The following is a 50,925-nucleotide window of genomic DNA, read 5'->3' on the forward strand; positions in this document are numbered from 1 at the left end:
AGCGGTGAAACGGGGAAGAAGACTGTGCAGCGGGTAATTAGTTTGATTTTTGTTTTGGTTGTATGTTTTACTGGTGTAATTCTTGGGAATGAAAGAAGCAGAGCTCAATTACCAACCGAAATCAGTACTGAGATACTTGAAATTGCTCAGGTTTTTCAAGAGAAAAAAATTAATATTAAAGAGTGGAAACTTTATGGCAGAAACAACGTCTATAAAATTAGGGATTTAGTAGGTTTTCAAAAAGAGGTAAATGGTTTAAAAAAGAAGATGGGCCATTTAAACTGGACTGTGGAAGTGGAAGATGATCAGTGGAAAGCGATTGGAACTCATTATAATGATTCATTAAAGCAGGAAGAATCCCTTCAGCTCATCACAACCCACACAAACTCAAGCAAGACATCGTACTTATTATATGAGGTCACTGGATATGGTTGGGAAAAAACCTCGGCTAGGGAGATACTAAAGGACTTCCATTCTAATCTTACCAAAATTTCTCAAGAGAACATTGAAATATTTAGTTGTATGACAGGCGATTTCAGTGATAAAATTGAAGGTGGTTTGCAAAATACGACAAATATTTTGTTGGACGCATTTTCAGCAAGAGTAATCGAAGAGTTGAATGAAGATACCTTTGTTTCAGTTTCAGCATACACTGAATTATGGAATAATGTTCTTCCGACACAACATGGAAAGATGAACTTACAAATTGGGTTACGAAAACAAGGATTGGGCGATAAGACTACCGTGATTGTAGGCACGCCAATTATTACTGTTGAATATTAATATATAGAACATATGACGCGGAGGGGAAAATTTTGGAAAAAATTATTGTCCGCGGTGGACAAAGGTTGAAAGGTACTGTAAAAGTAGAAGGAGCAAAAAATGCAGTACTACCTGTTATCGCCGCAACACTATTAGCTAGCAAAGGCAAATGCGAAATCTTAAATGTACCAGAGCTCTCCGACGTTTATACGATTAACGAGGTTTTGCGTTTTCTTAATGCCGATGTTGATTTTGAAAATAATCGTATAACTGTCGATGCAACGAGAGAGTTGAATATCGAAGCACCATTTGAATATGTAAGAAAGATGCGTGCATCCGTACTTGTAATGGGATCATTGCTTGCTCGAAACGGAAAAGCGAAAATTGCTTTACCTGGTGGATGTGCAATCGGTTCTAGACCGGTTGATCAGCATTTAAAAGGATTCGAAGCGATGGGTGCGAAAGTGAAAGTAGGAAATGGTTATATCGACGCTGAAGTAGACGGAAGACTAAAAGGCGCGAAAATATATTTGGACTTCCCAAGTGTAGGGGCTACGGAAAACATCATGATGGCGGCGACGCTTGCTGAAGGTACGACAATCATGGAAAACGTAGCAAAAGAGCCGGAAATCGTGGACTTGGCGAACTTCTTGAACTCTATGGGAGCGAAGGTTCGCGGCGCGGGTACTGGAACATTAAGAATCGAAGGTGTGTCTGAGCTTCACGGCTGTAAACACGACATCATCCCTGACCGTATTGAAGCGGGTACTTTCATGGTAGCAGCTGCAATCACAGGCGGAGACGTAATCGTTGAAGGCGCAGTGCCGGAACACTCCAGCTCACTTATTGCCAAAATGGAAGAAATGGGCGTTAAATTCGAAGAAGTCGAAAACGGATTACGTGTTATCGGACCAGAAAAGCTGAAGGCAATTGACATTAAAACAATGCCTCACCCTGGATTCCCGACTGATATGCAGTCTCAAATGATGTCTCTGCTACTAGCGGCTGAAGGCACAAGTATGATCACGGAAACTGTATTCGAAAATCGCTTCATGCACGTGGAAGAATTCCGTCGCATGAACGGTGACATCAAGATTGAAGGTCGTTCTGTTGTAATAAACGGACCAGCAAGCTTACAGGGTGCAGAAGTAGCGGCGACAGACTTGCGTGCAGCAGCAGCATTAACCTTGGCGGGATTAATTGCAGATGGATATACACGCGTTACAGAACTGAAACACCTAGATCGTGGCTATGTGAACTTCCACAACAAGCTGGCAGCTCTTGGTGCAGACATCGAACGTGTAAGCTCAATGGAACAAGAACAAACAGTCATCCTTGAGCAAATTAAAGAAGCATAAACCTTCCTAATAACATATATTCTACGAAGAGGGTCAAACTCCTGCTGGGGTCTGGCCCTCTTTTTAATTTTTTTCACCTCATTTATTATGGATTGTTCTATTATTTTTATTCCACTTTTTTTAAAAAAATGCATTTTCACAGGAATGTAACATTTTCCAGTTATGCGTAATGTGTTGGAGATATTTTTTCTCCCGCTTTCTTTCTATAGAAACGCCTGACAAAACTTGCCCAGTTTTTAGTCATAATTGCTTGTCCGTCCCCATAAGAATGAAAGAGTAAAGGTGCTTACAACTACTCAAAATTTTTAACGGAGGCTCGACGCTATGAGAAACTTAAAACCATTCATCGTACTCACATCCATCCTTTTCGTCATGGTATTAATGATACCAACATTGCTAGTCATGCCGTTCACCGACAAAGTGAGTGGAAAACTCGCCGAAGAACTCCAGAACAAGCAGCAGGCCCAGTCATCAGTAGCGGAATCACCCATCGATGTAGCGGTGTACCGTGCGAATAAAGATGTAATAGAAAACATTCCATTGGAAGAGTACGTGGTGGGGGTGGTGGCCTCTGAAATGCCTGCAGATTTTGAAGAAGAGGCATTAAAGGCACAGGCGCTCGCTGCTCGAACGTTTATTTTAAGGCATCTGTTGGCGGGGGAGAAGATTGGGACGCCTGAGGGTGCTGATGTGACGGATACGGTGGCACATCAAGTGTATAAAGGGCAAGAAGAACTTAAAGCGATCTGGAAAGGCGATTATGATTGGAAGCTTGCAAAAGTGACAGGAGCCGTAAAAGCAACAGCCGGCCAGATTCTTACCTATAACAATGAACCGATCACCGCAAGCTTCTTCTCCACAAGCAACGGGAAAACGGAAAACTCAGAAGAATACTGGCAAAATGAATATCCATATTTACGTAGTGTCGATAGCCCATGGGACATTGATACGCCTAAATTCCTGAAGCAGGTAAGCCTATCTGTTGCCGATTTCCAAAACAAACTCGGCGTACAGCTTGGTTCAGATGGCACGGTAGGAAAGATCACCGCCCGCACCACCGGAAACCGTGTCGATACGGTCGAAATCAACGGCAAGCAGCTGACAGGAAGGGAAGTCCGCGAAAAGCTGAAACTGCAATCAAGCGACTTCAGTTGGGAGTGGAAGGGTGACAACATCGTCATCACCACAAAAGGCTACGGGCACGGCGTCGGGATGAGCCAATACGGAGCGAATGGCATGGCGCTTGAGGGGAAAAAGCATTCGGATATTGTGGCGCACTATTATAAAGGTGTCGAGATCGGGAGTGCGGAGCAGTATTTGACGAAGCTGACGGCGAAGCAATAACAATAGAAAGAAACCCGTATCGCTTATTTGAGTGATACGGGCTTTTTGAATTTGGCTTCGATTTTTTGTAAAAGGTAACCGAGTTTTTTGAACCGGGTGCCGAAGTATGCCTGATGAATAAAGAAAAATGCTATCAGCACGCCGATTGTGTCCTTCACAAAGTCAATCACGGTTGCCGACCTGGCAGGGACGAAGGATTGGTGGATTTCGTCTGTGAGGCCGTAGGCGATGGCGATGGCTGCGCAGAGGATGTTTGTTTTTGTTGTGAGTTTACCGTCTATTAGGAAGAATAGCGCGAGCATAACGTACAGAATCCCGAATTCAATGAGATGGAGTGATTCTTTAAAAGCGTTGTCCCAGGACATTCCGGTGTCCACGAATGCATCTGCTGGGTTGCTGGATAGAAACCAGATGAATGCCATATAGGCGAATGGTGCGAGTTTTAAATAAAATCTGACAGTGGTGCGAAACATATGGGGTGCTCCTTTATCATGTATATTGTTGTGGTTATGGACAATTTGAGCTTTGCAGTTATAAAAGCGGTTGAAGAGTTTAGTTATAAGACCACCAAACCGTGCGGCTGGCAAAATGGCGGCACCAAAAGTGGTTTATGAGACCACCAAACCATGCGGCTGGCAAAATGCCGGTCCCAAAAGTGGTTTATGAGACCACCAAACCGTGCGGCTGGCAAAATGGCGGCACCAAAAGTGGTTTATGAGACCACCAAACCAGGCAACCGCCAAAATGCCGGTCCCAAAAGTGGTTTATGAGACCACCAAACCGTACGGCTGCCAAAATGACGGTCCCAAAAGTGGTTTATGAGACCACCAAACCGTGCAACCGCCAAAATGACGGCACCAAAAGTGGTTTATGAGACCATCAAACAAGGCAACCGCCAAAATGACGGCACCAAAAGTTTTTATGAGACCACCAAACAAGGCAACCGCCAAAATGACGGCACCAAAGTCGACACTCAACCACCTAATCATACCAAAACTATAAACTATTCGACACCTATCCCACATCTCCTGCCGGGGTCTGGCCCCCTTCAATACAAAAGCTGCAAAAAAAACTTCCCCCCTCATGCATAATTCCACCAACTTTGAAGAAAAATAAGTTTTTTAAAATTTTTTTCGTCTCTGTGTATATTATTCTCTGATTCTGTTCAGAATGATTGCTGAGGTGATGATACAATGAGAGAGGAAGAAAAGAAACGGACTTCTCAACAATCAAATTGGCAGCGTTTAATGAAAAAGCGTTGGGTATTCCCGGCAATCTACCTAGCAAGCGCAGCAATCATTTTGACAGCGGTTTTAATGTTCCAAGCAGGTAACACGGAAACAAATCCAGAGGATGAAAGCAACAACGGACAAGGACCAACTACTTCATACAATGAAGACGATGCAGTAGAGGTTAACCGTCCAGTCGAGAACTTCGTGATGCCGGTGACGGACAAGAATTCCGCAGTGATCGAAAAGCAATTCTGGGATGCGGATGCATCCGAGGAAGAGCAAGAGGCATCTTTCGTATACTACAATGGTATGTACCATCCAAACACTGGGGTAGATATCAAAATGAAAGATGGCGAAACGTTTGACGTCGTAGCATCTTTAAGTGGAACTGTAACTCGTGCAGAAGAAGACAGACTTTTAGGTAATGTTGTAGAAATCGAGCATTTGAATGGTGTTAAAACTTACTACCAGGCACTTTCCAATGTAACAGTTAAAGCTGGTGATTTCGTAGACCAAGGCCAAAAGATCGCAGAAGCAGGTACAAGCCTGATGAACAAGGATTCCGTCCACGTTCACTTTGAAATTCGCAAAGATTCTGTAGCAGTAAATCCTACTGAGTACTTTGACAGACCGGTAACAGCGCTTCTTGACGAAGAGGGACAAGCTTCCGAAGAGAGCAGCGAGCCGGCTGACGAGCAGGAAAAAAAGCCAGCTGAAGGCGAAGACAAGCCTGAAGATGGAGAAGAAAAAGAAGGCGACGAAGGAACTGACTCCGAAGAGGAAGAAGAAAACGTCAGCTATCTAACTTAATACGAAGTCTTGTAAGATAAATGATTGCGAGAGCACCCCTCCTTAAGAGTGGGTGCTTTTTTTCTTGTCACTTTTCCCTTTCTTTAAAAATGTCAACAACCACATTGCCAAATAGGACTTTACTATCAGTGGATTATCCTATGAAACCGCTTTAATATAAAGATAAGAAATGACAAGGGGGGCAAAAAAATGAGCTCTAATAATTCAAATTCTAATTATAAAGTGAAAATACAGCGTTTTGGGAGTCATCTTAGTGGAATGATCATGCCCAATATCGGAGCATTTATTGCTTGGGGGTTGATTACGGCATTATTTATACCAACTGGTTGGTGGCCAAATGAAGAATTGGCAACATTAGTTGGACCGATGATCAATTACCTGCTGCCGATCTTGATTGGTTTTACAGGTGGACGCATGGTCTATGACTTGCGTGGTGGGGTAGTTGGTGCCACTGCGACGATGGGTGTCATCGTTGGGGCGGACATCCCGATGTTCCTTGGGGCTATGGTAATGGGACCTCTTGGTGGTTATGCAATCAAGAAGTTCGACAAAGCCATTGATGGAAAAGTGAAGCAAGGGTTCGAAATGCTGATCAACAACTTCTCGGCTGGGATTATCGCAGGGATCCTTACGATTATCGGATTCAAGGCAATCGGACCAATCGTATTGACTCTGAACAAGACATTGGCAGCCGGAGTAGAAACACTGGTAGATGCAAACCTGTTGCCACTAGCGAGCATTCTGATTGAGCCGGCAAAAGTGCTTTTCTTGAACAACGCCATCAATCATGGAATCCTCGGTCCAATCGGAATTGAACAGGCTGCCCGAGAAGGAATGTCCATACTGTTCCTGCTTGAAGCGAACCCTGGACCAGGTCTTGGTATCCTCTTGGCATTCATGGTTTTCGGAAAAGGAATGGCAAAACAGTCCGCTTCCGGTGCGACCATTATCCATTTCTTCGGAGGGATTCATGAAATCTACTTCCCGTATATCCTGATGAAGCCGGCTCTTATTTTAGCGGCAATCGGAGGGGGAGCATCTGGCGTATTCACCTTACTATTGTTCAATGGTGGATTGGTCGCAGCGCCGTCACCAGGAAGTATTTTTGCAGTCATGGCCTTGACGCCTAGAGGTGGATTCCTGCCGGTTATTGCAGGTGTGCTAGTTGCTTCTGTTGTATCGTTCCTGATTGCATCTGTTATTTTAAAAGGATCAAAGGAAATCGACGAAACAGAACTTGCAAAAGCGACAGAAAAAACTTCCGAATTAAAAGGAAAAGAAAGCAGAGCTTCTGTACTGGTTAAAAAAGAAGAAACACCTGTCGAAGAGAAAGAAGTAAACAAAATCATTTTTGCATGTGATGCGGGAATGGGCTCGAGCGCAATGGGAGCCTCCATCATGAAGAACAAAATGAAAAAGGCAGGACTTTCCATTGATGTCGCAAACTCGTCCATCAATAATATCCCGATGGATGCTGACATTGTCATCACGCATAAAGATCTAACCGATCGTGCAAAAGCAAAACATCCAGAAGCAAAGCATATTTCTGTTGAGAACTTCTTGAACAGCCCTAAATATGATGAGCTTATCGAAAAATTGAAATAACCACAAAAGAGGGACGGAGCTCATAAGCTCTGTCCTTTCTCTTTGCTCCAGGCACGAAATTCTTTTTAAAAAATGTCAACAACTATTCCGCCGAATCTGCATTTTCCTTCTGTTGAACCTATAAGAATGCTGGCGTATGATTAAACTATCAACATAGTAATTAAATTTTGTCATCATCCAAGTGTATTGGAGTGAGCGCTATGTACGTTACTGCCAGAGAACGGCAGATACTCGAGAGACTGCTATCGTCGGAGGAAGAAATGACGGTGAGGGACCTCGCAAATGAAATCGATGTCAGTACCCGCACCATCCATCGTGACCTGAAGGATGTTGAGGATATTTTAAAGAATTACGACCTGTCCCTGGTTAAAAAATCAGGTGTGGGCGTACAAATCATAGGGGATAAAAAGAATATAGAAGATTTAAGGCTGTTCCTGTTCAAGGTAGACCACAATCAATATACCGCCGAGGAGCGGCATGTCATCATTTTATGCACGCTTCTTGAGTCCGTGGAGCCGGTCAAGCTCATTGCCCTGGCCAACGACCTGAATGTCACCATCGCGACCATCAGCAATGATCTGAACAAGGTCGAGGAGCGGCTGCACAGGATGGGCAATTTATCGCTCATCCGTAAAAGAGGGTATGGAGTCGAGATAACCGGCGATGAATCTGCGAAAAGAAAAGCGATGAGCAAGGTCATCACAGAAAATGTGGATGAATATGAACTTCTTTCCCTGATACGGGAGAATATCCAGAAGAAATCCACGCCGAATGACTCCATTTCGGAGCGGCTGCTCGGCCTGGTGGATAAAAAAAATCTGCTTATCGTGGAACGTGCCGTGGATGATATCAATAGGGAGCTTCCTTATTCGATAGCAGACAGTGCCTATATGGGTCTGGTCGTCCACCTTGCCCTGGCAATGGAACGAATCCTGCGCGGAGAGAATATCTCCATGGATCAGCACTATTTGGCGACACTTCAGGAAACACCCGAATTCAAGGTCGCGGAGAAAATTCTCGACAAGCTGGAAAGGGTGTACCAAAAGGTGATTCCGACAGCTGAGACAGGGTATATCACTATGCATCTGCTCGGTGCCAAGCTCCGGCAGGACAAAGAATATTTTATAGAAGATACCGGCCTGCAGGATGCGATACGGGCAAAGAACCTGATCCTCTTTGTGGAAAAGAAAGTGCACCAGGAGCTGTCGGATAACCAGTCCCTCCTGCAGGGATTGATGGCGCATTTAGGGCCGGCGCTTTTCCGGATCAAACAGAATATGGGGATCAGCAATCCTTTATTGACGAGAATCAAAATGGAATACACCGAGTTGTTTTCCATCGTCAATGAGGGCGTGAAGGTTGTGTTTGCGGACCTTGAGGTGCCAGAAGAGGAAATTGGCTATCTGGTGATGCATTTCGGTTCCGCGCTTTTGAACATTCATCAGCGGAAGCCAATGCGTGCGCTCGTGGTGTGCTCTACAGGAATCGGAACGTCCAAGATGCTTGCTACGAGGCTGCAAAAGGAAATTCCAGATATCAAAATCTGTAAAAATGTTTCCCTGTTTGAAATGCAACAGACCGATTACGAAAATTATGACCTTATCATTTCCACGATTCGGCTTCCAGAGATCGAAAAAGAATACCTGATCGTCAATCCGATGCTTACAGAAAAAGAAGTCGAGAAGATCAAACAGTTTATCCATCAGCAGACGAAAAAGAAGCTGCTGGAAATAGGGGACTATCAGAAAATCGCACAAGAGCTGCAGGAGCTGCCAATTGGGCTCGTGGCGGAAAACATGAACAAACTATCTCACTACGCAGAAACGATTGCAACGGTTCTCGCAGGCTTTACTGTCTTAAAGAATGATCAAGAACTTACTATACATGAGGCGTTAAGCGAGACCTGCCATCACCTGGAGAAAAAAGGGGCGCTCTTGTCGGCTGATGAAGTTCTAAGTGATCTGCTGGATCGGGAAAAGCTTGGCGGACTGGGGATACCGGATACGAAGCTGGCGCTATTCCATGCAAAAAGTGGTGCGGTCAAAGAGCCGGCATTTTCGGTATATGCCCTCCACCAGCCACTTGCAACAAGAGGAATGGATCAATCCGAAATGGAAGTGGAGTCCCTTTTGGTACTGCTGTCTCCGGAAAGCATCCAGCACGAGTCATTGGAGGTGCTAAGTCAGATAAGCGCCATCATCATCGAAAACGAAAAGAGCATATCCCGGTTCGAATCACAGGATGAACAACAAATGGGAAAATTTCTGGCTGCAAAGCTTAATCAATTTTTTCAAGAAAAACTAACAGAACTAAGGAGTGTTTAACTATGGCATTACCAATCTTGGCAAAAGAAAACATCGTATTGAACGCATCAGCAGGAACAAAAGAAGAAGCAATTGAAATGACAGGCAGATTGCTTGTTCAACGAGGATATGTAGAGCCTTCCTATATCGGAAAAATGCTCGAGCGCGAGGAACTGACTTCCACCTATATGGGCAACTTTGTTGCGATTCCGCATGGCACGGAAGATGCGAAAAAAGCGGTAAAAGAATCCGGAATTGCCATCCTGCAAGTTCCAAGCGGCGTGGAGTTCGGGGCAGGAAATGAAGTGAAGCTCCTGATCGGCATAGCTGGAAAAGACAATGAGCACCTGGACATCCTTTCCCAGATTGCCATTGTTTGTTCCGAAGAGGAAAATGTACAAAAAATAGTGGAGGCAACCTCCGCAGAAGAAATCCTGGAACTATTCGAAGGAGTCAACTAACATGCAGGCACTTCATTTTGGAGCAGGTAATATCGGGAGAGGCTTTATCGGAGCCCTTTTATATCAAGCGGGCTACCATACCACCTTTGTCGATGTGAACAGCGAAATCGTCGATCTCATCAATGATAGACAAGCGTATCGCGTCGTGTTGGCGGACCAGACACAAGAGGAATTGCTGGTGAAAAATGTTTCTGCCATCAACAGTATGTCCCAGCCTGAAGAGCTGGAAGAGGCCATTGTAAAAGCGGATATCATTACGACCGCAGTGGGCCCGTCGATTTTGCCTATCATTGCAAAAGCCTTGGTAAAAGGACTTCGCAAAAGGATTGAAAGCAACCGGTCCCCCCTTAACATCATCGCATGTGAAAATCTGATAGGGGGAAGCTCCTTGTTGAAAATGCATGTGTATGAGCAGCTGGCACCGGATGAGAAGGAGGAGTTCGACCAATCCTTTGCATTCCCGGACGCTGCAGTCGACCGCATCGTGCCGAACCAGACGAACGAAGACAAGCTTCTGGTAACAGTAGAGCCCTACTACGAGTGGGTGGTGGACCGCTCCGCAATCATTGGCGAAACGCCGGACATCAAGGGCATCACCTATGTGGACGACCTGACCCCCTATATAGAACGAAAGCTGTTTACCGTTAACACCGGGCATGCCGTAGCGGCATATATCGGCTACCAGAAAGGGTTCCCTACGATCGATGAAGCCCTGCAGGATGAAACGGTGAAGAGATTAGTGGAGTCGGCACTGAATGAAACAGGAATGGTACTGATCGGCAAGTATAGATTCGATAAAGCCGAGCACCAGGCATACATTCATAAAATCCTGGCACGCTTTGAGAATCCCTACATTACCGACGAAGTAACCCGTGTCGGTAGAGCCCCGATGCGAAAGCTGAGCGAAAATGACCGACTTATAGCACCAGCCAAGCAATACCAGGAGCTATACGGCAACTCGCCTGCAAGTCTTGCAAAAGCCATCGCTGCCGCACTCACCTACGATGTAAAAGAAGATGAAGAAGCAATGGCCATCCAGCAGCTCATCCAACAAAAAGGCCTCGACCAAGCCATAGAAGAGATTACAGGGCTTAACAGAAGTTCAGAGCTGGCCAAGAGGATATTGGCGGAAGTGGAAAAGCTAGTTTAATAGGTCACAAAAAAGACAAAATAAATCCCTACTTACAGGCATAAATCAACACACAACTGGGTATAATAAAACTACCGATACAAAGCAACACAACAGCGCAACAAATAGAGAATGTCTCGACCGTTGAACGAGGGTACCGTTCAGCGGTTTTTTTGTTTTTTGTGGGGGGAGGACGAGGGGTTTTTATAAAAATATCAAATCGGGGCCAGACCCCAGCAGGATTTTCCTCTCCCATGTAGAACCTATAACAGTTCAACACCTAAATACCCAAAAAAAGAAAGGAAGATGTCACAAAGATGCCTAGAAAACAAAGATTGTGGTTCAAGGGAGCGAAGTACCACGTCACCACACGGGGGAACCGCCAGAGCAATATTTTCATGGAAGCCGACGATTACATCATGTACCTCTACACCATCAAGCAAGCAAAAAAGAAATTTCACTTCTACCTTCACGCCTACTGCCTCATGTCCAACCACACCCATCTCCAAATCGAAACCACCGATACCGACATCAGCAAAATCATGCACTATATCAACACAAAATATGCCGTGTACATCAACCGCAAATACAAATGGAACGGCCATCTTTTCCAAGGTCGATTCGGCGAGAAGCTGATCATGGACCCTGTCTATGAAATCGAGGTCAGCAAATACATCCATCTTAACCCTGTCCGCGCCAAACTCGTCACCAAGCCGGAAGAATACCCCTGGAGCAGCTACCGCACCTACTTTTATAACCGCAAGGACGACCCCATCATCACTACCGGTCACATCCTGAAATACTTCACAGACCACCCAACAGGATCCTATGCCAACTACATCCAAACCCCCAATACCAGAATCCATTTCACACCCAACCGAAAAGTAAAATTTTCTATTTTGAAAAAATAAAGAAAATTAAGTATAATAGACATTAATTCGCAATACGAAATAATAGGGGGAACTTACATAATGCACAACATCGACTACTTGAACAATCCATATCCATCCCAGCGCAACACCGTATTCGCCAAAAACGGGATGGTCGCTACCTCGCAGCCGCTTGCAGCACAAGCAGGTCTCGATATTCTGAAAAAAGGCGGAAATGCCATTGATGCAGCAATCGCCACAGCGGCCTGCCTGACTGTCGTGGAGCCGACTTCCAATGGAATCGGCGGTGACGCCTTTGCACTCGTCTGGACAAAGGGTGAGCTTCACGGCCTGAATGCAAGCGGTCCGGCACCACAATCCATTTCCATCGAAGCTGTAAAAGAACTCGGACACGAAACGATGCCGAAAATGGGTCTGATCCCCGTGACCGTTCCTGGTGCACCGTCCGCATGGGCAGAGCTTTCGAAAAAGTTTGGTAGATTACCATTATCCGAAGTTCTTCAACCTGCAATCGACTATGCGGAGAATGGCTATCCTGTGTCGCCAACCCTCGGCAAGTACTGGAAAGGCGCTTACAATGCCTACAAAAAAGCCTGCACCACAGAAGAATTCGCCCACTGGTTCGAAACTTTCGCGCCGGACGGCCGCGCACCTGAAATCGGAGAAATGTGGTCATCTAAAGGCCATGCAGAAACTCTCAGACAAATCGGGGAAACAAACGGGGAATCCTTCTACAGAGGGAAGCTCGCTCATAAAATCGCCGACTTCAGCAAGCAGCATAACGGCTTCCTGACCTATGAGGATCTTGCAGCCTACCAACCGGAGTGGGTGCAGCCGATCAAGGTCAATTACCGCGGCTACGATGTATGGGAGATTCCGCCGAACGGTCAGGGAATCGTGGCGTTGATGGCACTGAACATGCTGAAAGAAGACACGTTCACAGAAAGAGACTCTCTCGAAACCTACCATAAACAGATCGAAGCAATGAAACTGGCATTCGCTGACGCAAAAAAATACGTGTCTGATCCGACAACTATGACACATACGTCCGAAGATCTGCTCTCCGCCTCTTTCGCAAAAGCGCGCCGTGAGCTAATCGGAGACACAGCCCTAGCGCCGGAACCAGGCACACCACCAAAAGGCGGAACCGTCTACCTGGCGACAGCTGATGGGGAAGGGAATATGGTATCCTTTATCCAGAGCAACTACATGGGCTTCGGCTCAGGTATAGTGGTACCTGGGACAGGAATCGGCCTACAAAACCGTGGACATGATTTCTCCCTCGACCCGGAGCACGAAAACGCACTGGCGCCAGGCAAGAAAACGTACCACACCATCATCCCGGGCTTCCTGACAAAGGACAATGAAGCAGTCGGACCATTCGGCGTCATGGGCGGCTACATGCAGCCACAGGGCCACATGCAAGTCGTCATGAACACCGTCGACTTCCACCTCAACCCGCAAGCGGCACTCGATGCCCCAAGATGGCAGTGGATGGAGGACAAAAAGGTTGTCGTCGAACACCACTTCCCGCAGCACCTTGCCCAAGCCCTGGCACGCAAAGGCCACCAGATCCAAGTCACCCTGGACGGAGGCAGCTTCGGCCGCGGCCAAATCATCTGGCGCGACCCGAAAACAGGCGTACTGAGCGGGGGAACAGAATCACGTACCGATGGGGCGATATTTGCTTATTGATTAATAAATTCATAGGGGCCTGACCCGCACCACGCTAAAGTGATAAAGAAAGTAGCCTTGAACCCGCATTCTAACAACACCTGCTTTATCGCTTTACTACACTGAGGGTCAGGCCCCATCACATAGTTTCAATTTTAGGAGGCAGCACACCATGCATCAAACACAACTCTTCCTTTCCTTCTTCCGCATCGGCATGCTTGGTTATGGCGGCGGCCCGGCGAGCATTCCGCTTGTACATAAAGAGGTTGTAGAGAAAAATAAGTGGCTCACGGACGATGATTTCTCGGATATCCTCGCCATGGCTAATACGTTACCCGGTCCCATCAATACGAAAATGGCGGGCTATATTGGCTATCGCGTGGCCGGCTTTACAGGAATGATGAATGCCTTATTGGCATCAACGATCCCGACCATTATTCTGATGATCGTCCTGCTTACCACACTTGCGAGCTTCAAAGATCAGCCATGGGTACAGGGGATGACCAAGGCAGTTGTGCCGGTAGTCGGCGTGATGCTTGCGGTCCTTACATGGGATTTCTTCAACAACGCAAAAAAAGGTCTAGGATGGATCGCAGCTGCAATCTTGGTCATAGTCAGTTTCCTGACCATCGAACTGCTTGGGATCCACCCAGGCATGGTCATCGCAGTCCTATTGGCTGCAGCCATTTTCAAAAAAGATAAACCGAAGCCGACGCAGGAAAAAGGAGGGGACGCATCATGATCTACTGGGAGATATTCCTCGCCTTTTTCATACCGGGCATCCTGGGGTACGGTGGAGGCCCCGCTTCAATACCCCTTGTAGAAAACGAAGTCGTCCATCACTACGGCTGGCTAACGGTAAGTGAATTCAGTGAGGTTCTCGCACTGGGGAACGCGTTGCCAGGACCGATCGCAACCAAGATGGCCGGCTACATCGGCTATGAACAAGCCGGAATTCTCGGAGCGGCAGTAGGAGTCTTTGCCACCGTGGCCCCATCATTAATCCTGATGATCGGACTCATGAGCATCCTCTACAAATTCCGAGAATCGCCAAAAGTAAAAAGAATGTCCAACTACGTCCGCCCGACCATCGCCCTGCTACTTGGAGGCATGGCGTACCGCTTCTTCTTCGAATCCTACGAAGGATCAGGCGCACTCCAAACACTCTTCCTAATAGTAGCAAGCTACCTGCTGCTTGAAAGGTGGAAGGTGCACCCTGCCTATGTAATAAGTGGAGCGCTGGTTTATGGAGCGGTTGTACTTAGTTGACATAATGACCGGGGTCTGGCCCCGCATTGAGTAAAGTTGACATAACAACAGGGGTCTGGCCCCACCATCAGTAAGTTGACATAACAACAGGGGTCTGGCCTCACCATCAGTAAAGTAGACATAACAACAGGGGTCTGGCCCCCGCCATCAGTAAAGTTAACATAACAACAAGTGCCAGACCCCCCACACCACACAAGGAGGCCACAAACTATGAAAAAACTACTCTTAACAGGCTTCGTCCCGTTCCTAAACTTCCCTGTGAATCCCACAGAGGAAATCGTGAAGTCGTTGGACGGCACTACAATAGGAGACTACCAGATTATCAGCAAGGTACTACCGGTAGACTTTCAGCAATCAGAACTGGAAATCCTGCAGCATTATACGGAAATCCAGCCGGATGCAGTCGTCTCACTTGGTCTTGCTGCCGGCCGCGCGCACATCACACCGGAGCGGATCGCCATCAACTGCAAGGACGGCGCCCCTGACAACAAAGGCGTCACGTGCCAGGACGAGCCGATCAACCCCGACGGTCCAGACGGCTACTTTTCGACCCTGCCGATTCGCGCCATGGTGAACCACCTCACAGAAAACGGCTTCCCAGCAAAAATCTCGAACACCGCCGGTACCTATCTTTGCAACAACGTCATGTACGCCGTCCTGCACAGAATCGCAAAAGAACACAAGCAAGACCAGATCAAAGCCGGCTTCATCCATATCCCGGCGTCCCATGATCTAGCCATCCAGCTGAAGAACAGTCCAAGCTGGTCGCAGCGTGATCTGACCGAAGCAATTCGCTTAGCATTACAAACACTATAATAAAGGGGCAACCAAAATGACCTATTCCATCATTGGTTTTGATCCGAAAGAAAAAGAGTGGGGGATAGCTGTGCAATCGAAGTTTCTCGGTGTCGGGGCAGTGGTTCCTTTTGCTGAGGCCAACGCAGGAGCCATCGCAACCCAGTCCTACGCGAACACCAGATATGGTCCCGAAGGCCTCAAGCTTCTAAAAGAAGGCAAAACCGCGCAGGAAGTGGTCGATCTTCTGACAGAAGCGGATGAGGACCGGGCTTTCCGGCAGCTTGGCGTAATCGATGCACATGGCAACGCGGCTACCTACACCGGCGATAAATGCTACAACTGGGCTGGTGGGCAGACGGGTGCTTTTTATGCTGCACAAGGCAATATCCTCGTAAGTGAAGAAACTGTCCATGCAATGGGAGAAACGTTCACCAAAACGGAAGGCACCTTGGCCGAGCGGCTTCTAAAAGCACTGGAGGCTGGACAGAATGCAGGTGGCGACAGCAGAGGGCAGCAGTCCGCCGCGCTATTGGTGGTAAAAGAAAAAGGGGGATACGCGGGATTTAACGACCGCTATATCGACCTGCGAGTGGATGATCACCAACAGCCGATCCAGGAGCTGATCCGAATCTATCAGTTGCAGCAATTGTATTTTGCTCCGACAAAAAAGGAGAACATTCTCGAAATGTCAGGGGACTTGGAAAAGACCCTCAAAACAAAGCTCAGAAAGCTTGGCTACAAAACTGACAATCTGCAAGAGGCGCTCACCACCTACATCCATACAGAGAACTTTGAGGGACGCGAGCAAGCGAAGGGGTACATCGATAAGGAAGTCCTTGACTATATTCTGGCACAAAAATGAGCGTCCCTTAAGCGGACGCTCTTTCTTTATAATAGAACAAACTGAAAAACTAGCTTAACCCATCCAATTATAGACATCCATAAAGGAATGCAAAAGATAGTACCCCACACAAGTCCTTTAAAAAACCGGTCCTCCTCCATTAACCATCCTCCATCGCAACGAATTACTATAGTTATTGACTGATAGAGATACACGTATACTCCAAAAACAAAAGAAAGACGCTCTTGTTGTTCTAATACACCTCTCCATATTTCTGAAAACTTTGTTCAATTTGGTAGTTGACTAAAGTGATAGCATGTTTCATAATCTAATTATTAGAATTATTATAAAATTCTGTTTTATAACAAGACAGAATTTTACCGAGAAAAGGGGTGGCCTGCAACCAAAAAATAAAAGCGCTTACAACAAGAAAGAGGTGGAAGCACAATGTTTTTCTTCTATGCATTCCTGGTCGTCATCGTTCTTTGCATATTCTTCGCCATCAAAAAACAGCGGCCAATCCTGCTGTCCGTACCGGTATTCGCACTCGCATTCTACGTTCTCGTCGAAATCGCGCTTGTACCCGGATCCTTTATAGACACAGTGAAATTCATCTTTACCCTGCAATAAAAATTGCTTTTGCAATACAATTTTTTATTTTTTTTATTTATTTTAGGTGCCTGACCCCGGCAGGGATTTTTCCATCCGTGTCGAAACCCCAAAATTTCATTAAGGAGGTTTTCTCTTGAAGAAGATTGATAAGTCTGTTGCTGATGCGTATTTTCGCGAGAAGACGAGGTATATTTTCATTTATCTAGCCATTTGGTTTGTTGTTTCTTTTGGAGTGGTGATGTTCGCGGAGTCTCTTGATTTCACTTTTATCGGCGGCTTTCCTTTCCACTATTATATGGGTGCCCAAGGATCGATCCTGGTCTTCGTCATTCTGCTATTCGTAAATGCGAAGGTGAGCGACAAGATCGACCAGAAGTATGGCATCGACGAAAAGGCCAACGAGCAGATGAGCTACGGAAAAACGCTTGACCACTAAATCCTGCAAGCATCACACATCACCATGCATCAACCAGATCGTAACTCTTGCCACTGGATCTATTCTACCCAAGACCCTCACAATGAAGAATCTCGGTTTCAAACAATCGACAATCCGTCTTCACGGCATTGTTTGAAAAAGAAACCTCTACTCAAATAACTCAGCACAAAAAACACGGAACCATCACATACAAAGGGGGATGTACAGTTGGATAATCAGTTTATTGTATCGCTATCATTGATATTGGTTACCTTTGCACTTTATATTGGAATCGCCATTTTCAACAAAGCACGCCAGACCTCGGACTTTTACGTAGCCGGTCGCGGGGTGCCACCGGTATTTAACGGGATGGCAATCGGAGCGGACTGGATGAGTGCGGCTTCATTCATTGGGATGGCCGGAACCATCATGCTACTCGGTTATGACGGACTTGCTTACATAATGGGTTGGACCGGGGGTTACCTGCTCCTCACCTTCCTGCTTGCACCGCAGCTCCGCAAATCTGGACGCTACACAGTGCCGGAGTTTATCGGGGACCGTTTTGATTCCCACACCGCACGCGTCATCGCGGCAATCTGTACAATCATCATCAGTTTCACCTACTCCATCGGGCAGCTTTCCGGCTCAGGAGTGGTAATCGGACGCCTTCTTGAAGTGGACGCAAAAGTTGGAACGATGATCGGGGTTGTCCTGATCGCCTTCTACGCAGCCTTCGGAGGAATGAAAGGTATCACATGGACACAGGTGGCCCAGTACATTGTCCTGATCATTGCCTACTTGATTCCTGTAATCTTCATGAGTCTGCAGCTTACCAATAACCCGCTGCCGTGGCTGACATATGGAAACATCGTCAATGAACTCGGGGCGCTCGATCGGGAGCTCGGTGTATCCGAATATTTTGCACCATTCACCAACGGCACCAAATGGCAGTTCCTTGCGCTTATGTTCACGCTGATGGCCGGTACTGCGGGGCTTCCGCACGTTATCGTCCGCTTCTACACCGTTTCCACGATGAAAGCGGCACGTTGGTCAGGAGCTTGGGCACTTCTTTTCATCGGACTTTTATATCTTTCCGCGCCAGCATATGCGGCATTCTCCCGTTTCATTTTGATGAAAAATGTAGCAGGACAGCCGATTGACCAGCTGCCAGCCTGGACGGAATCCTGGGTCAACACAGGAAAACTGCAGGTAGCCGACACGAACGGAGACGGTATCCTTCAATGGGCAGAGCTGATCATTGCCAACGATATCGTCGTAATGGCAACACCGGAAATCGCCAACCTTGGCGTGTTCATCATCGGACTAGTGGCAGCGGGAGCCATGGCGGCAGCCCTTTCCACAGCAGGCGGACTGATGATCGCTATTTCATCTTCTTTTGCACATGACATCTATTACCGAGTGTTGAGACCAAATTCCACTGATGCAAATCGTTTGAAGGTCGGTCGTATCACGATTGTTGCAGCAACCGTACTAGCGGGACTTGTGGCGCTTAACCCACCAGGCGCGATCACGCAGATTGTCGCATGGGCCTTCGCGCTGGCATCCGGAACATTCTTCCCTGCACTAATTCTGGGAGTATGGTGGAAGCGTGCCAACGCACCGGGCGTCATCGCTGGAATGCTCGTCGGTCTAGCCGTCACGCTTTCCTATATCTTCGCGGCAAAATATGGCGGCTTCACGATTCTCGGCATCATCGACACTGGAGCAGGAGTCTTCGGCGCAGCATCCGCCATCCTGACCATCATCATCGTATCGCTGAGAACAAAAGCACCATCCCAAAAAATCCAGGACGAAGTAGCCGACCTTCGTTACCCGGAACAAATGACATACAAAGATGGGGAAGTTTGGTTGAACAAATAGGGGACAGGTCCCATGTCCCACCACCAATGCTTGCAAGTATGCCGTGGCAACTGCCACGGCATACGCTATTTACGAAGCAGCTACATCTCAACGGCAGACAAAAATATTACCCGTAAAAACAAACTCACTCTAACAAACCGCACATTGCCAATCCATTAATCTAAAATAAGTGGGACAAGGAACCAGTCCCCGAAAGGAGCTCAACCATGCACCATCCCTTATTCCACAACCTCACCATCGATGAGAGAACAAATCTGCTCACCCGCTGCCAAACCCACACCTTCACCCACCACCAGCCTATCCTGAAAGCGAATGAAACGCGGGAGGGGCTCTTTCTCATTCAGTCTGGAACAGTGGAAATCTATTTACCTGCGAACAATCACGATGAAGTCTTGGAAATCATCAAAAAGGACCAACTGATTGGCCTCTCTCACTTTATTCATTTTCTCTCAGCTTCAGATTCTGATTCACTCACCACCAACGAGCCGTCCCTACTCCAGGTTCGAGCCATCGATGATGTGACCGCCCTCTACATTCCTTTCTCCGTACTAAAAGAAAGATGGAGCGACCCCACCGTCCGGGAATACCTGCTCACCCAGGTCAGCGCACGCCTTCATGACGTCTATCAATCTCTCGCAGAACAGGTCCAGCTCGGTAGAAGGCTCACAGATTCCGACACGACGACGCTCAGAGTGCAGGATGTCATGAAAGAAACCTTCATACAAGCGGCATCCACCGACACCATCCAATCCGTTGCGAAAAAGCTTTCAAAAACAAACGATACAGCCGCCGTCATCACAGAAGACAACCATCTACAAGGCATCATCACCATGCACGATTTCGTGAACCGGGTCGTAACAAAGGGGCAAAGCCTTACCCAGCCCGTCCACACCTTTATGACGCCAAACCCGATCACCATCGAGCGGACCGCCTATTTCTATGAAGCTATCACGACCATGCTGCTCCATGGCATCAAACACCTGCCTGTTACAGACGGAAAAAAAACAGTCGGACTCGTCACCCTGACCGAGCTCCTCCAGATTAAAAGCGCCAATTTCCTAAAGGGAACAACACAAATAACAACAGCAAACCATGAAACCCTGCCAACCATCAAGACGGCACTATACTCTACACTCGGCACCATGCTGCAACAACAAGTCCCGACCCTGCACGCATTGGACGTCATGAACACCCTGTACGACCAGCTCATCCAGCGCTGTGTCGAGCTAGCAATCGAGGAAATGCCTGCAAGCCCGTCATCCAGATTCTGCTTTTACCTCATGGGCAGCGCCGGCAGAAGGGAGCAGTTCCTCCTCACCGACCAGGACCACTTCCTCGTATATGAGGACGACAGCAACAGAGAGTACTTCCAAAAGCTCTCGGAAAAAATCGTCGCAAACCTCGAACTGGCAGGCTACAAAAGATGTCCGGGAGACATGATGGCCTCCAACCCGCAGTGGAGCGGCACCTCGGAGCAATGGTACAACCGCATCAGAGAGTGGGTACTCCACGCCACCAACGACAGGCTGCTGCTCGCGCAAAACTTCTTTTCCTACCGGCTCGTCTACGGGGACAACAAACTCCACGAGCAATTCAAAACCAACATAGAACAGTCCCTGGACCGAGCGAAAATCTTTCTGTATCGCCTGTCCCAGCTCGAGCGTGAAAACCCGATCTCTGCCTTGGAGCAGCCGATCCGTTCCATCTTTCGGATGCAAAAGAAAACCATCGACCTGAAAAAGCATATACTTTTTCCGTATCACCACAGTCTGCAGATCCTCGCGCTGATGAACGGGATCACCTATGGCACACCGATTGAGAAAATCGACCAGCTCTACGAGAAGAATATCCTTTCCAACAGCTTTCAAAAGGATCTCAAGGCATCGATCGAATCGATCCTGGACTATTACGTGAAAAATCGCTGGAACCAGCATCAAAAAGGGGAGAAGCTGACCTCGACCCTTGACCTGACCCAGCTGACAACCCGCGAAAAAGAGGAGCTCATGCTCAGCATCCGGCTCATCAAGGAGCTGCAAAGTCACATGCTATCGTACTATTAGGAGAGGAGGTAAACACCGATGTTTCCATTCGCCCGAAAGAATTATTTCCCGAGCAATTTAGCAGAAAACCTACCACTTTCTACACCAATCGACACACTCCAATTCACCGTCTTCGATACAGAGACGACAGGCTTCAACCTGGCAAAAGAGGACCGGATCATTGAGCTTGGTGCAGTAACGATAAAAGGCATGGAAGTGATCGAACAAAGCGCCTTTCAAACCTACGTCAACCCGAATCGACAAATCCCTCGGGAAATTACCGAGCTGACCGGAATCGCCAATGAAAAAGTGGAAAAAGCACCTGACGCTATGCAAGCGATACAAAAACTAACTAGTCTGGCAAACCAGACGTCCGCCTGCTACGTCGGGCACTACGTCACATTTGACATGCACGCCGTCAAGTACGAGCTCAAGCGCCACAACCTGCATTGGAAATCGCCAAAATCAATCGAAACCCTCAACCTGATCGGCTATATCGCGCCTAGCTATGACATGCGAGATCTCGAAAAATACGCACGGGACTTCGGGACACGTATCTACAAGCGCCACTCGGCAATCGGGGATGCTATGACCACGGCATATCTGTTCGTCGAGCTCCTGCAAATCTGCCGTGACAGAGGGATCAACACCTGGGGGGACCTGCTGCGGATAGGGGAAGGAGCTTGAAATATTTTCGGGCTTTATAACCAATCAATAAAAAAAGAAGCTTACGAAATCGTAAACTCCAGAATCGCCCGGGCACTAGTCCAATTTTTATCTGCAAGCCAGACATTTATTTTATAGTTTCCCGGACTCAGGTTCGTGAGAGGGATGTCAAAGCTCATTTCATCCCCCGCTGGCACCATGATTTCCTGATAGATCATGGTGAAAAACTTGCCTTGTGAAAAATGCTCGACCCGCTTGCCATCCCGGTACAAAATGTAGTCATAGCGCTGACCGGTTGTGAAAGTCACCTTCTCAGGCTGTGAGCCAGTGTTTTCAACAATAAAATGCAGCATCACCGAATCCGGCCCCGATGGTGAATAGGTAAGAGTGGCTTCCATTGCCATAATCTTCACGTCCTTCGTATAAACTGAGTATCCCTTTCTATATATATTCCACACTTCGAACCTTAACCCTGCCATTTTTTCACCCTGATTAGTTCCTCAAAACGAAAGAATTCAAAAAAATCGAACAAATCCCTTGTCCCACTTGACATTATTAGCATAAAGCACGACCCAAGCTAATAAACTGTAACTAACCAAACATACAAAGAGAGTGTTTGAGGTGAGGGATCGTAGATTGTCTCGAAGCATAACACCAAACATCCTAATCGTTTTTCTATAAAGCACAACTGTAAGCACTAGGCACTTCGTTACATCGGTATAAGCGGGTCTCATTTCACATTCCTCAACATCCAATTTAGGGAGGGCGAGTGGTGTGCACGATTACATCAAAGAGAGAACTATCAAGATTGGAAAGTATATCGTGGAGACAAAGAAGACAGTTCGCGTGATTGCGAAGGAATTTGGAGTTTCCAAAAGTACTGTCCATAAAGACCTGACAGAAAGACTGCCAGAGATCAACCCAGACTTAGCGAATGAAGTGAAGGATATACTCGATTATCATAAATCCATCCGGCATCTGCGCGGCGGGGAAGCTACCAAGATGAAGTATAAAAAGGAAGAGGAAGCTGTAAAATAAGCAAATATCTTCTCAGACAGTCCATTTTATATAAAATTGGGCTGTTTTTTATGTTTTGTTCAATATCGAGCTGCCGGCAGAGTCGGATTTTATATGGCAAAAAAGGCCTATGCTCAAAAAAATGGATTTACGCTCAAAAACGGCACGAAAAAATGAATTTATGCACAAAATAAGAAATATACGCACAAAAATACCAAAATACGCACAAAACGCATGATTCGACAAAATCCGATAAAACATACATCCAACGAGCCTTGGTGCCTGTCCCCTACTCCCCACCCGTTGCCCACCTTCCCACAGCACACACCACCGCAACCAATTTCACAAAACCCAGTCCAAAACAACAACTTAAATAATTCGACAAAAACATTAAATTTATGACATGAAATTAATGTTAATTTCAACCTTTTATTTGTAATTTGTGATAGAATATACAATTAGGACTATAAGTTGTCGGACAACAGTCGCAAAGCATATGCAAGGAGGAAAATAGTAACATGTTTGCTAGGGATATAGGGATTGATTTAGGAACGGCAAACGTTCTCATCCACGTAAAAGGAAAAGGGATCGTTCTAAATGAGCCGTCAGTAGTGGCACTTGATACAAACACGGGAAAAGTATTAGCGGTAGGGGAAGAAGCCCGCAAAATGGTAGGGCGTACTCCAGGAAACATTGTAGCGATGCGACCGCTAAAAGATGGAGTAATCGCAGATTTCGAAGTCACAGAAGCAATGCTGAAGCATTTTATAAAAAAACTGAACGTCAAAGGCTTTCTTTCCAAGCCGCGCATCCTGATCTGCTGCCCAACGAACATCACATCCGTTGAGCAAAAAGCGATCAGGGAAGCTGCCGAAAAAAGCGGCGGCAAAAAAGTTTACCTCGAAGAAGAGCCGAAAGTGGCAGCAATCGGAGCGGGAATGGACATCTTCCAGCCAAGCGGTAACATGGTTGTCGACATCGGCGGTGGAACCACCGACGTAGCTGTACTATCCATGGGAGACATCGTCACCGCAAGCTCCATCAAAATGGCCGGTGACAAATTCGACGCCGAAATTCTTCAATACATCAAGAAAAAATACAAGCTCCTAATCGGGGAACGCACAGCGGAGAACATCAAAATCTCCATCGCAACCGTCTTCCCGGGATCACGCAGCGAAAAAATAGACATCCGCGGACGCGACATGGTCAGTGGCCTTCCACAAACCATCACCGTCTCATCCGAAGAAATCGAAGAAGCACTTCGCGAATCCGTACAAGTCATCGTACAAGCAGCGAAAAGCGTACTCGAACGCACACCACCAGAACTATCGTCCGACATCATCGATCGTGGTGTCATCCTGACAGGCGGCGGCGCACTTCTCCACGGCATGGACCAGCTCCTAGCCGAAGAACTAAAGGTACCCGTCCTCGTCGCAGAACACCCAATGGACTGCGTAGCAATCGGCACAGGCATCATGCTCGACCACATCGACCGCCTGCCAAGAAAAAGCTTTGCCTAAAAAAATAAAAAAACAAAAACAAAAACCCAAAAGAGCAGCCCCCTAAACCCGGCTGCTCTTTTCCACGCAAAAAACAAAATTTTATAAGACTACCTCACAACAGTTCTCCCAGCTTCATGAAACAAAAAATCTAAAGAACACTGCTGTATGGGGTCTGACCCTTCAAACCAACAAAAACTAAAAAACACTCTGCACATCCTACCCTCGCAACCTAAACACCAAAAAAGCCGCAAGGGTCAGACCCCGGTCTTGAGCGTCCCTCCCGAACGAAACATTCAAAAAACAACACCAAAACCCCATCAAGTAAAAAGGGCCCCAATCCCTTTAACTAAACCACACAAAATTCAAACATCCTTTCCCCACCTCAACATCCTACTCAATAGGGACTAAAGAATCCGCAAAATACCGAAAATTAATCGGATTAACATTACTTTACTCCCGAAATAAAAAATTCCCTCAAAAGTTATAAAACGTCTTCGAAGGTTATATATAAAGAACAACCACACTTCGGAGGTGCTCTCCCATGCTTCATAAAACCAAACTCATGTGGCACAGAATCAGAGCAAGATACCACGAAATACTGATCCAGGACTGCCTGGACGAAAAACTGAAGCAATCACTAACGGATAAACTGAATTATCATAGATCCCAACTCACAACCATGATGATAAAAGAATAATAACCATAATAGAGGGAGCTCCTTTGAAAAAGGAGCTCCCTCTAAATTTATTTGTAAATAGTTTTATAGGCTAATGAACGAAATTATCAACATTTTCTGAAATTCCAAAAGGTAAATTCAAATTCTTCAATTCATTTCTTCTTTTTGAAAAATCCATAATAGTTAGGCCTGATAGTTCATCATTTTCAAAATCGAATCTGAGATAAATTCCTTCTGCAAAGTCTTCTGAATAAGATGGACGTGGTTCACCAAATGAAATATACAAAACATCATTAGCCTCATCATAATGAGTCTGTGTCTGTTGTTTTTTCATAAATGACCGTTCCCTCCTTTTCCAAGTTGACTTTTTTCTGGAATAATCCTGTTATTACGAACCCATATTCCTTTGATGAATGATCGACTACAGTTTTAATATAAACCATTGGATAAGTAGACATTTCACTTTTTCCAATATAAAGTAATCTATTGGAATTCTGTTTACTTTCAACAACTAACTGGGGATTTTCAATGGTTTCTTGAATAGCCAACTCATTATCTCTCATTTCGGGATGCCCTACAACTATATGATTATCGAATTGCTCTTTCTCAAGAAATACCCTTTTTCCAAAAATGTCAGTAGTATCAAAAATGTTGTAGTTGTTTTTTGTTGATGAAATCTTATCATCCATTATTTATTATATGCCCTTTCGTCGACTTGGATAACCCCTTTTTCTTGAAGTTTCAATAATGATTCCTCGTTTGGTAAATTAGGTATTGGTCCAAACGCTTCTTCATACTTGATGATATGTTCATTCAATAGTTGCGAGAAAACTTTTGCGTGCTGTGGGCTCATATAGATATCCACAATATTATCAGCAATATTTTCTGGACTTTGAGTGGTGAATTGTAGTCTAAGGTCAAAAAGTTGCATTGCAATATTTACGGAATTAGAGTAGTAAAGGTTATTTTTTTCATGCATAGTTCTCTCCCCTTTTAATATTTCCTAATGTTTACAACTATAGATTCTCGAAATAAGTAGAAAAACCTCCTTTATTTCCAAATTTATACTTGTAAAGTTCATTTGTAAAAATCCACTATTCACAAAATTACATATATCGACATTTCCAATTATGTACTATAATAGAAACTAGACAAAACTGTACGTCAAACTATTGAGGTGAAATGAAATGTTACGAGGCTTCTACACAGCGACCGCCGGCATGATCTCCCAGCAGCGCCGCATGGAATTGCTGTCCAATAACCTGTCCAACGCAAACACACCTGGCTACAAAGCAGACCAATCATCACTTCGCGCGTTTCCGGAAATGCTTTTGAGCAAATTGGACGCAACGAGCGTACCTACCACAAAACCGCTGAAATTCGCTCAAAACCAACAGATCGGCCCAATAAACACAGGTGTCTATGTCCAGGACATCGCACCAAAATTCTCACAAGGTGACATGCGTCCAACAGGAAATGACACAGATCTTGCCATCCTGAACCAGACCCTACCGGAAAATGCATCCGTCTTCTTTACAGTGGAAAATACGGACGGCACACCGAGATACACGAGAAACGGGAACTTCACCCTGGACTCCCAAGGCTACCTGACCACCAACAACGGACTTTACGTTTTGGACGAGAACAACAACCGTATCCAGATCAACTCAGGCTCCTTCACACTGCAGCCGGATGGAACCATCCTTGTGGACAACACTCCACAAGCCAGAATCGGCATCGCCCTTGCCAATAATGCAAACGAGCTGATCAGGGACGGCAACGGACTGTTCCGCGCATCAGAAGGACAGCAACTGACCAATGCCAACAACAACCCGAATATCAGCTTCCAGATCATGCAAGGCCATATCGAGCGATCCAACGTTGACTCTGCGCAGACAATGGCGGACATGACATCGGCCTACCGCGCATTTGAAGCGAATCAGAAGATCATCCAGGCCTACGACATGAGCATGCAAAAAGCAGCGAATGAAATTGGCCGCATCAACTAGCCGACACATAGCCTCACGAACGAACATTACGGAGGAACATATAAATGAACAGAATCATGCATAATGCAACAAATACGATGTACAACCTACAAAAACAACTCGACCTGATTGGACATAATGTGGCAAATGTCGATACAATCGGCTATAAAAACCGCAGTGCCAGCTTCCAGGAGCTTCTTGCCCAGCAGGCAAACAATCAGCCGCTTGGACGCTATGAAACGATGAGACAGACTCCTGCTGGCATTCGTCTCTCCACAGGTGCTGGCCTAAGCCAAACAAAGCTTAACCTCGCCCAGGGAGCTTTAAAAACGACGGAACGTATGTTAGACTTTGCTCTGACGAAGGAAGACCAGTTCTTCAACGTCAAGGTTACGGAAAACGGCCAGTCAAGCACGCAATACACACGAAACGGTGTATTCTACTTGTCGCCGATCAACAACAGTGAAGTGATGCTAGTTACAGCTGACGGTCATCCTGTACTGGACAGCAATGGCGAACAGATCATCCTTCCAGAAAATATCAAGGAAGTGACGCTTCAGCCTGGTGGCGTCCTAACCTCATCCTTGAACAATGGCACGGCCATCGCGCGTGAGCTTGGCATCACCCAAGTGATACGTCCGCAAATGCTAGAAGCGAGACCAGGATCCTTATATGCACTGCCGAATGCGGAGATTGCAAACGCTAATGATATAATTAACGACATCAACGGTGCTCAGCGTAACGGCATCGGCCTGCAACAGGGCATGCTCGAACAATCCAATGTGGATCTTGCCTCCGAGTTGACGGAAATGACATTAATGCAACGGAATTATCAATTTAACGCAAGGTCTGTCCAATTTGCCGATCAGATGATGGGACTTGTGAACGGCCTGAAATCATAAGATAGAAATCCAAAGGTAAAAGGAGGTTGCGCAATGGAACAAAACGAAGCAAGACAAGAGAGCTTAACAAGGGAAGAGTTGCGCAAAGCTCAAAAGAATAAAGCAAAACAGGAAAGAGAAATTGCTGCAACCAGTGAGGAAAAACCGAAACGTCTGAAATGGCGTACTCGCCTCATTCCGATTTGGCTCCGAATAGTAATCATTTTAGGTGTCATGGTGGTTGCTGCTGTAGCCGGTGCCATGTTTGGCTACGGAGTACTTGGCGACGGCAATCCAGTAGATGTATTGGACAAAAGTACGTGGCAGCATATTATTGACCTTGTCAACAAAGAGTAAGGAAGTCGATACAAAGGCTTCCTCTTTTTTATGGCTTCGTATATAATTGTAAGTAACTATTAGTAGGAGGTCATAAAAATGTTAGACATCAATCAGATAAAAGAAATCATTCCACATAGATATCCGTTCCTGTTAGTGGACAAGATAATAGAAATCGAAGAAGGCCAGCGTGCAATCGGGATCAAGAATGTGACTGCAAATGAGGAATTCTTCAACGGACATTTCCCAGAATTCCCGGTAATGCCAGGGGTTCTGATCGTCGAGGCATTGGCTCAGGTCGGAGCGGTTGCCATGTTGAAAAAAGAAGAAAATAAAGGACGCCTTGCCTTCTTCACCGGTATCGACAACTGCCGATTCAAAAAGCAGGTCATACCTGGAGACCAGCTCCGCCTGGAAGTCGAAATGACTCGCGTCCGTGGCAGCATCGGCAAAGGAAAAGGTATCGCAACGGTAGATGGGCAATTGGTCTGTGAACTGGAAATGATGTTCGCATTAGGTCAAAAGTCGTAATTTGAAAAAATTTGTTCATTTATGCAAGCTTTTACGAATAATGGGGAATATAAAAAGGGACCAAACGAAAAAAGCATTAAAGGTCTTCAATAATAAAACCCATATGCGAAAGGAGTAGGTTAGAATGAACAAAATGTTAATCAAATTAACTGGTACAGCGTTAGCGGCAATGTTGATCACTGGATGTGCAGCAAATAACGAGGATGTTCCACCACCTGAGAACGAGCAGCCTCCTGCGGAAGAGCCTATGGATCCTGATATGGAGCAAGATGAGAACCAGATGGAAGATGATATGAATAAAGACGAAGAGAATATGGAAGAAGATGTGGAAGAGGATACTGGGGACGACCAACAGTAATCTTTCAAAAAGCGGGGGACAGTGTATGCTGTCCCTATTGTTATGCCCGTTTGCGTTGGGGCCATGTCCCTGGCCAGGGACATGGCCCCGAAGCACCCGAGCACCCGCCCCCCAACGCCCCGCCCCATCACTTCTTATAATCCCAAACAACCTTCCACTCATCCTTCTCCTCTACCACATACACATACTGAACAAATTCAAAATGCCCATACTTCCCTTGATAAGTCTGAACCACTTCGAATTCAAACGCAGTTTCGAACACTTTGCCTCCCTTCTCCATCTTCCACTTGTTCAACTTCTCCGCATCGCTTACTTCATAGGTAAATGTCTCCGCACCGAAGTGTCCGTTAAATACGTGTGCCCGGTCTTGAATGTAGGATCCCCGGCTGAATTTATCGTGCAACGAGGAATGCAGCAGCTCCCACGATCTTCCGTAGTCCCCCTCCTGCTCGAACGCATAGAAATCCTCCACCACTCTTTCGGCTTTGCCTTCTGCACTTATTAATATAGAAGAAAAAAGATAGATAATAATGCCCAATAGACCTGCTCCAAGCAGTAAAAGGACTAATTGCTGTCTCTGCCGTCTTCTTCGCATGATGATCTCCCCTAACCTTGTTGCCTGTCTCCTATTCACATATATGCCAAAAAAGCGTTCTTCATATCTATTCGACAAAGAACGACCTCTAATTCGACAATATCCGATATAACTGTTAAAAGTTACACATAAAATATTTGTAAAGATTTAGAAATCCTCTTTTATTACAAACAAATTACATTTATGATATAAATAGTTGAAGAAAAATGTTCGTAAAGACATAGGAGGAATAACATAGATGGGAAAAGTACGTAAAGCGATTATCCCGGCAGCAGGTCTTGGTACGCGGTTCTTGCCTGCAACAAAAGCAATGCCAAAAGAAATGCTGCCGATCGTGGATAAGCCGACAATTCAATATATTGTAGAAGAAGCGGTTGAGTCCGGAATTGAAGATATCATCATCGTAACGGGTAAAGGAAAGAGAGCGATTGAGGATCATTTCGATAATTCCTTTGAGCTTGAACAGAATCTGATGGAAAAAGGGAAGCTGGAGCTACTGGATGCTGTTCAGAAGTCTTCCAAAGTGGATATCCACTACATCCGTCAGAAAGAGCCGAAGGGACTAGGGCATGCGGTTTGGTGCGCTAGGAAGTTCATTGGCGATGAACCATTCGCGGTACTTCTTGGAGACGACATCGTCCAGGCGGAAAAGCCGTGTCTTCGTCAATTGATGGATGAATATGAAAAAACATTTGCATCCATCATCGGTGTTCAAACAGTCAACGATGATGAGACGCATCGTTATGGCATTGTAGATCCTTTAATGCAGCAAGGCAGAAGATATCAAGTTAATAACTTTGTAGAGAAACCGAAGCAAGGGACTGCACCTTCCAATCTGGCAATTATGGGTCGCTACATCCTCACTCCGGAAATCTTCATGTTTTTGGAGAACCAAGAGACAGGTGCGGGTGGCGAAATCCAGTTGACTGATGCAATCCAGCAGCTAAACCATATTCAGCGTGTATTTGCTTTTGATTTCGAAGGGACCCGTTATGATGTAGGTGAGAAGCTCGGGTTTGTGAAAACAACGATTGAATTCGCCCTTAGAAATCCCGAATTGCGTTCGGAATTACTTCCGTATCTGGAGAAACTCACACAGTTGGAATCTATTAATAAATAATGAAGAATAGGAGTGGTCGGCAATATTGTCCACTCCTATTCTTTTTGTTTTTGCAGATAAAAATAGTATTCGACACACATTAGACGTCATTCGACATAAACCGATATATTTGTCAATATTTACTCCGAAAAAGCAAGCGTTTTCATCAATTTTCCACTTTTATTACAGGTTAATTACAATTAATATATAGATATGTAAAGAAAAGTAACCTATAATAGTTTCTTGAGGCAACAAATTATGACATCTCAGGAAGAATAAAATTGTTTTAAAACTACGGAGGTTGGCATGGAAGAAACGATCAGTCTGAAGGAACTATTTGAAACGATAAAAAAACGTTTATGGCTTATTGCACTTATAACGATTGTTACAACAACAACAAGTGGGGTAGTGAGCTTCTTCTTAATTACTCCCATCTATGAATCTTCTACACAATTACTAGTAAACCAGTCAAAATCAGATCAGTCTACGGTGGACGTAAACCAAATCAGATCAAATATCGAAATCATCAATACATACAATGTCATCATTAAGAGTCCATCGATATTGGACAAAGTTAGTGAAGAACTGGATAGTAACGAAACGGTAGGTTCTCTTAACTCCCAAATTACAGTTGGCCCTGAAGGTCAGTCACAAGTATTAAAAATAACTGTTCAGCATCCAGACCCATCAATGGCAGCTAAAATCGCAAATACCACGGCTGAAGTGTTCCAAAAAGAAGTAATCAACCTGATGAACGTGGATAACGTAACCATTCTATCACCAGCACAAATGGGAGAAAGCCCTTCACCAGTTAAGCCTAAACCAGTACTGAACATGGCAATTGCAATGGTGGTAGGATTAATGGCTGGAGTAGGTATTGCATTCCTGCTTGAGTACTTGGACACCACAGTGAAAAGCGAACAGGATATAGAAAAGCTTCTGGGCTTACCTGTCTTGGGTACGATCACGGTTATAGAAGACAAGGATATTCAGGAAGCTGTCGCTAACAGAAAAGCAAGAACGAGAGGTGAGACAGTTGGCTCTTAGAAAAAAACGTAAACCAGCCTCCTTGGTGGCTACAACAAGCAGACATCTAATAGCAGACAAGCTCCCGAAATCCCCGATATCGGAGCAGTACCGTACAATCAGAACGAACATTCAGTTCTCACTCGTTGATCAGCAGCTGCGTTCAATCATGGTGACTTCATCCGGACCGGCGGAAGGGAAATCCACAACGGCAAGCAACATGGCGGTTGTATTTGCTCAGCAAGGGAAGAAAGTTCTTTTCGTGGATGCCGACTTAAGAAAGCCGACTGCACACTACACTTTCCAACAGGAAAACTTCAAGGGCTTAACAACGGTATTAACAAAGCAATCCGAATTGATCGAAACAATCAAAGCTACAAGAATTGCCAACCTTGATATTCTTACAAGTGGACCGATTCCCCCTAATCCTGCAGAGCTATTAAGCTCAAGAGCAATGGAGGAACTGCTGGCAGCTGCTTACAAGCAATACGATATGATCGTGTTCGATACACCGCCTGTATTGGCTGTAACAGATGCACAGGTCCTGGCCAATAAGTGCGACGGCACCATCCTGGTCGTTGCAAGCGGGTCGACCGATAAGGACCGTGCTGCAAAAGCGAAGGAGCTTTTGGAATCGGCAAAGGCGAAGCTTCTTGGTGTTGTGTTAAATAGAAAGAAACAGAAAGATAGCTCGTATTACTATTACTATGGAACAAAATAAGAGGATGGTTTGTCCTCCTCTTTTTTGCCCAAAAACCATGACTATATTACTATTAATTTTACAATAAATACAAAATGAAAAGGAGGTTTTGCAATGACGTACAAGAAACGGCTTTCGTTGTTGATTCTGGTAGACTCCCTGATTGTTCTATCATCGATCTACATAAGCTTCTGGATGCTGATCCCGGATTGGAACATCTTCAACTCGAAAACACTGCTCATGAGCTCATTAAGTTTAATTATTTGGCATCATTTATTCGCTTATTCCTACAAGTTATATCATAAGGCCTGGCAGTATGCGAGTATCGGAGAGTTGCTTGGAATATTGAAAGCCGTGACGTATTCCGTTGCGGTTACGGGGTTTGTTCAATTATTGGTCGTGGAAAATATCTATATCAGAGCGCTTCTCATCACCTGGATGCTACATATGATTCTAATCGGCGGTTCCCGTTTCTCCTTCCGCCTGTTCCGGGATTACTATCGGAAAACCAAGACGAATAAGAAGAAGACTCTCATTGTCGGGGCGGGTGCAGCTGGTACGATGGTTGCCAGACAGTTATTGCAGAATCATGAAGCGGATCTCGAGCCAGTTGCTTTTGTTGACGATGATGTGATGAAACATAAGCTTCAAATCCTTGGTATTCCAGTACTTGGAGATGTAACAAAAATCGAGTCCATTATTGAAAAGATGGACATCGATAACATCATCATTGCCATCCCTTCCTTAGGGAAAAAAGAAATCAATACCATCTTTCAAGAATGCAGCAAAACAGACGCAAAAACACAAATCATCCCGATGCTTGAGGACCTCATGCTCGGAAAAGTATCGGTCAACGAGTTCCGAGACGTGGAAGTGGAAGACCTTCTTGGCCGTGAACCGGTAAAACTTGATATGAAAAGCATCTCTGAATCTATTACAGGCAAGACAGTGCTCGTAACAGGCGCAGGGGGATCCATCGGCTCGGAAATATGTCGTCAGATATCCAGCTTTAATCCGGAAAAGCTCATTCTGCTGGGTCATGGGGAGAACAGCATCTACACAATCGAATTAGAGCTTAGAGCTCAATACGATCAGGCATTCACCATCCTGACTGAAATAGCTGACATCCAGGACCGCGATAAGATCTTCCACCTGATGGAAAAGTACCAGCCTGACGTCGTGTACCATGCAGCGGCTCATAAGCATGTGCCATTGATGGAAAGAAACCCGGAAGAAGCGGTAAAGAACAACGTCTTCGGCACCAAAAACGTAGCAGAAGCGGCGGACACATTCGGGGTAGGAACATTCGTATTGGTCTCCTCCGACAAAGCCGTCAACCCGACCAACGTTATGGGTGCTACGAAACGTTTTGCAGAGATGGTCGTCCAGCAGCTGGCGCAGGAAAGTCAAACAAAGTTCGTCGCCGTACGATTCGGAAATGTCCTTGGAAGCCGTGGGAGTGTCATTCCATTATTCAAGAAACAGATTCAGGCTGGTGGACCTGTGACGGTTACGCATCCTGATATGACACGATACTTCATGACCATCCCGGAAGCATCCAGACTTGTTATCCAGGCTGGCACTCTAGCCCGCGGTGGAGAAGTATTTGTTCTGGATATGGGAGAGCCCGTGAAGATTGTGGATCTGGCAAAGAACCTGATTACACTTTCTGGATACTCCATTGATGAGATTGGGATCCGCTACTCTGGGATTAGACCTGGGGAGAAGATGTATGAAGAGCTTCTGAATGAGGATGAGATTCATAAGGAGAATGTGTTTCCTAAGATACATATTGGGAAAGCAAGCCTCAAGGATGAAAATGTGTTGGGTTACTTCTTGAGTAATTTTTCAGATATGAATATTGAAGAAATTAGAAGCTACTTACTGTTAGTTGCGAACAATAGAGAAAATGAAATACAGCATCTTAGCAAGACTAAAATCCCTGTTTAAGGACAGGGATTTACACACAGAGAACCTATTGACCTGTACATCGCTTCAGGGATAGGTTTTCTGTTTGTAAATGGTTGGTGATGTCTCCTTACCCTTATCAATGGAGGCACTCGGTTGCACTGTGGGTGGGGGACTGCCTTAGATAGAATTGTCGGTGGTGTGGTGTGAGGTGGGGTTGGATGCCTGTTTTAATATATGCAATAAGGAAATAATCCGGAGGTGTTACATGGTAAAGAAGAAATTTCTTTCTGACAACTATGGAATTACATTGATGGAAGTTTTGGTTACAGTGGTCATTCTAGGAATTATAGCTGCCATTGCAGTGCCTTCTATAAAAGGATTAATTTCTAAAACAGAGGCTGATGTTAGTGAGGCAAATCGTCTTGAATTGAGAAGGATGTATAAGGAGGGAAGACTTTAAAAGACCAAGAACACAGTGATGTACTTTTCACTACATATCTATCTGGCTTTGATGGGAAATATGTCCGATAGGTGGAGATATTGTTTATGTTGAAGGGGAAGTAGAGTGCGGTGAGCATTCTACAGATGATGAGTATGAAGGGGATGTGCCTTTTTTGTGAAGTTTGGCATTTTTGTATAGAGCCAAAGTGCTTGATAAAGACTTTGGGGAAGGGCAGCGATGTATTTTGGCTTTCTTATTTTGATTGAGTGATTTTAGGGAACTGACTATAGTGAATAGATGACACGTTGAAAGCCTTGTGGGATAAGGGTTTTGGCGTTTTTAGTGAGATTTATTGATTGATTGAATGGTAAATTATAATAGGAAGAAACTCGGTATATGGATGCGAGAATATTATTTCCTATTTGTTTGGTAGATTGAATAGATATTACGAGGTGGCTATTTGAAGTGGATAAGATTTAGTGGTTTAGTAGTTGGTTGGAATAAGAAAATAACTGATTCTAATTAAGTCCTAATCTACTAAAGAACAAATTTTAAGGAGTGCAGCTGGATGTATATGAAGGTTAAAAGATTGATAGATATTATTCTTTCTTTAATAGGACTTATTGTCTTATCACCCATTTTTTTAATTCTAATAATTGCTATTAAGATGGATTCAAGAGGCTCCGTTTTGTTTAAACAAAAACGAGTAGGAATTAGCAAGACTCATTTTAACATATTAAAATTCCGTACCATGAGAATAGATACACCGAAGGACACTCCAACTCACTTATTAGGTAATCCAGAACAGCATATCACAAAGATGGGTAAATTCCTGAGAAAAACCTCACTTGATGAACTTCCGCAGATTTTGAATATTTTTGTGGGACAGATGAGTATTATTGGGCCAAGACCAGCACTATGGAATCAGTATGATCTGATTGCTGAACGGGACAAGTATGGTGCTAATGATGTACCGCCTGGATTGACAGGCTGGGCACAGATTAATGGTAGAGATGAGCTTCCTATTGAAATTAAGGCTAAGTTGGATGGAGAGTATGTTGAAAGGATTAGCCTTTGGATGGATGTAAAGTGCTTCTTTGGGACCATCGTTCGTGTTGTAAAAAGTGATGGGGTTGTTGAAGGTGGGACTGGAACTACAGCGAAAAAAGAAATCGCGAGTAGTAAGGAGAGTATTATCAAATGAAAAAAATACTGATAACTGGTAAAAGCAGCTATGTGGGAAAAAGTCTTGAGAAGTGGCTTGGAAAATATCCTGATAAGTATTCCGTTACCTCCATTAGTTTAAGGGCCGATTCATGGAAGGAAAAAAAATTCTCGGGCTATGATGTAGTTTTTCATGTTGCTGGAATAGCACATATAAAGGAGACAAAGGAGAATGCTGACCTTTATTACAAGGTTAACCGCGACTTGACTTACGAAGTTGCTCGGAAGGCAAAAAATGAAGGTGTTAAGCAGTTCATTTTTTTAAGTTCGATGAGCGTATATGGTATTGAAAGTGGTGTAATTAATAGAAAATCTCCCCTGAATCCAAAAAGTAATTATGGGAAGTCCAAACTTCAGGCAGAAGAACTAATAAAACCTTTACAAAATGAAAAATTTAAAGTTGCAATAGTTCGTCCACCAATGATTTACGGTAAAGGATGCAAAGGGAATTATGTAAGATTAGCAAAGTTTGCTCTTATAACTCCGGTTTTTCCTGATATTGATAATAAACGTAGTATGATTTATATAGATAATTTGTCTGAGTTTGTAAAGTTTTTAATTGATAATTATAATAGTGGAACTTTTTTTCCTCAAAATAGTGAGTATGTGAGGACCAGTGAGTTTGTAAAGTCAATAGCAGAAATGCATGAGAAGAAGATTTGGTTAACTAGATTATTTAATCCTTTACTGAGGTTGTTGAAGAGTAGTACTTTAAATAAAGTATTTGGAGACCTAGTATACGAAAAGGGTATGTCAGAATATGAGATTCCATATTTTATTTGTGATTTTTACTCTTCGATTTCTATGACCGAAAGGGGGAAGTAATTTGAAGGATGTTTTTACAAAAGAGAAATTAATAAGCATAATAATGCCTGCATACAATTGCGAAAGGTATATCGAAGAAGCTATTAAATCAGTTATTGAACAGACATATCAATTTTGGGAGTTAATAGTTATAGATGATGGATCAAGGGATAATACAGTAAGAATTATAAAAGAACTTTCAATTAAAGATACCCGTATTAAATTATATATTAATGAAACAAATCAAGGAGTATCAGCAACTAGGAATAGGGGCATTACACTTGCTAATGGTAATTGGATAGCATTTTTAGATAGTGATGATATGTGGAAGAAAAATAAGTTGGAAAAGCAGTTGCTGCACTCACAAAAAATTAATTCTGAGTTTACTTTTACAGGCTCATCTTTTATCAACGATGTTGGAGACTTTTATCAAGGGATCTTTGATGTTCCTAAGAAAGTTAGTTATAAAGAATTAAGAACACATAATGTTATATCTTGCTCATCTGTCCTCATAAAGAAGAGATTTTTTGAAAACATAAAAATGGAAAACGATGATATGCATGAAGATTATGCGGTTTGGCTAAGAGTATTAAGGACCGGAGTCTATGCTTATGGTGTCAATGAGCCACTTCTTATATATAGAATTTCCAAAAACTCAAAATCAGGAAACAAATTAAAAACTTTTAAGATGACTTATAAAGTATTTCGTTTCATTGGTATTAATCCGTTGGCTTCGATTTATTATATGGTTAGGCATATTATGGGTTCCATTAAAAAATATAAAAATATCAAATTAAATGTCCATTAGATTTTTTAATTTAATCGATTTCATAAATTTCAACATTGTTATTGAAAAGTGAACTTTGGGTTATGTAATTATATTATAAATGCAATTACCATGTGGTCGATATAGACTAGCTCTATTTTATTCGTTTTTCGGTTGATAATGTACATTATTGAAATTGACTTAACAATTGTATAAATAACATATAAGAATTATTTATACCGTGCTTAAACAGCAAATTGTTGTTTTTTCAAAGGTACTAAAAATTGGAGGTTAGAGTTATGGGAATTCCCACAGAATCAGTTCATCCGAAAATATCTATTGTCGTTCTTTCATTTGATGGTTATAGGGATGTATGGCCGTTTTTTTTTGAAGCCTTTTATAAATATTGGCCGGATTGTGAATATCCGATTTATTTAGTTAACAATGAAACTGAGGTTAGTTATAAAAATGTTCGTCTAATACAAACGGGCAAAGAAATCAACTGGTGTAATAGAGCAAGAAAAGCAATTGAACAAATAGATAGTGACTATGTTCTTTTGCTACTTGAAGACTATCTTATAGGTGAAAAGGTTAAAAACTCTGAGTTAAATCAAGCGATAAATTTCATTTTTAATAATAATGTAAATTATTTTAGAATAACTAATATCCCTCGGAAACGGACTATTAAGGAAAATTGTGATCGAATTTACCCAATATATAAAAATGAGGAGTATGGGGTTAATCTTCAAGCTTCAGTATGGAAGAAAGACTTTCTTTTAGCGAAGTTAAAAGAAGTTGATGGTTCAGCATGGGAATTTGAAATAAATTTTTTAAAAGAAGCAGTAGATAGCAATAAAGAACCATTCAATGATTGTTTTGTAAGCACTGCTAATATTATAGATATTCATAACGGAATATTAAAAGGTAAATGGTTTCCTAAAACAATAAGGTATTTTAAAAAAAGAGGAATTAATATAGATTACCAATATAGAGGAAAACTTTCCATAAAAGAGGTCATTACCCACAATGTTAAGTTTTATTTAAGAGAAAATATACCAAACAGTTTAAGGAAAAAAATCAAGAAATTGTTATTAAAGATGGGTGTAAAATTTGTTTCACAATTTTAGGGGAGAGAATTTGATATGAAATTATTATGGATAAGCAGCATAGCTTGGATAAATAATGGTAAATATAGACTACCAGTAAACGGCCCTGGTGCAGTATCTGGTTCTCTCTTTCAGCAAAATATTATTGAAGGGTTGGAGGAGCAAGAGTTAAATATAGCAATCCTGAGTGACTTTCCAACTACTAAGAAGTTTAATAAAGGTTTTAAATGGTCACATAATAAGTCGAGTAATGATTATGCAGTAGGGTCCTTTAAGATTCCACTAATATCTATGATTATAAAAACTGTACTCATGTGTTTCAATATATTAAAAAGGAAAGAGAAAAGGGAGTATAGTGTCGCCGTTGCTTATTTAATCCACACACCCTATTTGATAGCACTTTGGTTTGCTAAAAAGTTGAACAATAATCTCAAAACTATTTTGATTTGTCCCGATCTGCCCGGATATATGGATATGTCATTGAAGGACAAACCCATAAAAAGTTTTTTTAAGAAAGTTGATTATTGGGTTATTAATAAATTGCTAAATAATATTGATGCTTTCATTTTGTTTTCAGATGCAATGAGAGAGCAACTTCCAATAAAGAATAAGAAGACATTGGTAATTGAAGGTGTCTATTCACCGAATGGGATAAATTTTGATAAAGTAAACAAAAAAAAATCCATTATGCATGCTGGCACACTTCATAAAAATATAGGAATTGAAAATATAATAGAGGGCTTTAAACTAATAGAAGATAAGGAACTAGAACTTTGGATATTTGGAGACGGTGAGTTAAATGAATATATTCAAAGAGAAGCTAGAAAAGATAGAAGAATTAAATTTTTTGGATTTGTATCAAGAACAGAATTATTTGAATATCAGAAGCAAGCAACGTTATTGATTAATGCACGAAACTCTATCGATGACTATACAAAGTATTCTTTTCCCTCAAAAACATTTGAATATATGGTATCTGGAACCCCGTTTCTAACAACAAAATTATCTGGGATTCCAGAAGAGTACTATGATTATTTATATACAATGGATAGTAATGCCCCTTCTATAATATCAGATCACATTAAACAAATACTTGCTATATCTGATAAAGAAAGGGAACTCTTTGGGTTAAAAGCAAGGGATTTTGTATTAAAAAATAAAAATAAAAACAGTCAATCTACTAAGATGAAAGAGTTTTTAAGGTCTATAAATTCTCAGTAACTTCTATTATATATATTTGAAAATAAATCAACTAAAGGAGTTTATGTAATGTTTAATAATAAAACTTTACTTATAACAGGTGGTACTGGTTCTTTTGGAAATGCTGTTATGGAAAGATTTCTAGATACCGAGATAAAGGAAATTAGAATTTTCTCGCGTGATGAAAAAAAACAGGATGACATGAGAAAACTATATAGAAACGATAAATTAAAATTTTATATTGGGGATGTAAGAGATTTAGCTAGCGTTAAAAATGCTATGCATGGTGTCGACTATATTTTCCATGCTGCAGCATTAAAGCAGGTTCCATCATGCGAGTTCTTCCCTCTTGAAGCAGTAAAGACTAATATTATAGGTACAGACAATGTTCTAACAGCAGCTATTGAGTATGGAGTTAAAAAGGTAATTTGCCTTTCAACAGATAAAGCGGCTTACCCAATTAATGCAATGGGGATTTCAAAAGCAATGATGGAAAAGGTATTTGTTGCTAAATCGAAAACTGTTGATCCTGGTAGGACACTAATTTGTGGAACTAGATATGGTAATGTGATGGCATCACGTGGATCGGTTATACCACTATTTATTGAACAAATTAAAAATGGTCAACCTTTAACAGTAACAGATCCTAATATGACAAGATTTCTTATGAGCTTAGAAGAGGCGGTTGAGTTAGTTGTCTTTGCTTTCCAGAATGCAGAAGCAGGGGATATTATAGTTCAAAAATCACCAGCTAGTACAATTGGTGATCTTGCTCAGGCAATAAAGGAATTGTTTAATGCGGATAATGAAACAAAAATCATTGGAACTCGTCATGGAGAAAAACGTTACGAAACACTTCTTACTAAAGAGGAATACGTAAAAGCAGAAGATTTACCTGGTTTCTATCGAGTACCTGTAGATCAAAGAGATCTTAACTATGATAAGTACTTTGCAGAGGGAGATCAAAAACTTACTACCGTAGAAGAATATAACTCGGATAATACACAAATTCTTAGCATTGAACAAATTAAAGAAAAACTACTTGAATTAGATTATGTACAAAACGAATTAAAAGAATGGAATAAAAAAGTTCACGTTATGAATTAAAGGGTGGTTTTGAGTGATGAATATTCTTGTTACAGGAGCAAAAGGGTTTATAGGAAAAAACCTTATCGCAGAACTTATGAATAGAGGATATAGTAATATTTTTGAGTTTACTAGGGAAAGTGATCCTATATTACTTGAAAAATATACAAAGGAATGTGACTTCGTCTTTCATCTAGCTGGAGTTAATAGGCCAAAAGATGAAAAAGAATTTATGGAGGGGAATTTTGGTTTAACTTCTCAATTACTAGAGCTATTAAAAAAACATAACAATAAGGCCCCTGTTCTTCTTACTTCATCTATACAGGCAGAAAAGGACAATCCTTATGGAAGAAGTAAGAAGGCTGGAGAGGATTTACTATTTAACTACTACTATGAAACTGATGCGAAGGTTTATGTATATAGATTACCGAACTTATTTGGTAAGTGGAGCAAACCTAACTATAATACTGTGGTAGCTACATTCTGCCATAACATAGCTAATGGCTTAGATATTCAGATAAATAATCCGGATGCAGAGCTTAATCTTTGTTATATAGATGACTTATTAGAGGAGTTTTTAAGAGCTCTTGAGGGAAATGCCACTATGCAAGATGATTTCTGTGTTGTACCTGTAACTCATTATATTAAACTTGGAGATTTAGCGAACCTTATAAAAAGCTTTAAAGAAAGTAGAACAAATTTAAGTATCCCTAATATGGAGGATGCTCTAACTAAAAAGCTATATAGTACCTACTTAAGCTTTTTACCAGTTGATAAGTTTTCTTATGATCTTAGAATGAATTGCGATCAAAGAGGGTCCTTTACGGAGTTTATGAGAACACCTGAAAGAGGACAAGTTTCTGTAAATGTATCTAAACCTGGGATTACAAAAGGAAATCATTGGCATCATACTAAAAACGAGAAGTTCTTAGTCGTTAGTGGGGAAGGTTTAATTCGTTTTAGGAAGATTGATTCTGAAGAGATTATTGAGTATAGAGTAAGTGGTGAAAAGCTACAGGTGGTAGATATTCCTACTGGATATACGCATTCAATAGTAAATGTAGGGGAAAGTGATCTCGTGACAGTAATGTGGGCAAATGAGTGCTTTGATCCAGAAAAGCCGGACACATATTTCGTGGAGGTATAATTAATGAAGAAATTAAAAGTTATGACAGTCGTTGGAACTAGACCAGAGATTATAAGATTGTCGGCTGTTATTAATAAATTAGAAGAATCAAATGCTATTGAACATACACTTGTCCATACAGGACAAAATTATGATTATGAATTAAACGAAGTATTCTTTAAAGATTTTAATTTAAAAAAACCAGACTATTTTCTTAATGCAGCTACCGGGACAGCGGTAGAAACAATCGGGAATATACTGGTTAAAATAGACCCAATTATGGAGAAAGTAAAACCAGATGCATTTTTAGTGTTGGGAGATACAAATAGCTGTTTATGTGCTATTGCTGCAAAAAGGCGTCATATTCCAATATTCCATATGGAAGCAGGAAATAGATGCTTTGATCAAAGAGTACCGGAAGAAACTAATAGAAAAATTGTAGATCATACAGCAGATATCAATTTGACCTATAGTGATATTGCAAGAGAATATCTTCTTAGAGAAGGCTTTCCTTCAGATAGAATTATTAAAACAGGTAGCCCTATGTTTGAAGTTCTTAACTCTAGAAAACAAGATATAGAGTGTTCGGATGTATTAGAGAGATTGGACTTAGAGGAAGGAAGCTACTTTGTAGTATCAGCTCATAGAGAGGAAAATATCAATTCAGAAAACAATTTTCTAGATTTGGTTGATAGTTTAAATGCGATTGCTGAAAAGTATAATATGCCTGTGATTGTGAGTACACATCCTAGAACTAGAAAAATGATAGATGTTAAAGGGGTAGAATTTAATCCTTTAGTGAAGACTATGAAACCTTTAGGATTTAATGATTATGTAAAGCTTCAAATAAAGGCGAAAGCAGTTCTTAGCGATAGCGGGACTATAAGTGAGGAATCTTCTATTCTTGGATTTAGAGCTCTTAATATTAGGCAAGCCCATGAAAGACCAGAGGCGATGGAAGAAGCTGCTGTAATGATGGTTGGATTAGGTAGGGAAAGAATCTTACAAGGTTTAGAAGTTTTAGAGGCTCAGGAAAAAAGCACTTTAAGAATTGTTGGGGATTATAGTATGCCTAATGTATCTGACAAGGTTCTTAGAATAATCTTATCGTATACTGATTATATAAATAGAGTTGTTTGGGGTAAGTAAATTGAAGAACTTTATATTATGGAAGGGGATCTAAATTGACTCATATTATATTTCTTATTGTTTTATTTTTTTCCTTTCCAGATTTAAATAAAAAACTTCCATTCTATACACTCTCGTTCAGCACATTATTTCTTTTTTTAGCAATAAGATATGACTTTGGAAATGATTATTTCTCTTATATGAATTTACATGCTTTAATTAATGATGGGCTTGTAGATTTTGGGGGAAAGGAGATTTTATTCAATTACTTAAATCTGCTGATTCCCAACTTTTTTTGGCTCATTGCCATTATTAGCCTCTTCTATATTATATCAATATATAATTTAATCAAAAAAAATTTTAGTGCTAAAGATTATTGGTTTAGTTTACTACTTTTATTGGTTAATCCGTATCTCTTTTTAGTTCATTTATCTAGTTTAAGACAAACAATAGCAATATGCTTTATTATTTTTGCTATAAAATTTGCCATAAAGAGAAACTTTCCTCTTTATACAATCTTAGTATTAATTGCTTCAGGATTCCATCAAAGTGCGATTGTATTATTACCCGTTTACTTTCTTTTAAATGAGAAAAAAATAAATATAAAATCGATAAGTATTATTTATGGTATATTAGTTGTTTTGATTGGAACTCCATTATTTGAGGCGATTTTAGATAGGATATTGGAATATTTCCCACATAATTATACTTATTATTTTAATCAAGGTTATACAAATAGTCTTAGGTCTACATTGATATCAGGCACTTTATTTCTATTTTTGATATTAAATATAAATAAGTTGCAAGGAAAAGAAATGATATACGGAAAGTTATCATTAATCTCTACAATAATTTCTATATTATCTATAAAAGTTTCCATGATTTTTAGAATAGGTATGTATTTTGAAATATTTTTAGTAGTAACGATACCATTTATAATCTGCCGACTTAAGCGAAGGTCACATAAGGTATTGTTGTCTATTATTATCTTAACTATTTATCTAGGAAGATATGTTAATTTCTTTAACGGGAATGAACATTATATATATAAGACAATATTAGGAATGTAAATTTTAAAAAAGAGGGATTACAATGATAAAAGTATTATGGCTAATAAATATATCTTTACCTGAAGTAAGTAATTTAATGAATGAAGAAGCATCTCCATATGGTGGGTGGCTTATAAATACATCAGAAGATTTAGCAAACAAAAAGGGAATAGAATTGACAATTGCGTTTCCTAAAAAAAACATTCAATCCTACCGAAAGGTTAAGGGTGATAAGATAACCTATTATGCCTTTACCCCCGTTAGAGACAAAGATAAGCAAATAATTGAGGAAAATATAGTATTTAGAAATATTCTTAATGAAGTTAATCCAGATATTGTTCATATTTATGGTACAGAAATAGCTCACTCTCTTTCAATGGTCAACATATGCAAGCGGGAGAAAATAGAAGCTGTTGTTTCAATTCAAGGGCTAGTATCTGTAATTCCGAAGCACTTTGAGGCAAATTTGCCTTTTAAAACTATTTTTGGTTTCACATTAAGAAACATATTGAGAAAGGACAATGTGCGGGGACTAAAGAAATTATTTATAAAAAGTGGAAAGAATGAAATTGAGGCAATAAAAAACATAAAACATATAATTGGTCGAACAACTTGGGATAAAGCATGTACATCACAAATTAACCCACAGGCAGAATATCATTTCTGTAATGAAACATTGAGACAAGAATTTTATAAACATCAGTGGAAAATGGAGAATTGTGAAAAGCACTCGATCTTTTTAAGCCAAGGCCAATACCCAATAAAAGGTCTTCACTATGTAATAGAAGCAATGCCTCTCATTTTAAAGAGATTTCCTAATACAAAGTTGTATATAAGTGGAAAGGATATTACTAAGTCAGCAACAATAAAAGATAGATTGCTTATGACCTATTACGGAAAATATATTAAAAAGATGATTCTTGATTCTGAATTAGAAAAAAACATAGTTTTTACTGGCCCTTTAGATGAAAAGGAGATGTGTAACAGATATTTAAAATCAAATATTTTTGTTTGTCCATCATCTATTGAAAATAGTCCTAACTCTTTGGGAGAAGCTATGATATTAGGAGTCCCATCCGTAGCTTCTAATGTTGGTGGTGTGGCTGATATGTTAAAGCACAAAGAAGAAGGTTTTGTTTATCCAGCAGATGCACCTTATATGTTGGCGCATTATGTATGTGAAATATTTAATAATGATGAGCTAGCCTTACGGTTCTCTAACAATGCCAGAGCACATGCTTTGAGAACGCACGATCCTTTAACAAATACAAACCGTTTAATAGAAATATATGAAGAAATATTGCAAAAGAAGGAATAGGAATTGAAAATAAAAGATAAAATCGCAGTATCTCTGGAAAGATTAAAAGGTAATGAGGTTGCCACCAAGATTATCAATAATGCGAGTTGGCTAGTTGGGGACAAAGTTTTTACTATGGTTATTGGCGTATTTGTCATGGCACTAGTTGCTAGATATTTAGGTCCAGAAAATTATGGTGTATATAATTATGCTTTAGCTTTTGTAACCTTATTTACAGCCTTATCAACATTAGGTTTAGAAACGCTATCTGTTAAATCAATTGTACAACAAGATGAAGAAGAGGGTACGATACTATTCACAAGTTTAGTTTTACGCGTAGTAGGTGGGGGAGTATTAACATTTCTAGCCAGTATTACTATTCGATTCGTCGCACCAGATGAAGAGCTTGTCCATTTACTTGTATTAATTATGTCATTCACCATGATCTTTAAATCGTTAGAAGTCATAGAGTACTGGATACAAGCGTACCAGAAATCGAAAATATCTTCGTTGATTCGTATGGGAGTATATGTTTTTTCTGCTCTGCTAAAAATTGTTTTTGTACTTTTGGAAGGTAGTTTAGTCCATTTAGCTATGATCTATATGTCTGATGCATTGATTATAGGAATCGCACTAGTTATTGCATATTTTAAAAATAGGACCTTACAATCAAAGTGGAAGTTTAAATTCCAATATGCGAAAAATATATTGTCACAAAGCTGGTATTTAATTCTTGCAGGGCTTATGGGGACGCTTTTTATGCAAATTGACAAGGTGATGCTTGGTTCTATGTTACCTAACAAGGAAGAATTAGGTATATATTCAGCCGCAACTCAAATTGCGAGCATGTGGTATTTTGTACCAATGGCTATAATAACTTCATTTAAGCCAGTCATTATGGGTAAGAAAAAAATAGATGAAAAGAGTTACCTAAAATCAGTTCAGCTTTTATATACAATTGTGGCTTGGATAGGAATTGCATTCGGAATCTTTATTCTTTTGTTTTCAAAAATAATTATAGGAATACTTTATGGACCTGACTATTTTAAGGCTGCAAGTATTTTGTCAATAAGTATATGGGCAGGAACTTTTGCTATGCTTGGTACTGCTGCTTCAACATGGATGGTTAGTGAAGGAACTCAGAAATATAGTACTATACTTCTTTCTGGTGGAGCAATAGCTAATGTAGGTCTTAACTTCATTTTGATACCTATTTTAGGTGGATATGGTGCTGCTATCGCAACGCTAGCTGCTCAAATTATAGCTAATTTTATTATTCCTTTATTCATAAAAAAAGTAAGATATAGTTCAATGATGATGCTAAAAGCATTTACGTTTACAGGATTAAGAAAAGAAGATTGAGGCTTTTGTGTTTAGAATGAAATAAAATAATTATTTATGTGAGAGGAAATCCAATTATGACAGACCAGAAAAAAATTGTGCTTTACAACCCCGCAATAAGCAGTCTAAATATGGGAGACCATATAATATTTGATGGTGCATATAGACAGTTAGAGGATTTATTGAATACATCTTTTATTGTTGAAGTATCTACACATTTACCAGTATCACGATACTTAAGACATACAAAAGATTTTGACTATAAATTTGTTTGTGGAAGTAATTTATTAAGGGGGAAAATGAATAGGCTCTTTAGGCAGTGGGATATCAATATTTTTAATGCTAACAGTGTTGGCCCCAGTGTGTTAGTTGGTACTGGTTGGTGGCAGTATGGAGATGAACCGAATTATTATACAAAAAAATTATACAAAAAGGTTTTATCTTCTGATTTATATCACTCTGTAAGAGATTCTTATACTGAATCGCAGATGAAAAAAATGGGGTTTGATAATGTTATAAACACTGGTTGTCCCACTATGTGGAGCCTCACAAAAGAACATTGCCTAGATATAAAGGTTGCTAAATCTGAGGATGTTGTTTGTACCATTACTGATTATAATAAAGATGTTACGAGAGATAAAAAAATGCTTGAAGTCCTTTGTGACAATTACCAAAATGTTTATTTATGGATTCAAGGAACTAAAGATTATGAGTATTTCAAGGAATTAAATTTTAATAATACTAAGATTAAATTGGTTCCCCCAAATTTAAGATCTTATGATGCTATATTAGAAAAAAATGTGGATTATGTGGGTACAAGGTTACATGCTGGGATTAGAGCACTTCAAAAGAAAAGAAGGACTATAATTATTGCTATTGATAATAGAGCAATAGAAAAGCAGAAAGACTTTAATCTTAAATGTGTTTCTCGTAACGAAATTGAACTATTACCTGATTTAATAAATAGTAATTTTTCAACTGAGATTAATATACCAATTGAAAATATTGAGAAATGGAAAAGTCAATTTCTTAGATGATTTTAGAAGCATTGAGGTGAGGTAAGTGAATAAAGCTGAATTGGATGTTCCTGTGGCATTAATTTTTTTTACCAGGCCTGAAACATTGAAAGAGGTTTTTAAGAAAGTAAAGAAAGCCCGACCGTCTAAGTTATTTTTAATTCAAGATGGTGAAAGAAAAGGAAATGAATTTGATTATGCTAAAATCAAACAGTGTAGAGAGATAGTTAATGATATTGATTGGGAATGCGAGATTTATAGAAATTATTCAGATGTAAACTTGGGTTGTGGTAAAAGACCAAAAACAGGTATTTCTTGGGTGTTTGAATATGTAGATAGAGCAATAATTCTTGAAGATGATTGTATTCCTGCAGATTCCTTTTTTCCATTTTGTAAAGAAATGCTAGAAAAATATAAAGATGATTCTAGAATAGGAATAATAAGTGGATTGAATTATTTCAAAGAATATGATTTTGGTGGTTATTCGTATGGATTCGTTAAAACAGGTGCAATATGGGGATGGGCAACCTGGAAAGATCGTTGGCAAAAATATGAATATGATTTAAAGAAGATCGATGAAACATATGTTAGAAATAATGTGTTACTAGATATAACTCCTAAATATGCAGCTAATAGAAGAATAAGGACTTGGGAAAACGCAAGGAAAGAATTAGAAGGAAATAATGTTACATCATATTGGGATTATCAATGGGGTTTTACAAGACATGTTAATTCGTGGTTGTCAATAGTTCCTAAATATAACCAAATTACAAATGTAGGAATTGGTACTGGATCAACTCACTCAGGAAATAACATTAAATTACTGCCTAAAAAAATTGCGAATTTTTTCTTTATGGATGTAAAAGAACTAGAACTACCACTTAAGCATCCAGACTTTGTTTTACCTAATAGACAGTACGACGCTAATTATTATAAAATAATTTACCCAAATATCTTTCATGGTCTATTAAGAAAAATATCTAGTAAAGTGAAAAAATTTTATTACAAATAAAAAAAACTAGAATGAAACTTAATTAGCAATACTATGTTGAATTATTTATTCAATCCCGAGGAATCGAGGTGATATACCCCTTGAACATACTAGTAACCGGTGGTGCTGGATATATAGGCTCTCACACTTGTATTGCTTTACTTGAAGCAGGACATTCAGTCATTATTGCTGATAATCTTTCTAACAGTAAAAGTGAGACTGTTATGAAAATCATTGATATAGCTGATAAAGAAGTTAATTTTTACGAGATTGATGTAACAGATGCAGAAGCTGTTGAAACTATTTTCAGAAAATATAAGATTGATGGAGTGATTCATTTTGCGGGCCTTAAGGCAGTAGGTGAATCTACAGAGAAACCGCTAGAATATTATTACAACAACATTGTAAGTACAATGGTTCTAACAAAAGCTTGTCAGAAATATGGTGTCAATCGGTTTGTTTTTAGTTCGTCAGCAACAGTGTATGGAGATAATAAAGTACCTTTTGTAGAGACAATGGGTCTCCTACCAGCGACTAATCCTTACGGTGAAACGAAAGCCATGAGTGAGCGGATTCTAACCGATATAGCAAAAGCAAACCCTGCGTTCTCGGTATCTGTCCTTCGTTACTTTAATCCAGTAGGTGCTCATGAGAGCGGACAAATAGGTGAGGCACCTAACGGAATACCTAATAACCTGATGCCTTATGTAACTCAAGTCGCAAAAGGTAAAATTGAGATATTAAGAGTTTTCGGAAATGACTATTCTACGGTGGATGGTACCGGGGTTCGCGATTATATTCATGTAGTAGATCTTGCTGAAGGTCATGTTGCTGCATTGGAAAATCTTACTGAAGGTGTTCATGTTTATAACTTGGGAACAGGAAAAGGTACTAGTGTACTAGAGTTAGTGAAAGCTTTTGAAGAAGCTAATGATATCGAAGTCCCTTACGAAATTGTGGATCGGAGACCTGGGGATATCGCTTCATGCTATGCCGATGCTTCAAAAGCAAAGCGGGAACTAGGATGGACTGCTAAACGTGATCTTATCTCAATGTGCCGAGATGCTTGGCGGTTTGAGAAAAATTATATGGAATAGTGTGTAGTGTGATTTAGTAAATTACCCGTTGGGCCAAATAATGGCTCGGCGGGCTTTTTTGTCGTACTTTTTATCTTTTCTCACCACAAAGGGGACCAGCAAATCTTAACATAATCCTCCATTTTCAAACTTTCCTATATTTGCACAGCATTTCTTCTTTTAATTTTTTTCCCCACTCAAGATCAATAAGCATTACATATAAATTGTCTCGAAGAGATGAAGCATCGGAAGCATCGGGGACGGTTCTCGTTGCTTCCAAAGATAAAACAGCAGGCCCCAAGTTCTGGTCACAGTGACTCCCCGAATTTTGTCGATGAAGCAATAAAATGACGGTTGATTGCCATCTAACTACAGCCATACGATTGTTCCATCGTTGCAATGTTTTTGTTCCACTTCTGACATCAAATTGTTCCACCTCTGCCAGCGAGAAGTCCACATAAGAAGTGTATGTAAACGCTAGAATAAAGTTGACACTTTTTGCTCGATAGGATTTTACACTTTTGCTCAATCAACCTACTACTTTAGTAAAATAGTTCGTGACGT

Annotated in this window: 53 protein-coding genes (1 of these 53 running past the window's edge); 46 read left to right on the top strand and 7 right to left on the bottom strand. The window is 41.6% G+C overall.

What is annotated here, in order from left to right; all coding sequences use genetic code 11:
• The 3 genes from ACFVAD_RS16220 to spoIID all read left to right on the top strand — a co-directional run.
• Positions 1 to 783, top strand: the 3' portion of a protein-coding gene (locus ACFVAD_RS16220; protein WP_386642234.1) for a YwmB family TATA-box binding protein. It extends 21 nt beyond the left edge of the window; 783 of the gene's 804 nt are visible here — the last part of the coding sequence; the start codon falls outside the window, past its left edge; its stop codon occupies positions 781 to 783.
• Positions 784 to 815: 32 nt separating this feature from the next.
• Positions 816 to 2,120, top strand: a complete 1,305-nt coding sequence (gene murA, locus ACFVAD_RS16225; RefSeq protein WP_386642237.1) for a UDP-N-acetylglucosamine 1-carboxyvinyltransferase — start codon at positions 816 to 818, stop codon at positions 2,118 to 2,120.
• Between the two features lie 324 nt (positions 2,121 to 2,444).
• Positions 2,445 to 3,464 (top strand): stage II sporulation protein D, encoded by a 1,020-nt coding sequence (gene spoIID / locus ACFVAD_RS16230; protein ID WP_386642240.1) that lies wholly within the window; start codon positions 2,445 to 2,447, stop codon positions 3,462 to 3,464.
• 23 nt (positions 3,465 to 3,487) lie between these two features.
• Here spoIID and ACFVAD_RS16235 read toward each other — a convergent pair whose 3' ends face one another.
• Positions 3,488 to 3,937 (bottom strand): VanZ family protein, encoded by a 450-nt coding sequence (locus ACFVAD_RS16235; RefSeq protein ID WP_386642243.1) that lies wholly within the window; start codon positions 3,935 to 3,937, stop codon positions 3,488 to 3,490.
• 720 nt (positions 3,938 to 4,657) lie between these two features.
• Here ACFVAD_RS16235 and spoIIQ point away from each other — a divergent pair.
• The 16 genes from spoIIQ (at position 4,658) to ACFVAD_RS16315 (ending at position 22,110) form a co-directional block, all read left to right on the top strand.
• Positions 4,658 to 5,506, top strand: a complete 849-nt coding sequence (gene spoIIQ, locus ACFVAD_RS16240) for a stage II sporulation protein SpoIIQ (protein WP_386642246.1) — start codon at positions 4,658 to 4,660, stop codon at positions 5,504 to 5,506.
• Positions 5,507 to 5,695: 189 nt separating this feature from the next.
• On the top strand, positions 5,696 to 7,111 hold the full coding sequence (locus ACFVAD_RS16245) for a PTS mannitol transporter subunit IIBC (RefSeq protein WP_386642248.1): 1,416 nt from the start codon (positions 5,696 to 5,698) through the stop codon (positions 7,109 to 7,111).
• 200 nt (positions 7,112 to 7,311) lie between these two features.
• Entirely contained in the window at positions 7,312 to 9,435 is a 2,124-nt protein-coding gene (locus ACFVAD_RS16250; RefSeq protein ID WP_386642251.1) for a BglG family transcription antiterminator, read from the top strand.
• Between the two features lie 2 nt (positions 9,436 to 9,437).
• Positions 9,438 to 9,875, top strand: a complete 438-nt coding sequence (locus ACFVAD_RS16255) for a PTS mannitol transporter subunit IIA (protein ID WP_386642253.1) — start codon at positions 9,438 to 9,440, stop codon at positions 9,873 to 9,875.
• 1 nt (position 9,876) lies between these two features.
• The gene (locus tag ACFVAD_RS16260; RefSeq protein WP_386642256.1) at positions 9,877 to 11,025 is read left to right on the top strand and encodes a mannitol-1-phosphate 5-dehydrogenase; all 1,149 of its coding nucleotides are present in this window, start codon (positions 9,877 to 9,879) and stop codon (positions 11,023 to 11,025) included.
• A gap of 377 nt (positions 11,026 to 11,402) precedes the next feature.
• Complete coding sequence (locus ACFVAD_RS16265) at positions 11,403 to 11,915, top strand: transposase (protein ID WP_386642390.1); 513 nt, start codon at positions 11,403 to 11,405, stop codon at positions 11,913 to 11,915.
• Positions 11,916 to 11,984: 69 nt separating this feature from the next.
• Complete coding sequence (locus tag ACFVAD_RS16270; protein WP_386642393.1) at positions 11,985 to 13,589, top strand: gamma-glutamyltransferase family protein; 1,605 nt, start codon at positions 11,985 to 11,987, stop codon at positions 13,587 to 13,589.
• A gap of 151 nt (positions 13,590 to 13,740) precedes the next feature.
• Complete coding sequence (locus tag ACFVAD_RS16275) at positions 13,741 to 14,310, top strand: chromate transporter (protein ID WP_386642259.1); 570 nt, start codon at positions 13,741 to 13,743, stop codon at positions 14,308 to 14,310.
• Entirely contained in the window at positions 14,307 to 14,837 is a 531-nt protein-coding gene (locus ACFVAD_RS16280) for a chromate transporter (protein WP_386642262.1), read from the top strand. The genes ACFVAD_RS16275 and ACFVAD_RS16280 overlap by 4 nt, the downstream gene beginning before the upstream one ends.
• Positions 14,838 to 15,047: 210 nt before the next feature.
• Positions 15,048 to 15,653 (top strand): pyroglutamyl-peptidase I, encoded by a 606-nt coding sequence (pcp, locus tag ACFVAD_RS16285; protein ID WP_386642265.1) that lies wholly within the window; start codon positions 15,048 to 15,050, stop codon positions 15,651 to 15,653.
• A gap of 16 nt (positions 15,654 to 15,669) precedes the next feature.
• The gene (locus ACFVAD_RS16290; RefSeq protein ID WP_386642268.1) at positions 15,670 to 16,497 is read left to right on the top strand and encodes a DUF1028 domain-containing protein; all 828 of its coding nucleotides are present in this window, start codon (positions 15,670 to 15,672) and stop codon (positions 16,495 to 16,497) included.
• A 426-nt stretch (positions 16,498 to 16,923) separates the two neighbouring features.
• A complete protein-coding gene (locus ACFVAD_RS16295; RefSeq protein ID WP_386642271.1) occupies positions 16,924 to 17,106 on the top strand; it encodes a hypothetical protein in 183 nt (60 codons plus the stop codon).
• A 115-nt stretch (positions 17,107 to 17,221) separates the two neighbouring features.
• Positions 17,222 to 17,524, top strand: coding sequence for a DUF4212 domain-containing protein (locus tag ACFVAD_RS16300; protein WP_386642274.1), 303 nt, complete (start codon positions 17,222 to 17,224; stop codon positions 17,522 to 17,524).
• Positions 17,525 to 17,731: 207 nt separating this feature from the next.
• Positions 17,732 to 19,384: a sodium:solute symporter family protein gene (locus ACFVAD_RS16305; protein ID WP_386642277.1), complete on the top strand. Its 1,653-nt coding sequence runs from the start codon at positions 17,732 to 17,734 to the stop codon at positions 19,382 to 19,384.
• 206 nt (positions 19,385 to 19,590) lie between these two features.
• Positions 19,591 to 21,444 carry a DUF294 nucleotidyltransferase-like domain-containing protein gene (locus ACFVAD_RS16310; RefSeq protein ID WP_386642280.1) on the top strand — a complete coding sequence of 618 codons (1,854 nt, stop codon included), beginning with the start codon at positions 19,591 to 19,593 and terminating at the stop codon, positions 21,442 to 21,444.
• Positions 21,445 to 21,462: 18 nt separating this feature from the next.
• Positions 21,463 to 22,110, top strand: a complete 648-nt coding sequence (locus ACFVAD_RS16315) for a 3'-5' exonuclease (RefSeq protein WP_386642283.1) — start codon at positions 21,463 to 21,465, stop codon at positions 22,108 to 22,110.
• A gap of 41 nt (positions 22,111 to 22,151) precedes the next feature.
• On the opposite strand, the gene ACFVAD_RS16320 is transcribed toward ACFVAD_RS16315, so the two are convergent.
• Positions 22,152 to 22,493, bottom strand: coding sequence for a BsuPI-related putative proteinase inhibitor (locus ACFVAD_RS16320; protein ID WP_386642286.1), 342 nt, complete (start codon positions 22,491 to 22,493; stop codon positions 22,152 to 22,154).
• A 370-nt stretch (positions 22,494 to 22,863) separates the two neighbouring features.
• Between ACFVAD_RS16320 and spoIIID the strand changes: the two genes are divergently transcribed.
• The 3 genes from spoIIID (at position 22,864) to ACFVAD_RS16335 (ending at position 25,305) form a co-directional block, all read left to right on the top strand.
• Positions 22,864 to 23,127 carry a sporulation transcriptional regulator SpoIIID gene (gene spoIIID, locus ACFVAD_RS16325; protein ID WP_204412950.1) on the top strand — a complete coding sequence of 88 codons (264 nt, stop codon included), beginning with the start codon at positions 22,864 to 22,866 and terminating at the stop codon, positions 23,125 to 23,127.
• 497 nt (positions 23,128 to 23,624) lie between these two features.
• Complete coding sequence (gene mreB / locus ACFVAD_RS16330; RefSeq protein ID WP_224839718.1) at positions 23,625 to 24,626, top strand: rod shape-determining protein; 1,002 nt, start codon at positions 23,625 to 23,627, stop codon at positions 24,624 to 24,626.
• A 523-nt stretch (positions 24,627 to 25,149) separates the two neighbouring features.
• On the top strand, positions 25,150 to 25,305 hold the full coding sequence (locus tag ACFVAD_RS16335) for a hypothetical protein (protein WP_386642290.1): 156 nt from the start codon (positions 25,150 to 25,152) through the stop codon (positions 25,303 to 25,305).
• A 70-nt stretch (positions 25,306 to 25,375) separates the two neighbouring features.
• Here ACFVAD_RS16335 and ACFVAD_RS16340 read toward each other — a convergent pair whose 3' ends face one another.
• From ACFVAD_RS16340 to ACFVAD_RS16350, 3 genes are read right to left on the bottom strand one after another with little or no spacing between them, the layout of a single operon-like run.
• A complete protein-coding gene (locus ACFVAD_RS16340) occupies positions 25,376 to 25,618 on the bottom strand; it encodes a DUF2283 domain-containing protein (protein WP_386642292.1) in 243 nt (80 codons plus the stop codon).
• A complete protein-coding gene (locus ACFVAD_RS16345) occupies positions 25,587 to 25,973 on the bottom strand; it encodes a hypothetical protein (RefSeq protein ID WP_386642295.1) in 387 nt (128 codons plus the stop codon). Before ACFVAD_RS16345 ends, ACFVAD_RS16340 begins: the two co-directional genes overlap by 32 nt.
• Positions 25,973 to 26,263, bottom strand: a complete 291-nt coding sequence (locus ACFVAD_RS16350; protein ID WP_386642298.1) for a DUF3467 domain-containing protein — start codon at positions 26,261 to 26,263, stop codon at positions 25,973 to 25,975. The genes ACFVAD_RS16345 and ACFVAD_RS16350 overlap by 1 nt, the downstream gene beginning before the upstream one ends.
• A 208-nt stretch (positions 26,264 to 26,471) precedes the next feature.
• Here ACFVAD_RS16350 and ACFVAD_RS16355 point away from each other — a divergent pair, with 208 nt between their 5' ends.
• The 5 genes from ACFVAD_RS16355 (at position 26,472) to ACFVAD_RS16375 (ending at position 29,378) form a co-directional block, all read left to right on the top strand.
• Positions 26,472 to 27,293, top strand: coding sequence for a flagellar hook-basal body protein (locus tag ACFVAD_RS16355; protein ID WP_386642301.1), 822 nt, complete (start codon positions 26,472 to 26,474; stop codon positions 27,291 to 27,293).
• 44 nt (positions 27,294 to 27,337) lie between these two features.
• Positions 27,338 to 28,174 (top strand): flagellar hook-basal body protein, encoded by an 837-nt coding sequence (locus ACFVAD_RS16360; protein WP_386642304.1) that lies wholly within the window; start codon positions 27,338 to 27,340, stop codon positions 28,172 to 28,174.
• A 33-nt stretch (positions 28,175 to 28,207) separates the two neighbouring features.
• The gene (locus ACFVAD_RS16365) at positions 28,208 to 28,510 is read left to right on the top strand and encodes a DNA-directed RNA polymerase subunit beta (RefSeq protein WP_386642307.1); all 303 of its coding nucleotides are present in this window, start codon (positions 28,208 to 28,210) and stop codon (positions 28,508 to 28,510) included.
• 78 nt (positions 28,511 to 28,588) lie between these two features.
• Positions 28,589 to 29,020: a 3-hydroxyacyl-ACP dehydratase FabZ gene (fabZ, locus tag ACFVAD_RS16370; RefSeq protein ID WP_386642310.1), complete on the top strand. Its 432-nt coding sequence runs from the start codon at positions 28,589 to 28,591 to the stop codon at positions 29,018 to 29,020.
• A gap of 124 nt (positions 29,021 to 29,144) precedes the next feature.
• Positions 29,145 to 29,378 carry a hypothetical protein gene (locus ACFVAD_RS16375; protein WP_386642312.1) on the top strand — a complete coding sequence of 78 codons (234 nt, stop codon included), beginning with the start codon at positions 29,145 to 29,147 and terminating at the stop codon, positions 29,376 to 29,378.
• A gap of 127 nt (positions 29,379 to 29,505) precedes the next feature.
• Here the strand turns inward: ACFVAD_RS16375 and ACFVAD_RS16380 are convergent, their stop codons facing one another.
• Positions 29,506 to 29,973: a hypothetical protein gene (locus ACFVAD_RS16380; RefSeq protein ID WP_386642314.1), complete on the bottom strand. Its 468-nt coding sequence runs from the start codon at positions 29,971 to 29,973 to the stop codon at positions 29,506 to 29,508.
• Positions 29,974 to 30,211: 238 nt separating this feature from the next.
• Here ACFVAD_RS16380 and galU point away from each other — a divergent pair, with 238 nt between their 5' ends.
• The 19 genes from galU to galE all read left to right on the top strand — a co-directional run bounded on the left by galU (position 30,212) and on the right by galE (position 50,382).
• Entirely contained in the window at positions 30,212 to 31,093 is an 882-nt protein-coding gene (gene galU, locus ACFVAD_RS16385) for a UTP--glucose-1-phosphate uridylyltransferase GalU (protein WP_386642317.1), read from the top strand.
• A 285-nt stretch (positions 31,094 to 31,378) separates the two neighbouring features.
• Entirely contained in the window at positions 31,379 to 32,119 is a 741-nt protein-coding gene (locus tag ACFVAD_RS16390) for a YveK family protein (RefSeq protein WP_386642319.1), read from the top strand.
• Entirely contained in the window at positions 32,109 to 32,819 is a 711-nt protein-coding gene (locus tag ACFVAD_RS16395) for a CpsD/CapB family tyrosine-protein kinase (protein ID WP_386642322.1), read from the top strand. Before ACFVAD_RS16390 ends, ACFVAD_RS16395 begins: the two co-directional genes overlap by 11 nt.
• 93 nt (positions 32,820 to 32,912) lie before the next feature.
• Positions 32,913 to 34,748: a polysaccharide biosynthesis protein gene (locus tag ACFVAD_RS16400; RefSeq protein WP_386642325.1), complete on the top strand. Its 1,836-nt coding sequence runs from the start codon at positions 32,913 to 32,915 to the stop codon at positions 34,746 to 34,748.
• 226 nt (positions 34,749 to 34,974) lie between these two features.
• Positions 34,975 to 35,169, top strand: a complete 195-nt coding sequence (locus ACFVAD_RS16405) for a type IV pilin protein (protein WP_386642328.1) — start codon at positions 34,975 to 34,977, stop codon at positions 35,167 to 35,169.
• Positions 35,170 to 35,719: 550 nt separating this feature from the next.
• Positions 35,720 to 36,355: a sugar transferase gene (locus ACFVAD_RS16410; RefSeq protein ID WP_386642331.1), complete on the top strand. Its 636-nt coding sequence runs from the start codon at positions 35,720 to 35,722 to the stop codon at positions 36,353 to 36,355.
• Positions 36,352 to 37,200: an NAD-dependent epimerase/dehydratase family protein gene (locus ACFVAD_RS16415; protein WP_386642334.1), complete on the top strand. Its 849-nt coding sequence runs from the start codon at positions 36,352 to 36,354 to the stop codon at positions 37,198 to 37,200. The genes ACFVAD_RS16410 and ACFVAD_RS16415 overlap by 4 nt, the downstream gene beginning before the upstream one ends.
• A 1-nt stretch (position 37,201) precedes the next feature.
• Positions 37,202 to 37,987 (top strand): glycosyltransferase family 2 protein, encoded by a 786-nt coding sequence (locus ACFVAD_RS16420; protein WP_386642337.1) that lies wholly within the window; start codon positions 37,202 to 37,204, stop codon positions 37,985 to 37,987.
• Between the two features lie 257 nt (positions 37,988 to 38,244).
• Complete coding sequence (locus ACFVAD_RS16425) at positions 38,245 to 39,072, top strand: glycosyltransferase family 2 protein (protein ID WP_386642340.1); 828 nt, start codon at positions 38,245 to 38,247, stop codon at positions 39,070 to 39,072.
• A gap of 15 nt (positions 39,073 to 39,087) precedes the next feature.
• Complete coding sequence (locus ACFVAD_RS16430; RefSeq protein ID WP_386642342.1) at positions 39,088 to 40,272, top strand: glycosyltransferase; 1,185 nt, start codon at positions 39,088 to 39,090, stop codon at positions 40,270 to 40,272.
• Positions 40,273 to 40,320: 48 nt separating this feature from the next.
• Positions 40,321 to 41,358 carry a polysaccharide biosynthesis protein gene (locus ACFVAD_RS16435; protein ID WP_386642345.1) on the top strand — a complete coding sequence of 346 codons (1,038 nt, stop codon included), beginning with the start codon at positions 40,321 to 40,323 and terminating at the stop codon, positions 41,356 to 41,358.
• Between the two features lie 16 nt (positions 41,359 to 41,374).
• A complete protein-coding gene (locus ACFVAD_RS16440) occupies positions 41,375 to 42,484 on the top strand; it encodes a capsular polysaccharide biosynthesis protein CapF (protein ID WP_386642348.1) in 1,110 nt (369 codons plus the stop codon).
• Positions 42,485 to 42,487: 3 nt separating this feature from the next.
• A complete protein-coding gene (gene wecB, locus ACFVAD_RS16445; RefSeq protein ID WP_386642351.1) occupies positions 42,488 to 43,612 on the top strand; it encodes a non-hydrolyzing UDP-N-acetylglucosamine 2-epimerase in 1,125 nt (374 codons plus the stop codon).
• A 35-nt stretch (positions 43,613 to 43,647) separates the two neighbouring features.
• Entirely contained in the window at positions 43,648 to 44,661 is a 1,014-nt protein-coding gene (locus ACFVAD_RS16450) for an EpsG family protein (protein ID WP_386642354.1), read from the top strand.
• A 22-nt stretch (positions 44,662 to 44,683) separates the two neighbouring features.
• Positions 44,684 to 45,958: a glycosyltransferase family 4 protein gene (locus tag ACFVAD_RS16455; RefSeq protein WP_386642356.1), complete on the top strand. Its 1,275-nt coding sequence runs from the start codon at positions 44,684 to 44,686 to the stop codon at positions 45,956 to 45,958.
• 3 nt (positions 45,959 to 45,961) lie between these two features.
• Positions 45,962 to 47,299 carry a flippase gene (locus ACFVAD_RS16460; RefSeq protein ID WP_386642359.1) on the top strand — a complete coding sequence of 446 codons (1,338 nt, stop codon included), beginning with the start codon at positions 45,962 to 45,964 and terminating at the stop codon, positions 47,297 to 47,299.
• A 56-nt stretch (positions 47,300 to 47,355) separates the two neighbouring features.
• Positions 47,356 to 48,315, top strand: a complete 960-nt coding sequence (locus tag ACFVAD_RS16465; RefSeq protein WP_386642362.1) for a polysaccharide pyruvyl transferase family protein — start codon at positions 47,356 to 47,358, stop codon at positions 48,313 to 48,315.
• Positions 48,316 to 48,340: 25 nt separating this feature from the next.
• A complete protein-coding gene (locus ACFVAD_RS16470) occupies positions 48,341 to 49,306 on the top strand; it encodes a hypothetical protein (RefSeq protein ID WP_386642365.1) in 966 nt (321 codons plus the stop codon).
• A gap of 80 nt (positions 49,307 to 49,386) precedes the next feature.
• Positions 49,387 to 50,382, top strand: a complete 996-nt coding sequence (gene galE / locus ACFVAD_RS16475; RefSeq protein WP_386642368.1) for a UDP-glucose 4-epimerase GalE — start codon at positions 49,387 to 49,389, stop codon at positions 50,380 to 50,382.
• A gap of 124 nt (positions 50,383 to 50,506) precedes the next feature.
• Here the strand turns inward: galE and ACFVAD_RS16480 are convergent, their stop codons facing one another.
• Complete coding sequence (locus ACFVAD_RS16480) at positions 50,507 to 50,890, bottom strand: hypothetical protein (RefSeq protein WP_386642371.1); 384 nt, start codon at positions 50,888 to 50,890, stop codon at positions 50,507 to 50,509.
• Between the last annotated feature and the right edge of the window lie 35 nt (positions 50,891 to 50,925).

The organism is Sutcliffiella sp. NPDC057660, from assembly GCF_042800035.1.
Classification (GTDB): Bacteria; Bacillota; Bacilli; order Bacillales; family Bacillaceae_I; genus Sutcliffiella_A.

Excerpts from the sequence above, each read along its gene's own strand:
- mreB (WP_224839718.1), top strand. The coding sequence starts at position 23,625 with ATGTTTGCTAGGGATATAGGGATTGATTTAGGAACGGCAAACGTTCTC.
- ACFVAD_RS16245 (WP_386642248.1), top strand. The coding sequence starts at position 5,696 with ATGAGCTCTAATAATTCAAATTCTAATTATAAAGTGAAAATACAGCGT.
- ACFVAD_RS16350 (WP_386642298.1), bottom strand. The coding sequence starts at position 26,263 with ATGCATGAAAAAAATAACCTTTACTACTCTAATTCCGTAAATATTGCA.
- ACFVAD_RS16340 (WP_386642292.1), bottom strand. The coding sequence starts at position 25,618 with ATGAAAAAACAACAGACACAGACTCATTATGATGAGGCTAATGATGTT.
- fabZ (WP_386642310.1), top strand. The coding sequence starts at position 28,589 with ATGTTAGACATCAATCAGATAAAAGAAATCATTCCACATAGATATCCG.
- ACFVAD_RS16280 (WP_386642262.1), top strand. The coding sequence starts at position 14,307 with ATGATCTACTGGGAGATATTCCTCGCCTTTTTCATACCGGGCATCCTG.
- ACFVAD_RS16440 (WP_386642348.1), top strand. The coding sequence starts at position 41,375 with ATGAATATTCTTGTTACAGGAGCAAAAGGGTTTATAGGAAAAAACCTT.
- ACFVAD_RS16255 (WP_386642253.1), top strand. The coding sequence starts at position 9,438 with ATGGCATTACCAATCTTGGCAAAAGAAAACATCGTATTGAACGCATCA.
- ACFVAD_RS16455 (WP_386642356.1), top strand. The coding sequence starts at position 44,684 with ATGATAAAAGTATTATGGCTAATAAATATATCTTTACCTGAAGTAAGT.
- ACFVAD_RS16360 (WP_386642304.1), top strand. The coding sequence starts at position 27,338 with ATGAACAGAATCATGCATAATGCAACAAATACGATGTACAACCTACAA.
- ACFVAD_RS16345 (WP_386642295.1), bottom strand. The coding sequence starts at position 25,973 with ATGGATGATAAGATTTCATCAACAAAAAACAACTACAACATTTTTGAT.
- spoIID (WP_386642240.1), top strand. The coding sequence starts at position 2,445 with ATGAGAAACTTAAAACCATTCATCGTACTCACATCCATCCTTTTCGTC.
- galU (WP_386642317.1), top strand. The coding sequence starts at position 30,212 with ATGGGAAAAGTACGTAAAGCGATTATCCCGGCAGCAGGTCTTGGTACG.
- ACFVAD_RS16375 (WP_386642312.1), top strand. The coding sequence starts at position 29,145 with ATGAACAAAATGTTAATCAAATTAACTGGTACAGCGTTAGCGGCAATG.
- ACFVAD_RS16235 (WP_386642243.1), bottom strand. The coding sequence starts at position 3,937 with ATGTTTCGCACCACTGTCAGATTTTATTTAAAACTCGCACCATTCGCC.
- pcp (WP_386642265.1), top strand. The coding sequence starts at position 15,048 with ATGAAAAAACTACTCTTAACAGGCTTCGTCCCGTTCCTAAACTTCCCT.
- ACFVAD_RS16290 (WP_386642268.1), top strand. The coding sequence starts at position 15,670 with ATGACCTATTCCATCATTGGTTTTGATCCGAAAGAAAAAGAGTGGGGG.
- ACFVAD_RS16260 (WP_386642256.1), top strand. The coding sequence starts at position 9,877 with ATGCAGGCACTTCATTTTGGAGCAGGTAATATCGGGAGAGGCTTTATC.
- ACFVAD_RS16410 (WP_386642331.1), top strand. The coding sequence starts at position 35,720 with ATGTATATGAAGGTTAAAAGATTGATAGATATTATTCTTTCTTTAATA.
- ACFVAD_RS16405 (WP_386642328.1), top strand. The coding sequence starts at position 34,975 with ATGGTAAAGAAGAAATTTCTTTCTGACAACTATGGAATTACATTGATG.
- ACFVAD_RS16400 (WP_386642325.1), top strand. The coding sequence starts at position 32,913 with ATGACGTACAAGAAACGGCTTTCGTTGTTGATTCTGGTAGACTCCCTG.
- ACFVAD_RS16465 (WP_386642362.1), top strand. The coding sequence starts at position 47,356 with ATGACAGACCAGAAAAAAATTGTGCTTTACAACCCCGCAATAAGCAGT.
- ACFVAD_RS16250 (WP_386642251.1), top strand. The coding sequence starts at position 7,312 with ATGTACGTTACTGCCAGAGAACGGCAGATACTCGAGAGACTGCTATCG.
- ACFVAD_RS16430 (WP_386642342.1), top strand. The coding sequence starts at position 39,088 with ATGAAATTATTATGGATAAGCAGCATAGCTTGGATAAATAATGGTAAA.
- ACFVAD_RS16320 (WP_386642286.1), bottom strand. The coding sequence starts at position 22,493 with ATGGCAATGGAAGCCACTCTTACCTATTCACCATCGGGGCCGGATTCG.
- ACFVAD_RS16415 (WP_386642334.1), top strand. The coding sequence starts at position 36,352 with ATGAAAAAAATACTGATAACTGGTAAAAGCAGCTATGTGGGAAAAAGT.
- ACFVAD_RS16265 (WP_386642390.1), top strand. The coding sequence starts at position 11,403 with ATGGAAGCCGACGATTACATCATGTACCTCTACACCATCAAGCAAGCA.
- ACFVAD_RS16335 (WP_386642290.1), top strand. The coding sequence starts at position 25,150 with ATGCTTCATAAAACCAAACTCATGTGGCACAGAATCAGAGCAAGATAC.
- ACFVAD_RS16365 (WP_386642307.1), top strand. The coding sequence starts at position 28,208 with ATGGAACAAAACGAAGCAAGACAAGAGAGCTTAACAAGGGAAGAGTTG.
- wecB (WP_386642351.1), top strand. The coding sequence starts at position 42,488 with ATGAAGAAATTAAAAGTTATGACAGTCGTTGGAACTAGACCAGAGATT.
- ACFVAD_RS16275 (WP_386642259.1), top strand. The coding sequence starts at position 13,741 with ATGCATCAAACACAACTCTTCCTTTCCTTCTTCCGCATCGGCATGCTT.
- spoIIQ (WP_386642246.1), top strand. The coding sequence starts at position 4,658 with ATGAGAGAGGAAGAAAAGAAACGGACTTCTCAACAATCAAATTGGCAG.
- ACFVAD_RS16315 (WP_386642283.1), top strand. The coding sequence starts at position 21,463 with ATGTTTCCATTCGCCCGAAAGAATTATTTCCCGAGCAATTTAGCAGAA.
- ACFVAD_RS16425 (WP_386642340.1), top strand. The coding sequence starts at position 38,245 with ATGGGAATTCCCACAGAATCAGTTCATCCGAAAATATCTATTGTCGTT.
- ACFVAD_RS16295 (WP_386642271.1), top strand. The coding sequence starts at position 16,924 with ATGTTTTTCTTCTATGCATTCCTGGTCGTCATCGTTCTTTGCATATTC.
- ACFVAD_RS16390 (WP_386642319.1), top strand. The coding sequence starts at position 31,379 with ATGGAAGAAACGATCAGTCTGAAGGAACTATTTGAAACGATAAAAAAA.
- ACFVAD_RS16355 (WP_386642301.1), top strand. The coding sequence starts at position 26,472 with ATGTTACGAGGCTTCTACACAGCGACCGCCGGCATGATCTCCCAGCAG.
- ACFVAD_RS16310 (WP_386642280.1), top strand. The coding sequence starts at position 19,591 with ATGCACCATCCCTTATTCCACAACCTCACCATCGATGAGAGAACAAAT.
- ACFVAD_RS16380 (WP_386642314.1), bottom strand. The coding sequence starts at position 29,973 with ATGCGAAGAAGACGGCAGAGACAGCAATTAGTCCTTTTACTGCTTGGA.
- ACFVAD_RS16435 (WP_386642345.1), top strand. The coding sequence starts at position 40,321 with ATGTTTAATAATAAAACTTTACTTATAACAGGTGGTACTGGTTCTTTT.